Source organism: Legionella worsleiensis, assembly GCF_001467535.1.
In the GTDB taxonomy this organism is placed as follows: domain Bacteria; phylum Pseudomonadota; class Gammaproteobacteria; order Legionellales; family Legionellaceae; genus Legionella; species Legionella worsleiensis.
On sequence record NZ_LNZC01000027.1, the window covers coordinates 99,751 to 157,421 of the forward strand.

Below are 57,671 nucleotides of genomic sequence, written 5' to 3' on the forward strand. Positions count from 1 at the left end.
GACGGATTCAAGGTGAAATCGATTAAATAGCTGATGATGGATGAATGATTTTGCATTTTATTTGGGTAAAATTAGAACTTATTATGTTAGAGAAAATAAAATTATTAAAGCTTAGCCATTATAAGCCTTTATCTATCATCCCGGTTTAAAGGATTACCACTACCCTGTTTATACCATGTTTTCCCCTCTCCCCCACGCACAGCGTGGGGGAGAGGGATCAAGGGTGAGGGGGTTTTAATAGTAAAGCGACCTTCATTATTTTATTGGGTAGAAAACGCAGAAAGACAGTATGTGACTTGTGCAAGGATGGATTCAAGGTGAGATTGGTTATACAGCTTAGGAGTTAGCGCAGTATTTTTAATTCAAAAAATTTTATCCAACCCACCCTAACATTATTAAAATCATGCTAGCGGCAGGAAACCCTTCGCAGAAAAAAATGTTCTTCAGAAAGAGTTCATGCTGAGTTATAAAAAAAGAGAAAATTCTTTAAACACTAGTGAAGAATATCTTGGAGCTAAGCCCCCTCTATCAAAAAACAAGCAGACAAGAGGGGGAATTAATAAGTACAAATGAGAACTCAAACGATATTGACTGTTATCGTTGAATTTCCGCTTGTTTTAGCAAGTTATTAACATAGAGATCATAATCCATCAAACCGTAACTTGCTTCTATCTGCTGAATCAGACTGTCTCTTTGTTCTTTATCCAGTGTGCTTAATTTACCGTCGTTTATGCCTTTTAGTTTAACGACAACGTAATCTCCATTATTCAGAATGATTCCATCTCTGCTTTCAGGTTTTTGAACATTGAATGCCAAATCGTTGATTAAGCTATCTGCTTTTCCACTATCTCGAGAAGAATCAGTTACAGACTTCCACTCCAACTTGTTTGCAGCAATGATCTGTTTTTGTTGTTCATCATCAACAGGGCTTAATAAATTCATACCAATTTGTTTTGCTTTATTATCAGCTTCATGTTTGCGAATAAACTTTTCTATCTCTGAACGAACCTCGCTCAACTGTTGTTTTCTTGAGGGGATGTGTTGATTCACCCTGACCACAACAACAGAGTCATTATCCAGCTGAATAGGCTCACTGTTATTACTAAGTCCAAGGACATCATGACTGAATGCAGCGTTAATTACCTGCTTATTCGTTGTAATTGGATCACTTCCTCCCTTACGAGAAAAGGGTTTACTGGTCTTGATTTTTAATTTGAGCGCATCAGATGCTGGCGTCAAACTGTCAGGACTTTGATAACTTAAATCGGAGAGTTGTTCCAAAGCCTGCGCATATTTTGCCTGCGCCATGTCGTTTGTTAGCTGCTCTTTAATGGTAGATGAGACTTGTTCTATGGATTTAGTAGTAACCGGTTTATAGGCAATCAGCTTGAATATTTCCAAACCATGGCTGGTTTTAACTGGTGAAGAAATCTGACCTTCCTGGGTAAGATCAGAAAGAGCGCCAGCGTATTCTGTTTGTCCGGCAGTAATCCAGGGTAAAACTCCTTTTTCAGGAACTGAAAGTTTGTCGTCTGAAAGAGTAGACACCATTTTATCAAACTGTTCAGGATTTACTTCCAGTGTTGCATAAGCATCATCAGCCTTCTTCTGGATATTGTCTTGTTCTTCCTGAGATGCATCCTGAGGGATGGCAAACAGTATATGAGCCACTTTCCATTGAGCAGGTGTTAGATAATTAGTTTTGTTCTCTTCATAGTAACGCTTAACATCATCATGAGTTACGTTAATTTGGGATTTAATGTCGTTCATGGATAACACCAGATAATCTAATGTGACCTGTTCCGGAGTCATGAATGTGTTTTGATTCTTCTGGTAATAGGAATTAATATCAGCCTCGGTTACATGAACTTGGCTGGTGAAGTGCGACGACGGTACGATCAGATAATCATAGTCTCGCGTCTGCATGTACAGCCTTACAAACCGCTTTATTTCTTCTGGTAGCGCAAATGAATTGCCCATAAAAGCAAATCGTTGCTGGTTAAGCAACATACCTTGCCTTACTTCCATTTGAAACGTTTCAGGAGTAAACAAAGCACCACTCAAAGCTTGTTGATAGCGTTCGCTAGAAAAATGACCGTCTACCTGAAATTGAGGGATATTAAGAATGGCGGCATTTGCCTGGTCTGGAGTAACATCAAAACCCGATTTGCGAGCAGCCTGAAGACTGACTTCATTGGTAATCATCTGGTTTAGAACTTGATTTTGCAGATTTTTTTCATCAGCAGCAGTCATCTGTGCCAAATCCTGCTGAGCACGGGTTCGTCTGTAGTTCGTTTCAAAGGACTGATTCGTTATGGGCTCGTTATTGACGACAACCTTGGCATTAGACGTCTGATGAGATTGAAAATAATAATCAACGCCGAAAAGAACGAACGTTATAGCGATTAAAATAATGACTAACCAAGCTACAACACCTTGTATGCGTTCATTTAACTTCTGCAACATATCCCGAGATCCATTATTGATATTTAATAAGCTTGATAAAGGCAGAGTGTACCATAATCTGATAAAAAAAACGCGCCTTTCGGCGCGTTAATCTGGCGGAGTGGACGGGGCTCGAACCCGCGACCCCCGGCGTGACAGGCCGGTATTCTAACCAACTGAACTACCACTCCAATTCATGGTGGGTGCTGTAGGGATCGAACCTACGACCCTCGCCTTGTAAGGGCGATGCTCTCCCAGCTGAGCTAAGCACCCTGAAAACTTAAGCTTCTTGTACAGCTTCTTTCAGGTTTTTACCCGCTTTAAACTTGGCAACACGAGATGCTTTAATCTCAATTGTTTTCCCAGTTTGTGGGTTACGACCAGTTCGTGCTGAACGATTACCTGTTGAAAAAGAACCAAACCCAGGTATTACAACTTGATCACCATTTTTCAATGCGTCAGTCACAGTTGTCATAAAAGTTTCAAGAACCCTGTTAGCATCAGCTTTTGTTAAACCTGAACCGTTTGCTATAGCGTCAACTAATTCACTCTTATTCATCTTTTCCCCTTACAGTTAATCATCCATTTTCTGAAGCGCATTAAATCATATTTAAAAACTTCAGTCAAGTTCCTACATCCTTGCAGTGCCCGCCAGTGGCGGACTACGAGGAGAAATATACCCGTTATTAATGAGCATGTAAATCATTATTTTTAATTTTTTTTGATCTCTTATTCGCTAATGGTGCAGGTTGTGCATTTATTGTCTTATCTTCCCATGGACTGCGCTGTAAGGCCAGTTCAAGAACCTGTTCAATAGACTTAACAGGATGAATTGTTAGCTTTCTCAGAACATTATCTGGAATCTCTTCAAGGTCTTTTACATTTTCTTGAGGGATAAGTACATGTTTTATTCCACCTCTGTGGGCTGCTAATAATTTTTCTTTTAAACCACCGATTGGTAGAACCTGTCCCCTAAGAGTAATTTCACCTGTCATTGCTACATCCGCTTTAACAGGTATTTGAGTTACCACAGACACCAATACGGTAGCCATGCCTATTCCAGCGCTTGGACCATCTTTAGGTGTTGCTCCTTCGGGGACATGCACATGAAAATCATTTTTTTCAAAGAAATCATCAGCAAGACCTAATTTTTTAGCTCGACTACGCACAACAGTCATTGCCGCATGAATGGATTCCTGCATCACCTCACCTAACTGGCCAGTATGAGTTACTTTTCCTTTACCCGGCATCATTGATGCTTCAAGAGTCAACAGCTCGCCGCCCACACTAGTCCATGCCAATCCGGTCACCTGCCCTACTTGATCAAATTCTTCAGCTAAGCCATACCTGAACTTTTTGACACCAAGGTATTTTTCTATATTACTCACCGTAATGTTAATTTTCTTGATTTTTTTATTAGATAAAATTTCTTTAACAACCTTACGACAAACACTCGCAATGTCTCTATCCAGATTTCTCACACCCGCTTCTCGAGTATAAAAACGGATAATGTCTCTTATGGCACCTTCGCTGATATGAATTTCATTATTACTTAATCCATTTAATGTTATTTGCTTGGGAACCAAATACTGCTCTGCAATACTTACTTTTTCATCCTCGGTATAACCTGCGAGGCGAATTATTTCCATCCTATCCAATAATGGAGCTGGAATTTCTAATGAATTGGCCGTTGCGATAAACATCACATCACTCAAATCATAATCAACTTCCAAATAATGATCGCTGAATGTATGATTTTGCTCCGGATCAAGAACTTCAAGTAATGCAGAAGCAGGATCACCACGAAAATCCATGGCCATCTTGTCTACTTCATCGAGCATAATTAAAGGATTCTTCACCCCAGCCTTACATAATTTCTGAATTATTTTCCCAGGCATAGAACCTATATATGTACGTCTGTGGCCTCGAATTTCCGCTTCATCTCTTACGCCGCCAAGTGCTATACGAATAAATGTACGACCAGTAGCATTAGCAATTGATTGTCCTAAAGATGTTTTACCTACTCCTGGAGGACCAACCAAACATAAAATAGGCCCTTTCAATCGTTTAACACGTTGTTGGACAGCCAGATATTCAATAATGCGTTCTTTTACAAGTTCTAATCCATGATGCTCTTTGTCTAGTAATTTCTCTGCTTTAACCAAATCAAATTGTATTTTATTTTTTTTCTTCCATGGAACCATAAGCATCCAGTCAAGATAATTACGGATCACTGTTGCTTCTGCCGACATGGGCGACATCATTTTTAATTTGTGAAGTTCTGCCAGAGATTTTTCTTTTGCTTCTTTGGGCATTCCGGCTTTATTTATAGAGTGTTCCAATTGTTCAATTTCGTTACCCTCTTCACCCATTTCGCCAAGTTCTTTTTGTATGGCTTTTATTTGTTCATTGAGATAATACTCACGTTGACTCTTTTCCATCTGTCGCTTAACACGGCCTCTAACTCTTTTTTCAACATGGAGTAAATCAATTTCATTTTCAATTGCGGCCATCAATCGTTCCAGCCGTGTTCCTGCATCCAGAGTCTCCAGCAACTCTTGTTTGTCATCAACCTTAAGAGTTAAGTGTGCGGAGATGGTATCTGCTAGTCTTCCAGGCTCATCTATACTCGCTAAAGGTGATAGTACTTCTGGTGGGATTTTTTTATTCAATTTAATGTATTGTTCAAATTGCGACATTAAAGAGCGCATTAAAATACTCACTTCCGGCTCTTTTAATGCATTATTTACTTCTTCCATGGAATCAAGATCAGCTTCAAGATAGCCTTTATCGAGATGGTATATTTTGGCACGGGCTCTTTTTTCACCCTCAACAAGCACTTTGACTGTTCCATCAGGCAGTTTTAATAATTGTAAAACACTGGAGAGAGTACCTACCTGGTAAATATCATCCGGTCCGGGATCATCATTTGCCGATTTTCGTTGAGCAACTAGGAAAATTTGTTTGTTATCAATCATTGCCGCTTCAAGTGCTTTGATTGATTTACCTCGTCCGACAAATAGAGGGATAACCATATGAGGGTACACCACTACATCTCTTAAAGGCAGTACAGGCACGTTAGACATATTTACAGTATCACTCAACATCATTTCATTTTCACTAGACATAATGAACCCTTATTCAAACGATAAGCTTTATTTGCGATTTGCAGTGTTTCTTATGAGTATACAGAGAATAAAGCAAGTGAACAATTCGTAAAATCAGCGATAAATTAATGAGTTTCGAATAACAAGGAATTAGCTGCTTTTAACTTGTAAACAGAGAACAATGTTAAGACATGCTAACTGTATTAATTTGAGGAAGTGTGGTGAAGGATTAAAATTTGAACTCCGTAGCAGAGCCTAACTCACTACGGAATTCAAAAACAAAAAAGAACTATTCTTTAGTACCGGCAGCGTTTTTCATATCTTCATGTTCGAAGATAAGTATGGGTTTAGATAAATTGTTTACAACATTCTCATCAATAACCACTTTATTCACACCTTCCAAAGAAGGTAATTCATACATAGTATCTAAAAGAATGTTTTCAAGTATCGCTCTTAATCCGCGTGCACCCATTTTTCGATCCAAAGCTTTTTTTGCTATAGCAGTTAAAGCCTCTTCTCTAAATTCTAACTCGGTACCTTCCATTTTAAACAGCAACTGAAACTGTTTGGTTAATGCATTTTTCGGACGGGTTAGTATGTCGATTAATGCCGCTTCATCCAGTTCCTGTAAAGTAGTTACAACAGGTAATCTACCTACAAATTCAGGGATCAAGCCGTATTTAATCAAATCATCAGACTCCATCTCGCTTAATGCTTTTGAAACCTCTTCACTATTATCTTTTTTATTTTTTAATTGCGCTGAGAATCCTATACCGGATTTATCACTGCGTTGACGAATTATTTTTTCTAATCCGGCAAATGCACCACCACAAATAAACAAAATATTAGAGGTATCAACCTGAAGAAATTCTTGCTGAGGATGTTTACGCCCACCTTGAGGCGGAACAGAAGCAATAGTTCCTTCAATTAGTTTAAGTAAAGCTTGCTGAACACCCTCGCCAGAAACATCTCTGGTTATTGATGGATTATCAGATTTTCTGGATATTTTATCAATTTCATCAATATAAACGATACCTTGCTGTGCTTTGTCTACATCGTAATCGCATTTCTGTAATAATTTTTGAATAATGTTTTCTACGTCTTCGCCCACATATCCTGCTTCGGTTAATGTGGTTGCATCAGCCATAGCAAAAGGAACATTCAAAATTCTTGCCAGTGTCTGAGCCAGTAATGTTTTACCACTACCTGTTGGACCAATCAGCAAAATATTACTTTTACCTAACTCGACACCGTCTTCGCTTTTATGCTGTAACCGTTTGTAATGATTATAAACAGCAACAGACAATACCTTTTTAGCATGCGGCTGACCTATGACATACTCGTCAAGAAAATTTGATATTTCTTTGGGTGAAGGTAAATGGGTTTCTTTTTCTTCCTGAACTTCATGCGTTTCTTCACGAATAATGTCATTGCATAACTCAACACATTCATCACAAACAAACACAGAAGGACCAGCAATTAGTTTTTTTACTTCATGCTGACTCTTTCCGCAGAAAGAACAATACAGAACTTTATCTCCACTTCCGTTACCGGATTTGCTCATAACCTAACCCCTTCTTACAGCGATTACCTGATGGTTTGGTAATATACATGTAAAATTTTAGTCAATCAAAAAAAGGTGCGCCCGTTAATTCATGCCAACTGTGCAGTAAAGCAAAATTGGCACGGTGAATCATTTGCGCAGTTACTCAGATGTGCTTGATACTGCATTTCGGTCATAAAGAACTTTATCAACCAGCCCATAATCTACTGCTTGAGAAGCACTCATGAAATTATCACGTTCAGTATCCCGCATAATTTGATCGGGTGTTTTTCTGGTGTGTTTGGCCATAATACTATTCAAACGCTCTCTTACAGCCAAAGTTTCACGGGCATGAATTTCAATATCTGTTGCTTGTCCTCTGTAACCACCCAGAGGCTGATGAATCATGACTCGTGAATTAGGTAAACAAAAACGCTTACCATCAGCACCAGCGCACAGTAAAAGTGCAGCAGCACTTGCTGCTTGCCCTATACATAAAGTGCTTACATCCGGTTTGATAAATTGCATCGTATCGTAAATAGCAAGACCTGCAGTCACGACACCCCCGGGAGAATTGATGTAAAGAGAGATGTCTTTCTCAGGATTCTCGGATTCAAGAAACAATAATTGGGCGACTACCAGATTAGCCATGTGATCTTCGACTTCACCCAAAAGAAAAATAATTCGTTCTTTTAACAATCTTGAGTAAATATCATAAGAGCGCTCACCACGGGATGTTTGCTCAATCACCATTGGCACCAAACCACTAGCACTGCGAATTAAGTTATCTGAATAGCCCGACATACTTACTCTCCTTTGTTCTCAGTGCCCTTTTTGGGGTTCATCACTGAATCATAATCCTTATTTTTATATTCAATCTTTGCGTCTTCAGCAATTTTATCTGCAACCATATCTTCCATTACTAACGCTTCAACTTCCGCAAGATGTTCTTTGCTGCTTTGATACCATGCACGCAACTCATCCGGGTGCTCATAAGCACTGGCGAATTTATCAATCATAGCATTAACTTTATCTTTATCAGCAACTATTTTGTGTTTTTTTACATACTCGTTGAAGAGTAAACCCAAATGAACACGGCGTTTTGCTTGCTCTTCAAACAACTCTCTTGGGAAATCAGGAATTTGTTCGTCATCTCTGTGTTCATGGCCAAAAAGACGATGGTACATATCATGTTTCAGATGTTCGATCTCTTTATCAATTAATGCTAAAGGCAAATCAATGGTGTTAACTTCCATTAGTTTATCAAACAGTTTTTCTCTGTTCATCATGCCGACACGTCGCTCCAGCTCGCGTGCCATATTCTCTTTGATGTCTTTTTTCAGCGCATCAATACCGCCTTCCTTGATATTGAACTTCTCTGCAAAAGCATCGTTTAACTCAGGCAATTTACCTTCCATCACTTGATGAATGGTGATTTTGAACGTGGCTTCTTTACCTGCCAGCTCTTTGTGACCATAATCTTCGGGGAAATTGACTTTTATATCAAAAGGCTTCTCTTTAGTACCACCGATAATAGCGTCTTCAAAACCAGGGATCATGGATCCGGAACCGATGATCAGTTCATATCCAGTGGCACTTCCCCCTTCAAAGGGTTCATCACCCAGGAAGCCCTGAAAATCAATAACCGCTTTATTGCCTTGTTCAACAGCATGAGAAACTTCATGCCATTCTTTGTTTTGTTCACGTAATTTGTCCATCATGTCACCGACGTCTTTGTCAGTAACTTCTGAACGAGTTAACTCAACTGCAGCTTGATTTAATTCGGTAATTTCAAATGTAGGAAACACTTCAAACACAGCGGTATAACGAAAATCTTTACCCTGTACCAGTTGCTCTGGCTCAACGTGAGGATAACCTGCGGGTACCAATTCATTTTTTTGTAATGCTTCAAATAGAGTAGACTGTACCATATCTCGTGCTACTTCTTCTCTAACGCTGTCAGAGTAGCGACTTTTAACCAGATTCATAGGTACTTTACCTGGACGAAAGCCGTCAACTTTAACTTTGCGAGCAAGATTTCTGAGACGCAAGCTCACTTCTTCCTCTACTTTCTCTGCAGGTACAGAAACTGTTACCTTACGCTCCAAACCTTTTAAGGTCTCAACAGAAACTTGCATTAATTCACCTCTTGGAAATTATCATGAAATGGTGCGAAAGGAGAGACTCGAACTCTCACGGGTTGCCCCGCTGGAACCTAAATCCAGTGCGTCTACCAATTCCGCCACTTTCGCAATCAGGTTGGATTATCAATCAGTAATTCAGTCTTGTAAAGAGTCAGATGGAATCTTTAGCGATAGACTTTATATTCGTTACAAATGGGGTGAACGATGGGACTCGAACCCACGACAACCGGGATCACAACCCGGGGCTCTACCAACTGAGCTACGCTCACCATAAAATTATGTTTCCAGCAAACTAACAACATGACGGCTGGCGCGCCCGGCAGGATTCGAACCTGCTACCCTCGGCTTAGAAGGCCGATGCTCTATCCAGATGAGCTACGGGCGCTAATTTGGTCGGGGAGGAGGGATTCGAACCCCCGACATCCTGCTCCCAAAGCAGGCGCGCTACCAGACTGCGCTACACCCCGTTACCCGTCCAAGGACAGAGCGCAGATAATACTAGGTCATAGCACCAAGGTCAATAACCTAATGCATTAATTTTTTATTAAAAATTTAGTTTATTTCAAATATTATTCCTTTTGTTTTTTATATGATCATTTTAGTGCATGATAGCCCTTCTATCTAAACCATTAATTTTAAGCTAGCATTAACAATCATAGACTTAATTCGTAAATTATGAACACCACACTATTACCTATATTCGATAACCTTACTTATCTTCATAAAAATCATGAACACGTTATTTTGCCAGATATTCGTTTTCAAAATGACTTTAACTATACATTAAGCTTTCTTAAAAGTTATACGGGAAGCCTGGGGACATTCAATAGCTACCGTCGAGAAGCCGAACGTCTGCTGCAATGGTCCTGGCATATAAAAAATACAACCATAGACGAACTAAAACGCAGCGACATTGAGGAGTACATTCACTTTTGTCAAAATCCGCCCAAGTCGTGGATTAGCCTTAAAAAGGTACCCCGATTTATTGAAAAAGATGGCAAACGAAGTCCTAATATTGAATGGCGTCCTTTTGTGGTTACCATCAGCAAAACCTCTATAAAAAATGGGCACCATGCATCCCTTGACCATTTTTGTTTATCCCAAGGTGCAACTCAGGAAATATTTGCCATCCTGAGTACACTGTTTAATTTTTTAATAGCCGAAGAATATGCAGTTTCTAATCCCGTTGCCCTAATCCGCCAAAAAAGTAAATTCATTCGCAAAAAACAACACAATGCACCAATACGTCGTTTAAGCCTTATTCAATGGAACGAAGTATTAAACGCTGCGGAATCAATGGCAGAAGAATCACCTGAAAAGCATGAACGCACCCGTTTTATGCTGAGCTTGCTGTTTGGTATGTATTTGCGAATATCAGAACTTGCTGCCAATGATAGATGGGTACCCAGTATGAATGATTTCGCTAAAGACAGTAATGGCCATTGGTGGTTTACTACGGTAGGTAAAGGCAATAAAGAACGACAAATTGCCGTAAGCGAGGCCATGCTGGAAAGCCTGATACGATGGCGTTCTTTTTTAGGGTTGACCCCTCTCCCCTCACCTGCGGATAACTCACCATTAATACCCAAAATTCGAGGCAATGGGCCTATGAGCGATACTGCGCCCATTCGGAGAATTATTCAACGTTGTTTTGATTTGGCAAGTGAACGTCTTCGCCAAAAAGGACTCTCGGAAGAGGCTGATAATTTATCTGCCGCAACAGTCCATTGGTTAAGGCATACCGGCATTTCTGAAGACGTTAAAATTCGACCAAGAGAGCATGTAAGGGATGATGCAGGGCATAGCTCAAGTGCAACAACAGATCGCTACATAGACATAGAAAAGCAGGCACGCTATCAATCAGCACGCAAAAAAACCATAGAACCAAGCGAGTAAGATGCGAAACCAATTCATTAAATCATCAGTTTAAATATGGTACTATAAACTCTTTTCTTCTGTTCTATGGTTTATGATGCTTACCCTTCGCCAAATAACGCTATCTCGCAGTAATAAAATTTTACTGGACAAAGCAGACGTCAGTCTCTATGAAAAACAAAAGATTGGTCTAATAGGTCATAACGGCTGTGGTAAATCGACTTTATTCGATTTTATTCTTGGCAAACTGATTGCTGATACAGGCGAATATTTAATCAATCCTCAATTAAGTATAAGCCACTTATCCCAACAACTCCCTGATAGTGAAGAGCAAGCTCTTGATTTCGTGCTCGCAGGAGATGAAGAGTATATTAAGCTCTTGGATGGCTTGGCGAATGCGGAGCAATCTGGCGATGATGCCGGTGTATTGGCGTATCACGATGCCTTAAGCCATAGTGGTGGCTACAGTAAGCCTGCGCAAGCCGCCGCAATTATGTCCGGTTTAGGATTTAAAGCCGATCAGCACAAGGCGCCAGTAAACAGTTTCTCAGGGGGTTGGCGCATGCGACTGAGCCTTGCTCGTTGCTTAATGAAACCTGCTGCATTATTGTTGCTCGACGAACCGACTAACCATCTCGACATGGAAGCTATATTTTGGTTAGAACGGTTTTTAAAACAAAGCCCTAGCACAATAATTTTAATCTCGCACGATAGAGAGTTTCTTGATGCCTTTGTCACTCATATCTTGCATATAGAACATCAAAAACTCAATTTATATTCGGGAAATTACAGTTGTTTTGAACAAACTCATGCCCAAAAATTAGCCTTACAACAGATGCAACATGAAAAACAACAGACTAAAATTGCTCATATGCTGTCTTTCGTCAACCGATTTAAAGCAAAAGCAACGAAAGCGAAGCAGGCGCAAAGTCGTTTAAAAGCTATAGAAAAAATGGAGATTATTGCAGCAGCTCAAGTTGATTCTCCTTTTTCTTTTGATTTCTTTCCTTGTCCTCGTGCAGGAAATCCCTTGATTCAATGCAATCTGGTGGATGCGGGGTACCAAACTCCAATTTTGAAAAAAATTAATCTCTCCTTAAATCCCGGAGACCGAATTGCATTATTAGGGCCAAATGGTGAGGGGAAATCGACTTTAATAAAAACACTAACGGGTACCCTGCCCACTTTAAATGGCAACATCCATCGCTCTAATCATTTAAAAATAGGCTACTATGCACAACATCAATTGGAACAACTGGATTGTCAATTAAGCCCGGTTGAAACCATTCAAATTCTGTCTCCTGAGGTCAGGGAGCAAACCATCCGGGATTTTCTGGGTGGCTTCAATTTTACAGGCGATATGGCGGTACAACCTATTCAACATTTTTCGGGAGGTGAAAAAGCGCGTCTGGCACTGGCAAAGCTCGTTTGGCTTAAACCAAATCTGCTCTTGCTTGATGAACCGACTAACCATCTGGATCTGGGAATGCGCTCAGCCATAGAGATTGCGCTGCAAAGCTATGAGGGTGCTTTAATTCTTATTTCACATGATAGACACATGCTTAAAACCACCGTTGATAATTTTTATTTGGTGCATAATCAAAAAGTACAGGCTTTTGATGGCGATCTGGATGATTATTATTCCTGGCTGCAAAACAAAGACATCAAAACAGCGACTTCAACCCAAACAACAAATGATTATAAAGAGAAGAAAGCAATTCAGAACCGTATAAAAAAACTGGAACAAACCATTGAACAGCTTCAAAATCAAACAAAAAAACTGGATGCACAACTGGCTGATCCAAGTCTCTATGAAAACAGCAATCAGCAGGAAAATTTAAACCAGTTAATTATCCTGAGAGATAAGAACAGTTCGGCTCTGCTGCAGGCAGAGGAAGAGTGGATGGATTGTTATTCGATGCTGGAACAAATGTCCTGAAATCATGAGGTGTGTTGGTATCACACCCCAAACTTAAGTGCAGAAATGTGAATAAGTTATCAACATCCAGGCTACACCGCATTAAAGCGAGCGGAGTTGTTCCAACAACGATTTGGCTGCCAATTGTTCTGCCTTTCTGCGATTACCGCCCTGACCGTGTGAAACGTGTTTTATGCCCTCGACGGAACAGGTAACATAAAAAACCTGGTCATGCTCATCCCCTTCGACTTTTGTTAAAGTGTATTCAGGAAGTGCATATTTAGCAGCTTGTAAAAATTCCTGTAATTGTGTTTTGGCATCTTTGAGGCAATCATTTAAATTCGGGTTATCAAGTCGTGATCGATATAATTTAAGAATCACTTTTTTTGCAGCATCAATACCGCCATCCAGGAAGACAGCCGCAATCAATGCTTCCAAGGCATCAGCCAGAATAGATGCCCTGCGAAAACCTCCGCTCTTTAATTCACCCTGACCCAGATAGAGGAAATCGCCAAGAGATAATTCCCTGGCAATTTCAGCCAGCATTTCTCCCTTAACTAAAAACGATCTGAGCCTACTTAACTGGCCTTCGCTTTGTGCGGGAAAACGGTCAAATAGTTCATGGGCAATAATAAAACTTAAAATAGAATCACCAAGAAACTCAAAGCGCTCATAATTATCAATACCAACACTGCAATGAGTCATGGCCTGCTTCAAATATGCAGAATTTTGGAACTGGTAATTAATACGTCTTGATAATCGCTCTAAATCAATGTTCACCGCCAGTTACTACCTCATATGTATCATCAAAATCGAACAACAAGCTTACATTATAAACCAAAGGTTTAACAACCTGATATTTTAAATGCGCTCTAAATCTGTTTAAACCACTAGGAGTGATAGTAAGCTGATCCGCTTTCAAATCATCCACACCATTAATATCAAAGCGTTTACTCAGACTTTTTCTTAGTGTATCAACGTCCGTGTAGGCATCACCAGTAAGAAGGGAATCTGGTGTTGAGTTCAATGCCTTAATAGACTGAACCAGGCTATAGTGTTGTAAATAGACTGGTACAACTCTCATCACAACTACAGCTGTTCCAACAACAACGAGCACCGTCAACACCAAACCAATTAAAGTCATTCCCTGCTGTTTATGCATTGTCCATTCCTTTAGTTAATTAACCGTCCAATTTTAGACCAGCGCAAATTATCCGTCTTACCATTCCAGCTCATCCAGACTAGAAACGCCTTACCTCGCAAATAACTGTCGGGTACAAAACCCCAAAAACGACTGTCTGCACTGTCATCACGATTGTCACCCATCATAAAATAATTCCCCTCGGGAACCACTAAATCAAAATCAACCGCAGGAACATCGGCTCTAACGAAAATATCATGCACTACGCCATTGAGATCCTCTTTATATTGAGCAACTGCTCTTCCTGAACTTTCGTCTATGGTGTATTCAACAAAAGTTTGTTTTGCTTCTTTGCCATTCACAGTAAGTTTTTTATTATGGTAACTAACATGATCCCCGGGAACACCGATAACTCGTTTAATGTAGTCATAAGAAGGAGCCGGTGGCCAGCGAAATACGGCAATATCACCATTTTTGGGATTGGCTATGGAAACAAACTTTTTCTCCAAAACGGGAAGCCTTAATCCATAGGCAAATTTATTAACCGCCACAAAATCACCCACCAATAACGTGGGCTCCAGGGAACCTGAAGGGATGCGAAACGGCTCTATTAAAAATGAACGCAGCAGTAAAACGATAAAAAATACGGGAAAAAATGAACGTGAATATTCGATAATACGTCCTGGTTTTTGTTCAGAACCCCTTTTTTTGGCCCAAAAAATCACATCCAAAAGGTAAATAAACCCACTTATTGCGGACAGAACTACTAAAATTAAAGCAAAGTTCATAAATTAACATCCTAAAATTAACCAAACACAATATCCATAAGACAGACACCAGGCTATTATTTCTTTCTATCCGTCTGAAAAACAGCCATAAATGCTTCTTGAGGGATCTCAACATGCCCGACTTGTTTCATGCGTTTTTTTCCAGCTTTTTGTTTATCCAGCAATTTGCGTTTACGTGACACATCCCCACCGTAACATTTTGCTGTCACATTTTTACGTAATGCTTTGACCGTTTGCCGTGCAATAATGTGACTGCCAAGAGCTGCTTGTATGGCTACATCAAACATTTGCCTTGGTATGAGCTCTTGCATTTTTTCAGCAATTAACTTGCCTCGGGTGTTGGCAGAACTTCTATGCACTATAACGGATAAAGCGTCTACTCGCTCACTGTTGATTAATACATCCATTTTAACCAAATCAGCAGCATCAAAACGTAAAAAGTTATAATCCAGAGAGGCGTAACCACGACTTACTGACTTCAACCGGTCAAAAAAATCCGAAACCACTTCACTCATGGGAATGTCATAGGCTACAGAAACCTGACGACCACTATAGGTCATGCTGACCTGAACACCACGTCGTTCCACACATAAATTAATAATAGGTCCCAAATAATCCTGAGGTACCAGTATGTTTGCTCTGACTATGGGTTCATACATTTCTTTAATCTGCGGCGAAGGAGGCAAATGTGATGGATTGTCTATAAACAATGTATCACCCTTTTGCGTCACTATTTTATAAACCACAGTGGGTGCAGTTGATATTAAGTCCAGATTGTATTCTCTCTCCAGGCGTTCCTGCACAATTTCCATATGCAGCATGCCAAGAAATCCACAACGAAAACCAAAGCCTAATGCTTCTGAAGACTCGGGTTCATAGAACAAAGAAGCATCGTTCAAGCTTAATTTAGCCAGCGCTTCCCTGAACGCTTCAAAGTCATCTGAACTTATGGGGAATAATCCTGCATAGACTTGAGGTTTTACACGTTGAAAACCGGGTAATACCTGTTGTGCAGGGTTTTTATCAAGGGTCAGAGTATCCCCTACTGGTGCTCCCTGAATTTCTTTTATCCCAGCAACCACATAGCCCACTTCTCCGGCATTTAACACATCGAGCTTGGTTCTTTTAGGTGTAAAAATTCCTACTTGATCTACCTCGTAAGATCGACCAGTGGACATCACCCGCATTTTATCACCTTTGCGAATGGAACCGTTCACTATCCGAACCAGTGAGACAACACCAAGATAACTGTCAAACCATGAATCGATGATTAGTGCTTGCAGGGGAGCATCAAGCTCTCCTTCCGGTGGCGGTATGTGTGCCACTAATGCCTCAAGCACATCATCAACGCCAATACCGCTTTTGGCACTGACCCGGATGGCATCGTGGGCATCAAGACCGATGATGTCTTCAATTTCGTCTATGACCCGCTCGGGTTCTGCCTGAGGCAAGTCAATTTTGTTCAATACAGGCAAAACAGTCAAAGACTGATCAATGGCGGTATAACACACAGCAACCGTTTGCGCTTCAACACCCTGAGCTGCGTCAACAACCAATATAGCTCCCTCACAGGCAGCTAGAGAACGCGATACCTCATAACTAAAATCAACATGACCAGGGGTATCAATAAAATTGAGTAGATAGGTCTTACCGTCTCTGGCAGTATAGTTTAAAGAGACACACTGAGCCTTGATAGTAATCCCTCGCTCCCGCTCAATATCCATGGAGTCAAGAACCTGGGAGCTCATTTCACGCTCGGTTAACCCACCACATATCTGGATGAATCTATCGGCCAAAGTAGATTTACCATGGTCAATGTGGGCAATAATTGAAAAATTACGAATTCGCTTTAAATCGCTCAACTTTATTAACCTTTTTTGCAAATTGCATAAGTCTATCTTAAATATGGCTGCGCAGAAAGTAGGCTTAAGCATTTTCGAAATTTTTGTGAACAGATTGATTCTGTTTAAAAAGAGAATTTGCTAATACAACCCAATTTTACTAATATTCTTCCTTTGGTTTAAATTAACAGGTGCACCATGCGACGAATAATCTGGTTAGGATATTCCCTTTTTTTTCTACTAACCTTCACAAGCCATTCAGACACAGCCTTTACTCAACGTAAAGACGTTCAGAACTTCATTAACACCATGGTTAAGCAACATCACTTCGATAAAAAACAGCTTACCGAAACAATGAACCAAGTGGTGATTCAACCCAAAATCATTGAATCTATGGAAAAACCTTATGAAAAGAAAAACTGGGATACCTACAAACAATTATTTTTAACACCCTATCGGTTAAAAGGAGGCCTTGATTTTTGGGCTGCCAATAAAAAAGACCTTGATAGAGCACAAAAAAGATATGGGGTTCCGCCAGAAATCATCATTGCCATTTTAGGAGTTGAAACTCTTTACGGAGAGCGTCAGGGTGATTATCGGGTGCTTGATGCTCTTGCTACCTTAGCGTTCAACTACCCAAAACGTTCGCCATTTTTTACCAAAGAACTTACCGAGTATTTGTTGCTTTGCCGTGAGCATAAAGTGCCTGCCACACATCACAAGGGTTCTTATGCAGGCGCTATAGGCAAGCCTCAATTTATGCCCAGCAGTTACAGATACTATGCTGTGGATTTTAACAACAAGGGAAGCCGTGATCTGGTCTCAAACAATGCTGATGCTATTGGCAGTATTGCCAATTATCTTCACAAGCACGGTTGGAGATTAAACGGTGGAGTGGCTCAACCTGCGAAAGTATCAGGATGGAAATACAAACGCATTCAAATGAATCCTAAAACAGCGAATTACACTCTTTCTCAGCTTGAGTCTTCAGGCATCAAACCTGTAACCGCATCACTGCATCAGCCTGTTCGTGCCGGAGTCATTGAGTTGGTTACCGATGAGGGTAAAGAATACTGGTTGGCATACCCTAATTTCTTTGTAATTACCCGTTATAATTCCAGTCCGCAATATGCTTTGGCGGTTTATCTGCTGTCACAACAGCTGAAACAACAGTGGATGGCTCAAAATACAAAAAAGCATAGGGCTTATGTATGATTTTATTTAGTATTTACGGGATATACTGAATGCAAATGCACCATTAACATCAACAACAAAAATAGAGTATCACTCATGGATAAATGTTTCTTGTTTACTCAACATCTTGATGATCATGGTTGCCTTTGTTTAAAAATTACTGCTACGGGGGTCCTTGTCGATCCCCCTGCTTATCGTACATTTGCCGAAATTAAATCCTTGCAAAATGAATGCGTTACATGGATTGTCGAAACAACAGAGAGTGCCAGCATTCTTGCTCTTGAGCTGTCCTGGCTTCCTGAGCGCAAAGCACGGGCAGCTATTCCTTTTGCCCTTGAAGAAAAACTGGCACAACCAGTTGAAGAGCTTCATTTTGCTTTTGATAAATTGAGGTATCAAAACAATCACTATCTGGTAACAGTAATAAGTAAATTTCGTATGCGGTTTATTATGAACCTCCTTGATGAACACGAGATAAGCTATGAAGGGATAACCCTGGATTGGTTTGCTCTGTCTCCTGGTGAATTAATTCTAACCAAATCGACGTTGTTAGTGCATCATGATGACTTTAAAGGCGCACTCTCAGGAGATCTTGCACGAAATTATTTAAAAACATTCCCTTCAGATACAATTATCGCCTGTGAAGACAGTGAATTAACTGGTGATACCTCGATTAATAAAAGCCAGACATCATTTTATACCTGGATTGCACAAAAATTATTGAATTCAAAACCACTGAATCTGTGTCAGGGAGACATGCAACATGGAAATTCTTCCGATTGGGTTAAAAAAGGCTATCAACTAAGCGCTATACTCTGCTGTTTTTGGTTAATCTCGTTAATTTTGGTTAATGCCCTTTCACTGCACTCGCTCAACAAGCAAACCCGAGAGCTGGATAAACAAATTGAAACGATTTATCGTGAGTTTTTTCCTGAAGCAAAACAGGTAGTCAGCCCTAAATTTCGCATCAGTCAGCTTATAAACGGTACTGATTCAAACAACTCATCTCGATTCTGGTTTTTACTCAATCAATTCGCTAAAGCCATGCACGAACATCACAGCAGTATAGAAAATTTTCGTTACCAAAATAATGCCTTGTCAGTCACCTTGGTCAGTAGTGATTTTGCCGCCTTAGAACAACTTGAAAACACATTAAGAACCATGCAGATCAAAGTAAAGCAAACACAGGCATCAACTCGTGATCAAAACGTCATTGCCACTCTGGAGCTCATGTGAAATCCTATTTAAATTCGCTAAATGAACGTGAAAAATGGATGGTGATAACCGCCGTTTTGAGTCTAGCTCTTTACGTATACTATCAGTTTATCTATACCCCCCTAAGCAACACGGTGGCACTAAAATCCACCCAGTTGGTTGAAAAAACACAAACCTTAGCCTGGATGAAACAAGTTCGTCAACAGGCCAATTCATCAACTAAAAAACGTTCTGTAGACAATAGCCAATTACTTACCCTGCTTGCAACGCAACTTAAAAATAACAAAACGCTTAAATTTCCCTTTCAATTACAACAAACCGGTTCAGGGGAAATCCAACTTAGCTTTGAGTCAGTACCGTTTCAGTTATTCATCCAATGGCTTGCCCGAATAAACGATGAATACACCCTGACCATCAAACAATGTGTTGTTGATGAGACGGATACCCCGGGTATGACACGGTTGATGATTATTATTACCTCTACCTGAGGTTTTATTCTATTCATCCATAGTGTTTTGAACGTTACTCCAGTTAGTTACTCCTGCGCCTTGCTTAATTTCAGGAGGAAGCGCATCCAAAGCTTTTTGTGCTGCTTCTTGACTGTCATAAGTCCCGTATAATCCACGGTAGTACGCTTTACCATTTCGCTGATATTTAATTTGTGCCATGCGATCGTTTTTTGGTGCTTTATACAATTTTTGCGCTACTCTTGATGCCTTTTCATCCTCGGCTACCATAATGGTATAACCTTGAGGATTTTGACCGTTAACCCAGGTTTTGTCTCTGTCTTTAAAAGATACTGGAGAATGATACGCCCCAACATGATAAGAATCAGGAACATTAACACCGCTTTGAGTTGGCGTGTTCTGATACCTGTATTGGTACATGCGGTAATCCATCTGCGGATACATCTGGATGCGATCATCAGTATATGTCTGATAACTTGCAGTAGTATATTCGTCATAAACCATACATGAGGATAAATTAACGATACAAAGCCCTAAAAAAAGGTATTTTATTTGAGATCCCATGACTAACCCCCTGATTTATTATTTAACTTCTGCTTCTATGGATTGTTATCTACGAATTTTAAGAAAACTTTAGAAATGCTGTTGTGTCCAGACCCACTATGACATAAAGTATCTTTATTGTTTTTCTGTGACGAATGATATGTGGACACACCGACGATCAGGACAAACCAATCAAAGAGGCGCACAGGATCATAGAGATCCCTACGAACGAGATAGAACCCGAGTCATCCACTGCCCTGCCTTTAGACGATTGCAAAGAAAAACCCAGATTTTAGGCACAGATGAAGGTGATTTTCACCGCACTCGCTTAACCCACTCGCTGGAAGTAGATTCCATAGGGCGGAGCATAGTTCGTAATCTAATTACCAATCAGAATCACCCTAAATTTTTATCCAGCCTGTTACCCAATGATGATTTAATCAGTGTTATCTGTTTGCTTCACGATATAGGACATCCACCTTTTGGACATGGCGGTGAGGTTGCACTGAATTATATGATGCGTCACTATGGAGGATTCGAAGGAAACGCCCAAACACTCAGGCTTTTGACTAAAGTAGAAAACAGTTATGGGGGCTTTGGACTTGATTTAACCCGCCGAGCTCTTCTGGGTATTTTAAAATATCCGGTCAAACGCTCTGATGTCATCGCAAAGAAATTACCCCCTATCCATGAATCTATTCATAAAACAATTAAAATTAACGATTGGTTACCGCCCAAAGCATATTTTGATTGTGAACAACCTGAAATTGATTGGCTTTTGTCCCCATTTTCTGAAAGCGATAGAGTATTATTTCAATCATTATCCAAACACCCTCATGAAAGCCAATGCGGCAAGTCTGCTTACCACAGTTTTGACTGTTCCATAATGGATACAGCCGATGATATTGCCTACGGAGTTCATGACCTGGAAGATGCCATTCATTTAAGACTCATCAACCCATTTCATCTGGATACTCCAGAGTTCAGGCAACTATTAGACCATACCTCTCTGGCAAATCATCAGGACAGACTGATTAATGCTCTATTTTCTAATGATTTGTGCTTGCGAAAACAAGCCATAGGTGAAATGGTCAATTATTTTATTACCTCTACGCATATAGTGACGACTAATGAGCTCTTTGAAAACCATCTACTCAAATACAATATCGCTCTGATTCCAGAGGCTCAGGCTTTATTACATTATTTAATGCAGTGTATTTTTCATCATGTCATTGACTCTCAGGAGGCGCGTACTTTTGAGTATGGTGGACAAACCGTTGTATTGCGCTTGTTTGATGCCATCAGCTCTAACCCCACAAGTTTATTGGATAATAAAAACAGAGACTTATTTAAACAAGCTGAAGATGAAACTCAGGCATACCGGGTTGTATGCGATTATCTGGCTAATATGACTGACGAATACGCCTATCGAATGCATGAACGTCTGTTCGGATTTAACACGAGAACTATTTTTGAAAGACTGTAATATTTATAATTAAGCAGGTAAAACCTATGATAGGCACTATACCGTTCACAAAATGCCTAGAAGAGAAAACAAACAATAATTAACTGGATTGTAACTCTTAACGTTATTAGTTATTCGATTAGAGGAAAAGTTTTGTCTTTTATTGAGTGGAATTGATTAAGATAATTTACTAACATCATTTTAATCAAGCAATAATCTGATTAAAATGGCGTCCCCAAGGGGATTCGAACCCCTGTTACCGCCGTGAAAGGGCAGTGTCCTAGGCCTCTAGACGATGGGGACCTGGAACTTACACTACTATTTTACCACAAAAAAACGCAACATCAAATAATGGCGTCCCCAAGGGGATTCGAACCCCTGTTACCGCCGTGAAAGGGCAGTGTCCTGGGCCTCTAGACGATGGGGACCCTGAACTATTATACCATCAACACACTAAGATGTTGATGGTGGAGCTAGGCGGGATCGAACCGCCGACCTCTTGCATGCCATGCAAGCGCTCTCCCAGCTGAGCTATAGCCCCAAAATAAGGTTCGCAGTTTAATGAGCTACCTCTTAACTGTCAAGAGATTTTTATTATTTCTCGCAAATCGTCCTCTTTTTTTAAATGTACAGGGATTATTGTCAGACACTACCAAATTAAGCAGTACAATCACTGTACTGTCTAAAATAGACGGGATAACTACAAAAAGATGATAATCTGTATTTTAATGGAGCTAATGGTCTATCACTCCATGACGCAATGGCTCAGGGCAAGCGCATCTAAATTATGAACATAAATCTCCACCCTTTTGCCTACGTCCTGCGTTTTATACGCAGGATCCATGCGATCTTAGTTCAGGCAAAGATCTGGATTCTGCGCATAAAGCGCAGAACGTAGGTGTCTTGGTCTTAGATAATACGTTTATATGCGTTTACCCTGCGCAATGGCCTTAAGTATTAACAAATGGCATAAGAACAATTACTATTAACCTGGTTTTAAAATGAAAAAGCATTTGGTGACTATGAACAATATAAAACGCGGTATCAGTAATTTGATTTTCATGGGGAGATGGTTACAGCTTCCTCTATATTTTGGTCTTATCCTCATATTGGCGGCTTATGTTTATCGTTTTATTGGAGAACTCTTTGAATTAATTGTCCATCTTAATGGATTCGATGATACTCAGATTATGCTGGGCGTTTTGGATCTGATTGATGTCGTCATGATAGCTAATCTGCTTATCATGGTCGTCATGGGAGGGTATGAAACTTTTGTGTCGCATCTGCAACTTGATTCTCATCCCGATCAACCCGAATGGCTGGATCATCTCGATGCTGGGGCGATGAAGATTAAGCTGGCACTTTCGCTGATAGGTATCTCCTCCATTCATTTATTACGAACATTTATCGATCCAACTAAACTGGGTAATTTTTCAGTCATGTGGCAGGTCATCATCCACATCACCCTGATTATCTCTGCTTTGGCCATTGCCTATACAAACAAACTGCTGAGCTATTCTAAAACAGCGCAACAACAGGAACATTAATCCCCTCCTCATTAAAATCAGCAGCTCGACTTACGCCTGGCGCTTTGTCGAGCTCTGGATAATCAAATGTCATAATTCATGATAATAAAACAATGACTGACGCAAAGGGATCCTATAAAATCAAAATAATGAACTAGTCCAGCAATTAAGTTCAGTTCAATGGAGTTATTACACATTATAAGGACAGCAAAAATGACAAACTCTGCAATATGTCATGATAAAAATGATGATAACGCATTAAATACTGCTCTTCCCCCTACCCCTGCTTGCGATGAGACAATACGCACCCCACAAGAAAGCCAATACGATGCTTCCGGACTAAACAGCATCTTAGAGCAGTCGTCTAGCATCATTAACATCGATAATGTGAAGAACTCGTTAAACGAACTGGCAGAAACCCACAACGATGTTACAAAGATAAAAAAACAAATTAACACCATCGTAGAAAACATGGCAAAGAATCAAAGCATGCTGACCCGGGCCGCATTATTCTGGGGCAATGTTCCGCTTTGGCAAAAAATTGGCATCGGTTTTGTGCTTATCGCCCCTCTTCTGATCCTCGGCATTGCTCTTAATCTATTCACTCTGATTACGCTCAGCGCATTAACTCTGGTTGGTTTTATACCTGGGAGTATTATCCTGGAGAATCATTATCAGCATGATGAACAAATTACTGAGCGTTTAAAAGATGCTATGAATCATTTAGCTGAGTCCTTAATTCGTGTCATTCAAAATATGGAACAGATGTGTGATCTTTTAGGTGATGAAATAATAAAATTTCAAACAGAAAATGAACAGCTGGGTAATACAATATGTAACTTATCCGATCAAGTTATCGTGTTAACTCGCAAAGCAGAAGAACTAAGAGCAACAGAACAGGAATTACGAGCCATGCAACTGAATCTGGAGCAAACAGACCAACTTCTCAAACAAACTCTTGCAGAAAAAACGCAATTCTATGAACAAATTAAAACAGAACTAACACAGATAAATCAAAACTACGAATTAAATCAGCAAGAATTAACTCAAAAAACCATGGAATTGGAGCAAATAAAAAAAGATATGGGGCAGCAATTGGCAAATCTTAATACTGTAGCTCTGGCTTTGCAAAAAGTTGTAGAAAATTTTGCCGATCAATCCATCAAATCCGTACCTGAACGAGAGCTGTTTCAAACCAGGTTAAATGAATTTGTTACCGACAGAAAGAAAAGCCTTGAGCAAGTAACAAAACGCATTACAGAGAGCAACCAAAAACTGCAATCAGTGCAAGAACAACTTGATTCGGTTCGACATAAATATCAGGAGTTACTGAAAAAACAGGGGAGCGAAATACACCGCATAGAACAAACCCTTTCACCAAAAACAAGGAGAACTGCTGCCGCAAAAGCAAAACCGGAACGCTTGGCACCACAGAGCAATACCCATCATCTAAAGAAACTGGGGTTGCATGCAAAAAAGAAACCGCATCGTGTGGACAGGCGTCAACATCAGGAATCAGCTCAAGTAAAGGAAATATTCCCTGCCTGATTAGCCGTTAAGAAGGTTATCCTAAAACCTAAAATGAACGGTTTTCAGAATAACAAGAATGTTAGACTAAGTTGCGTGGAGCAAACAAGGGATAGATTACACGATGAACGGACACATGATTAAAAAACTCAGCCCCTTAGGTTTATTATGGATATCCTTAACCAGCATCATAGGCTCGGGATGGTTATTTGGTACCTTGTATTCAGCGCAGTTTGCAGGACCTGCCGCACTTTTAGCCTGGCCGATCGGCGGCTTTTTGCTTTTGATTCTTTCTTTATCCTATGCAGAAATTGGTACCATGTTTCCAAACAAAGACGCATTAGCGAGCCTGCCTGTGTATACCCATGGTCGTTTAACCAGCGTAATTTTGGGTGGTTTGGGATGGATTTCTTTAGCGATTATACCCGTTATTGAAACACAAGGGTTGGTTCAATACGCCAGTAATTATATCCCCGGTCTCGTAATACCTCATGGAACTCATTATCACAATACCTCTTTGGGCTCTGTGATTAATATTCTGTTGCTGTCTTGCTTCGTTTTAATTAATTATTACGGTCTTAAACTGTTTGCCCGAATCAATGCCGGCTTTACTTTCTGGAAGCTGTTCATTCCCTTGCTTACCTTGTCATCATTAATTTATAGCACCTATCATAGCAATAATTTTACTCAGTATGGTGGTTTTATGCCTTATGGTTGGGAAGGCGTCATGGCTGCCATGTCCAGTGGCGGTGTACTCTTTTCTTTGCTTGGATTCAGGCAAATTATTATTATGATGGGAGAAATAGAAAACCCGGGCAAATACGTTCCTCTGGTACTGATTAGTTCCATTATACTCACTACATTATTGTATACAGGCTTGCAATGGTCTTTTATTGGCAGTCTGGATGCTCAAGCGCTCTCCCAGGGCTGGGCCAAGCTATCATTTCCAGGAGATGCAGGGCCTTTTGCGGCTTTAGTCACTATGGCTGGATTAACCTGGCTTGGATTTTTACTTTATTTTGATGCGTTTTTATCACCCTTTTCTACTGGCTTGGTATACACCACTACAGCAGCTCATATGTTGGCCAGCATGGGGGCAACAGGTACGGCTCCAGCTGTGACAACCAAAATGAATACTTATCAGGTTCCCTGGGTAAGTCTTGTGATCAATTTTACTTTGGCAATCGTCATGTCTTTTGTCTTGCATGGTTGGCAAGAAATTTCTGCTTTTTTAGTCGCTGTATTGATGTTAAGTTATGCCGTAGGCCCTATTAGTCTCTTATGCCTGCGCCTACAAATACCTGATTACACCAGACCTTTTCGCCTGAGATTGAGCAGATTTATTGGGGCATTGGGCTTTTATGTTTGTACAGTAGGGATATACTGGTCCGGCTTTCACAGCATTAAAAAACTAATGACACTGACATGTATTGGGTTATTGTTTTATCTGTTTTATACCCACTTGATAAAAAAATCGTCACAGCAACAAGATACGGGAAATGCCATCTGGCTTGTAATCTATTTAATGGGTCTGAGTATTTTTTCATACTACGGTAACTACGGTGGCTGCCACCTGATACCAGCATATTGGGATTTAGTCTACCTGCTGGTTTTTAGCCAGGTTGTTCTTATACTCTGCGTTTTATCAAGAAAATCCAACGCCCATACAGTAGCCATGGTTTCTCGGATGGCCTGTTCTGATATTTAGAATCTCATCCAGATGTGGATGGAGATGAAAAAGGTAGTGTTGGGGCATCATCCTCAGCACTGGATTTTTTACTCGTTCGGTGTTCTGCCAGTTTGACTTTGCCCAATCGAGTACGTGCTTTTGCTGCTTCCTGGGCTTGTTCCGTCTTCATATCCAGGTCACTATCAACGGAGGATTTGGTCTTGTCCATATTTTTTGCAGTTGCTTTAGTCCAGGAGGTTGTTTTTTCTGACGATGGTTGAATTAATTCTGTCTCCTCAAGTACTTTATCCGGTTGCGATTTTTGGGATTTAATCTGTTCCAACTGCGATTTATAAAGCGCCACTTTATCCATTGATCTACTCACCATAAACTGCCCAGCTGCACTCGCTGTTGCTACAGTGACTGTATTTAAACCGTTAAACGAATTGGTTATAAGCTGGGCAGTTTTTTGTAAAACACCGGTTCGAACCGCATGTCCCACTACCCCTCCTACGCCAACAAGAAGTGTACTGGTTCCAACAAGAGCAGTAGTCACTAGTTCAACGGGGGTTGGAGCAGCGCCAAAGCGAATTAAGTTGTAGAGCATAGTCCCAACATTTTTTAACGCAAATGGCGCTCCCAAAGCAAGTGAAATGGCGCTCGCAGCAAGAGCAATAGGAGCCATTATAGGGGCTAAAGGCGGAATAAAAGCCAGTGCGGTTGCTCCTATGGCTATAAGTGATGCAACTAATGATATTTTAGAACTTATTCGTTCGCATTTGTTCACAAAGTCGGAGTAGCTACGTGATGGCTTATCGGCATATTGAAAGTTAAAATCGTTTGCCTGATAGTAAAAATCTTTGGTCTTGGCTAAGTTGTACAATAACTCGTTTTTTTTCGCTTCAGGTAATGAAGAAACTTTTACCTCTTTTTTAATAGCGGCAAGCTCATCATCAAAAGCTTTACGTCTTTTCAACGTATCCAGTTTGGATGAGCCGTGTTGAATACCTTCTTTGTCAATTAGCACGTTTAAATGGTCCAAACGAGTGTGGATGAGATCCGTATCATCTCCTAATTTTCTATTTCTGTTGCACTCCCTGGTTTTATCTAAAAAATGAAGTGCCGCAGATTGAGCGAACAGTATTTGACCAAACAGAGTAATACTCTCAAGTTGTTCCATTCTGATTCGCTTTTCTTTTGACGTTCCGCTACAAGAGCTTATCTCATTCTTGAGCTCGTTAATCCACTCCTTGTGCTTAGGATCCAGTTCAAAATCCAAGCGAGTCGATGGGGTTGAGATACGCAAAGGCTCAGCCATAAACTCAGGCCCCAAAATTGAAATTTGTTGCGCAAATTCATTATCTGGCAATATGTTGCGCAGTTGTTTAACAACTTTGACCGATATCGATTCATAATCACTCTTGTCTAACCTGACTTTCATAGAGTAATTCCCCGAAAATTACCTGCTTATAGATTAATCATAGCACATACCAACCTCTACTCTGGGCCTATAACACGGATGAATTTACACCAACTTTACAATTTAAAAGTCAAAATGAAAAAATGAAAAACCGACAATCAATTTTTTTTCTTTACAGGCTTGTGTCGTGTTTTTAAATTTGATTTAATCCCGTCGTTGGCTTAAACACCAGTATGGAAAAATAGTAGGCTTAATTGACTCATAAGATTCAGTTAATCTGGATGACTGCAAGTTAGAAACTATGGAAAAACGGATGATGTCTAGCGATCTGGCAATTTATTTGAGTAAACAACTACTCTGGCACACCTTACTTATTGCCGCACCAATTATTCTTACAGCCCTGATTTGCGGCCTTGTTGTATCCATCCTTCAGGTGGTCACTCAAATACAAGATTCTACCCTAAGCTTTGTGCCAAAAATATTGGCTGTTGTACTCATGTTGATGCTTTGCGGTGAATGGATGCTGCATACCTTGATTGAATTTGCGCAAGGAATTTTCTTCAGCATTCCTGGGATAATCAAATCATGACTCTTTCTGTAGCCTGGTTAACCCAATTATTACTTATCACCATTCGTCTGGGGACAGTTTTACTGTTTACTCCCATTCAGGCAATCCGACAACTCCCCATAACCATCAGACTGCTTTTACTATTTAGTATCAGCGTTCTGATGACTTCTAACTTAAAGGAGTATGCGTCATTTGATGAATCAAAACTTATCCTGGGAGGCATAGCCGAATTTGCCAATGGTGTCATACTCGCATCAGGGTTATTTGCCGCTTTTGCAGTATTTCAAATTGCGGGGCAATTAATCGATAATGAAACAGGACTTAATTCACTGGCACTGTTTAACCCTGCTGAGCACAGCCAGGATCCTTTATCAAGCCGGCTGATATCCATGTTAGCGGTATTATTTTTCTTTAACCTTGATGCTCATCTTTTATTATTGAAAGGATTATCTTATTCCTTCATCATTATTCCACCGGGAACTATTGCTCTTTTTCCTGGATTTACTCCGGTTATCAAACAATTTGGTTTTATGTTTACTGTGGGTTTCATGATTGCAAGCCCTGTAATCCTGGCATTATTGGCTATAGATTTATTCGGTGGGCTTATTACACGTAACATTCCCCAAATAAATACCTATTTTCTGATCCTTCCTCTTAAAATCTGTCTCGGTTTATTTTTGCTTTCCCTAATGTTGGGAAGCCTTTACCCTATTGTTAACGAAGTGTTTGAGTTGTGTTTTCAAACATGGCAGGAGCTGATGTCATGAGTGAAAAAACAGAACAGCCCACATCTTACAAGTTACAAAAAGCAAAAGAAAAAGGCCAGGCCAGCAAAAGTATTGAATTAACCACCTGCATTGCTCTATTTGTCATGCTGGGAATGATCAGCGCCTTATGGCCCAGGAAGTTGCAAGAATTAAAGTTGATTTTTAAGCACATACTCAACCTCGCCGGACATGCGCGCCTAAACACTGACAACATTATACACCTCCATCAATTCATTCTGGCGCAATTAATTAACTTATGGCTACCCTTTGCGCTGGCAAGCGGTCTAACCATAGTTTTGTGCTCTTTGGCGCAAACTGGAATCATTTGGTCTACAGTACCCCTGACACCCGATTTTAAACGCCTGAGTTTAACGCAAGGTTTTAAAAAACTTTTTTCGATCAAGACAGGCGTTGATGCACTAAAAAATTCCTGCAAATTAGGTTTAACCTTCCTTGTTTTACTGATTCTTATTAAAACTCATTTGCCCCATATCCTGAGCTTAACACGAACCAGCCCTTTGGAGGCTCCCGAGTTCATGATGTCATTTTTAATAAAAATGGCTCTTCCCGTTCTAACCATGCTTTTAGTCATTGCATTTTTTGACCGATTTTTTATGCGTTGGAAATTTCATAAAGACCAAAGAATGAGCAAACAGGATATCAAAGATGAATACAAACAAAGAGAAGGCGATCCAAAAATCAAAAGCAAGATCAAACAACTACAGCATCAACTAAGACAAAAAACCAACTCTTTGAGCGCAGTAAAACATGCAGATGTTGTAGTAACCAATCCCACTCATATTGCCATTGCGCTTCAGTACGATCGCAATTCCATGCCTGCCCCTAAAGTCGTTTGTAAGGCCACAGGTGAAATGGTCGGAGAAGTAAAAAAAATAGCTCGAAAGTTTAATATCCCCATCATAGAACACAAGCCACTGGCTCGTATTTTGTACCAGACTATAGAATTAAACCAATGGATTTCAAAAGATCTATATCCTGCTACAGCCGCTGTCTTTAGAGAACTTTACGATCTTGGAAGAAGACATGACTGCTAAATCCAGTTTTATGCAAAACAGCAGTGAACTAATCATGATAGCATTTGCGACCGGAATCCTGTTCATTCTTTTTATTCCTATACCAGCAACGCTACTGGATTTTCTGCTCATAATTAACTTCAGTTGGGCCTTGACCATATTATTACTAACCTTTTATACCGATAAACCATTAAGTTTTTCAACTTTTCCTGCCTTATTGCTCATTTCCACCCTTTTTCGGCTGGCGCTCAATATATCAGCCACCCGCCTGATTCTGGCAGATGGTGACGCTGGAAAAGTCATTCAGGCTATGGGGCATTACGTCATTCATGGCAATTACGTCATGGGGCTGGTTGTTTTTTTAATTCTTATTATTGTGCAATTTATAGTAGTCACCAATGGCGCACAGCGTGTGGCAGAAGTTGCTGCACGGTTTACCTTAGACAGTATGCCCGGAAAACAAATGAGTATAGATGCTGATTTAAACATGGGCAGCATTTCACAAAGCGACGCCAAGACCAGACGAGCGCAAATCGAAAAAGAAGCGAATTTTTATGGTGCCATGGATGGAGCCAGCAAATTTGTCAAAGGAGATGCAATAGCAGGCATACTTATTATTCTCGTTGACATCATCGGCGGATTGGCTATTGGTCTTATCCAAAAAGGATTGAGTTTTTCTGAATCAATTCAAACCTATACACTACTCACCGTTGGTGATGGGCTTGTGACCCAGATTCCAGCACTGATCATATCTACTGCTACAGGAATAATAGTTACCCGAGCCGCTACGGATGCACAATTAGGCAGTGAAGTTGCCAGGCAAATAGGCGCTTATCCTAAAAGTTTAATTATGGTGTGCTTTAGTTTGACCGCCCTTTTATTCGTAAAAGGAATTCCGGCTGTTCCAGTGCTAGTCATTCTGGGTCTATTTACCGGCTCTACCTGGTTTGCGATTAAAGCGAACAAATCAGTGGCAATTGAAGAATCAGAAGAAGACCTCTATGAAAAAATTCAGATCCATCCAATCGAGCTCAACCTCAACAAAGAACTCTATAGCCAGTTAATTCATTATGAAAAAAACGTGCTTGATGCCATTGAAGTCATTAGAGAGCGTATCGCTTTTGACTTAGGTTTTGTCATTCCTGAAGTTAAAATCAAAACAGATAAAAAACTGGGATACCCTTTGTACTGTATTGGCATTCAAGGTAACACCAACAAAACACACTCGCTTCATCTGGATAGAGTTTTGGCTATTGTGTCCTCACGTAGCAAAAATGCATCATTACCCGTTGGAATTGAAGTACACGATCCCAGCTATGGTCTTCCTGCTGCATGGATTGAGCCTTCATCCAAACACGAGGCAGCAGAGCAGGGCTTTACCCTTTGTGATCCCCTTATAGTATTGACTACTCATCTTAATGAAACTATTTACTCTCACATTTCTGATTTATTAAGCCGTACAGAAACAGAAACATTACTATTACAACCCAAAGTCAAATCGCTAAGTGATGAATTAATTCCCGCCCTTTTACCCTTGGGTCAAGTTCAACGCATACTACAAAACCTGCTTAAAGAAAAAGTATCTATTCGCAATTTAGGACAAATATTGGAAATTTTGTTAGAACATGCCAAGAAGATACCTGATCCGGTTCAACTGACTGAACTGGTACGATCTGGTTTGGCAGTGTGTATTTGCCAGAAACTGCTCATTAATCAGGAAAGTTTACACGTCCTGACTCTTGAGTCCGGTCTGGAACAAAAACTCAATCAAAACATTATTAACAACGATTTTTTTTCATTGGAGCCTGGCTTAACCGAACGCTTGATAACTTCATTAGCGCATCAAGTAGAGCAGATGCTGGGTGAACGTAAACGTCCTGTCTTACTGTGCTCATCCCAATTAAGACGGCATTTAAAACAATTAACACAAAGAGTAATTCCTCATTTAACCGTACTGGCCATGAATGAAATACCGGTCAATGTGCAAGTGGAATCCTTTGGTATTGTCAAATAAGGAAATACAATGCTAGACGCTATATCAGCAACACAATTCGCAATGGAACTGGATCAGTTAAAGCTACAATCCATAAGTCAGAATATTGCGAATATGAATACCCCTGGATTTAAAAGGCAACTGGCAGAAAGTACTGGCTTTGATGAACAGCTGGAGCCTCAAATAATGCATACCATGCAGCAGATTCACCAAACACAAATACACACCCAAGGTACACTAATCCAAACTCATAAAACCAGTGATTTTGCCCTGACTGGCAACAGTTATTTTCAGGTTCAAGGCGAACAAGGAATTTTCTATACCCGACGCGGTGATTTTCAAATTAACAGTCATGGGGAATTATGCACTGCTACAGGTGAAACCTTGCTAGGTGCAGGGGGTACCATAAAAGTAGACGACAACAGTTTTACTGTAGATGCCCAAGGCAGTCTTTACATAGACCATCATAAAGTAGATCAACTCAATGTAGTACAGTTTGATCACCCTCAATCGCTTGAATATGCAGGTAATGGACTTTACCAAACCAATGAATCGCCCTATCCCTGTGATGGCAGCACCCGTGTATTACAAGGCTTTATTGAGCAATCAAATGTTAAATCCATTGATGAAATGATGGATATGATAAAAACCTCTCGTCATTTTGAGGCCAGCCAACGAATCATGCGCACCGCAGACAATCTATTATCAACCGCAATTAATCAGTTAGGAGAAGGAAATGTCTGACGCACTTTCAATTGCCGCAAGCGGTCTTAAATCAGAGGAATTTTACATTGATAAAATCGCTAATGATGTAGCGAATCTCAATACTGCAAATTATAAAGCCACTAAAATAACTTTTGAGGACGTATTGTATCAGAACATACAAAGTGAACAGTCTTTATTTAACAACCACTCCGCTATAAAACTGGGGTTAGGTACAGCTGTTTACAAATCAGGCAAGGATTTCACTACCGGCCCTTTAAAATCAACCAATAACTGGAATGATGTAGCCATAGATGGCGTGGGTTTTTTTCAAATAATGAATAAGGATGGCACTATTGCTTACACCCGAAACTCAACTTTGAGCATCGATTCAGACCGCTATTTGACCACACATGATGGATTAAGATTGGCAGACAACATTCAGATCCCTGATGATTTTACCAAAATAACCATTCAAGCCAATGGTGATGTAGAAGCCATCCTGAGTGATGAACAAGAACCGCAATTACTTGGCACCATTCAACTAGCCAAATTTATCAATCCAGAAACCTTAAACCCAATAGGTGCGGGAATTTATCTACCCAGCGATGAGTCAGGTGATCCACTCACCGACAACCCAGGAAGTAGCGGGCTCGGAGCCTTAGTGCAACACCAGATTGAAGGTTCTAATGTTGACATGGTGGACTCTCTAATGCAGTTAACCATGGCACAACGCATTTATCAATTAAACGCAAAAGCAGTACAGATTGCAGATGAACTGGAAAAACTAACTAATGAAATTCGTGATTAAGTTAATGATTTGTTCAGTCTTTTATGTTCCGGCTTATGCAAAGGCCGTGATGTTTTTTCAAAAACATATTACACCTAATGCCAGAATTCTGGGTGATGTTGTTTCGATCACTAATGACGAAAACAAACTGATGCAAATCCCTTTAGACAGTCACCCAAATCCTGGCGAAACCATAAACAAAAAACAAATTATAGAATGGATAACTCAAAAAAAAGGGGCAATAGACATTAAATGGCAAGGAAAAAGTACAACACTGGTGCAACAAAAAATTCAGACTACTGGAGATGAACTTCGCCATAAAGCGCAAACTGAATTAGAACATCGACTCAAAAACAAGTACGACTCCATCACCCTGATTCCCAAGGGACAGGTTAAAGACAGTGAGTTTCCGCTAGCGGAATTTCATACAGAACTTCCAGAGTCAGACCTGCCAGCACAGCAAATTTGCGTCATGCTCATCCATGGCAAACGCTCTGTACCCGTATGGTTCAAAGTAAGCGCCTTTCAAAACGTCCTGGTAGCAAAAAACTCCATGAAGAGCAGAACTCGGTTACATCAAAGCGATTTTATTCTTGAGAAGCGCAATATTGCGGGTTTAAAAAACAAACCACTTACCCAACTACCTAAAGATTTTTGGCTAAAAAATTCCATCAAAACCCACCAGATTTTAAAAATAAGTGATGTTGCTCCTGTACCTCAAATTATCAGAGGACAACGAGTTAAAATTACCGTATTTAACAAAGGTATTTTCTTACGTTCAGAAGCTATAGCGCAACATGATGGCTATACCGGTCAATTCGTTAGGATGAAAAATCCATTGTCCGATAAATATTTCGTAGCGCAGGTTATCGCACCGCATCAAGCGGAGATTTCATCATGAGCCGATTAATCATTAAATTATTAATGGTGTTTTTTTTACTCAAATCGACCTGGGCAGTTAATTTATTCAATGAAGAAATCTATCGTCCCTTGATCGCCGATCGGGTTGCCTCCTTGCCGGGAGATATACTCACCGTTATTGTTTTAGAAACATCTAACGCCCAGACCAGTGCGGATCTCTCATCAGGAAAAGAAATAAAATCCGCTTTGGAAGTCGGATACAACAAAGACAATCACGAAGTTGAATTTGGCTTGAAAGGCAAAGGAAAAACAGCAGCAAAAACAGGACGCAATGGCAAAATCAAAGCATCTTTAACAGTACAAATTAAACAAATATTTCCCAACAATACCTATCTTGTTGAAGGCATGCAAACCATAACCATCAATGGAGAAGAACAACATATTCTACTAAGCGGTATAGTCAGACCCGAAGACATCAGCCCACAAAATACTCTGCTCTCTACTCGTCTAGCAGATGCTCATATTACCTATGCGGGGAACGGCTCAGTTTCTGACTCGCAGACACGCAACTATTTCTATAAAATTCTTTCCTTTGTAGGGTTAGTCTAATGAATAAAATAATAATTTTTATACTTTGTGTCATTTCATTAACTCAGCAACACAGCTCTTACTCTGCAGTTGTATTGAAATCATTGGCTCGTCTCTCTGGTTTGCAGGAAAACCCCATTAGCGGTTATGGATTGGTTATAGGACTGGCCGGCTCAGGAGATTCCCGAAGAAATAAGGATACCACCCAGGCCATCTCAAATTTATTGAGAACTTTTGGCGTCAACATAAACCCCAATGAAATCAACAGCAGAAATACAGCAACAGTAATTGTTACAGCCAACCTCCCTTCCTATGCTCATCAAGGTGATAAAATAGACATTAACGTCGCTTCGCTTGGTGATGCAAGAAGCCTACTGGGGGGCACCCTATTGGTAACGCCACTAAAAGGAGCTGACGACAGAGTATATGCACTAGCCCAAGGCCCAATATCCATAGGTGGTTTCAAATACGATCTTTACGGTAATGTAATTCAAAAAAATCACCCTACTACAGGTTTGATTCCTGGAGGAGCGGTTGTTGAAAAAACGCTTTACAATGATGTTGTCGATAAAACAGGGGATCTTCATTTAATTTTAAATCACCCTGATTTTACTACCGCCGATCACATAGAAGCAGCAATCAACAAAAAATTTGGCAACAATACTGCTTTGGCACGCTCTGCCCAGGATATTGAAATTCATCCACCGCAGACTTACAGAAAACGCTTTATTCGTTTTGTAAGTCAGCTGGAACATTTGGAAATTATACCAGATCATCTTCCTACCATCGTAGTTAATGAGCGAACAGGCGTTGTAGTAGCCGGAGCTGATGTACAAATTGACGCAGTCACCATATCGCATGGCAATCTGCAAATCGCCATTGCTACTGACTTCAATGTGTCGCAGCCTACCCTTATCCAAAATATGGGCAAACAGGTACGCACAACCGTTACCCCATCGACCAATATCAATGTTAGAGAATCTACTGCTCAAGCAGTTAATCTCAATCAGGGAGCAACAGTTGCTGACCTGATTACGGCGTTAACCAAAGTACAAACGTCAACTCGAGACATTATTGCCATTTTGCAAAGTTTACAACGGGCTGGAGCCTTACATGCTGAACTGGTGATTCAATAAGGAAACTGCAATGAACTCAGACTCAACTATAGAACTGGTACGCTTGGCGTTAGATGCATCGTTGATGCGTCAAACGGCTATAGCCAATAATATTGCCAACATCAACAGCGCAAATTATCAAACTGTGGAGGTTAATTTTGAACAACAACTCAAAGAAATACATCTGAGTACTGGTACAGAAGAACTGTCTGCTGTCAAACCCCATTATCAGTTGAGTGAACACCAGTCTTCTATAGACGAACAAATGGCGTTTAACGTCCAAAATATGACTCACTATCGTGCCCTGATCAAAGGTTTAAATCAAAAACTGGCGATCATGAAGCTGGCTTTACAAGGAACAAACCAATAATGAGATACGATCACATTTACGCCATTGCTACTGAAGCCATGAATGCCGAAAAGCTTCGTGTTGATGTTGTAGCAAATAACATTGCCAATCAACATTCCATAAAAAGCACAGATGGATCATTATTTCAGCCTAGCCAGGTAGTAACCACCGCTAAGCCCTTCACTGCTTTATTGGAAGGTGAGGAAGCAGGATTTGATTCTGTTGATGTAATTTCCAGAGAGATACCACCAAACAAAGTCTATCAACCCGCTCATCCTGCAGCAGACAAGCAAGGTTATGTTACCTACCCGGGGATAAGTACTATTGACGAAATGACCACGCTTTTACGTGCATCTCGTGCCTATGAAGCAAACATTAAAATCATGAATACGGCGCACAGTTTGTACTTACAAGCTCTGAGTATTGGAGAAGATAGATGAATATTAGTCCAGTAAATAATCTGTTGTTAAGCACAACTCCATCGGCAGTTGAGGGTTTTGAACCGCCCACTCTTACGTTTTCCAGCTGGGTAGAAGAAAAAATAGCCCAAACCAATGACCAACTCAATGCCGCAGATAAAGCCTTGACTGAATTAGCCAGCGGTCATGCAGAGAATTTGCATCAGACTATGATTACCCTTGAGCAAGCAAAACTATCATTCCAATACCTGGAACAAATTCGCAATCGACTGATGACTGCCTATCAAGAATTATTAAGAGAGCAAATCTAAAGTGAATTACTTACAACAAATACAGCTTTGGTTTGATGAGTTAACAATCCAGCGCAAATTAGGTTTAACCTGTTCGCTATTACTCATCCTGGCCTTTACCTCCTTTATTTCATGGTGGCTACTAGCTCCGACTTATGATGTTCTTTTTAATCATTTGGAAGAGCAAGATGCCAATAAAATTATCACTCAACTGGGAGAATTAAATATTGCCTATCAATTAAAAAATGGTGGAAGCGATATTTTGATCGATAAAAATCTGATTGCTCAAACCCGTCTTAAAATTATGGGCAGCGGAGTCCAATTAACGGGAAGTGTCGGTTTTGAACTTTTTGACAAGAGTGATTTTGGCATGACAGAATTCTCCCAGAAAATCAATTACCAACGAGCCTTACAAGGTGAACTGGAACGAACGATATCCAGCCTGGAAGAAGTCCGGCAAGCCAGGGTTCATTTAGTTATCCCCGAAAATCACTTGTTTGCCAAATCAGAGAATCAACCTAAAGCCGCTGTAACCTTGAACTTGAAAAATCGTCTGACCATTAAACAAATTCAAAGTATTCAGCAGTTAGTTGCAGCCAGCCTAGCTCATTTAACAGCGCAAAACGTAACGGTAGTCGATCAAAGCGGTAACACGTTGTCGCATAGAGAAGAAAATGACTCATCCAGCCACTTTAAAACCAAACAAAGAGTTGAACGCTATCTCAACGATAAAGTAACACAAATGCTTCATACAGTATTTACTCACCAGCACGTAATGGTCAAAGTTGATGCAGCCATCAATTATGATGAGTTACAAAGGGAATTAATCAAGCCGCAAACGCAAGGGTTAATCACCCACGAAAAAGAAATAAAACATTCTTCTACAGGAAAAACCGAAAAGGACAAACAAAACCAGGACATTACTACTGAAAAATCCTACCAATTAGGTAGCGAAAAAGAACTGTTCCGACGAGCCAGTGGAACAATTGAACGCCTTACGGTCAGTGTTATTGTTCCGCAAGATACCCCATCACAAACTCTGGATCAGATAAGAAATCTGGTAAAAAGTACTGTTGGTTTTAATGAACAACGTGGTGATGTGATTAACGTAGAAGCGCTGATTACCTCTGATACATCTCCTGTTACTGAAGCGTATCATTTCTCTCCTAAGCCAGTACAACACTCTGATTTCCATATCCCGCCCTACTTTTGGTTACTGGGTTTTACCTTAAGTACCGCAACATTGTTGCTGGTTAAAAAGGCGAGAAATAAAAAACGTCAACGTCTTTTAATCGAATTAACACAATGGTTATCTCATCATGAATCATGAATTTAAAAAATTACTGTTGAAAATAGCGGTGTTACCCAAAAAGGATCAGCGATGGATCCTGAGTCAACTGACCGCACAACAACAAAAACAGTTTGAGCAAAATCAGGGTAATGAATTACTTCATAAAGCACAACATTTTCGAAGCCTGGCACATATTCCATTAAAAGAAGTAGTCACCAAACCTCAAATACCGAGTTTGTGTGATGCGTTAAAACACCAGGACTCATTATACATCGCCATCATTCTGGAACAGGGTCAATTCAACTGGCAAAAAGAATTTATAACGTTATTGGATAATGGTGATGAAATTCATGAACTCATGGATACTCAGGTCACAAAAATCAAACCGGATACCAAGCTAAGCCTCTTTAGACAATGGCAAATTGAACACTCTTTTGATGAGCAACTGGTGATGCATTATGGCTAAAATTATACATCAGGCATTGATTAGTGATGAAACCATAATCATAGGTTTAAAACCTGTATTATCCAAACAAAACGATCTCCAAGAATCCGAAATAAAGCCAACAGCCCGTGAAGCCGACTGGGAAGAGCTGCGGGAACAAGTGTATCAACAGGGTTTTACCGCAGGAGTGACAGAGGGAAAGCTGCGCATCGAGCAAGAAATGGCTGATGCCAGAAAAACCCTGGAGAATGTACTGTCCGCAATTCCTCAAGCCATAGAGCGTAACAGGCTGGATTTACATCATGAAATTGCCGAAATTGTGTTATTAATTGCCCAGGAATATTTCATAGAGCAGCATCAAAAACCTGATGCACTCCACCAACAAATCAATCAAATATTAAAGCATTTAAATACAAAGCAAAACATAGAATTACAACTGCATCCCGATGAAATAAAAACCATTCATCAATTGAACATCAAACTGGAAACGGCACATCTCAATGGAATACGAATTAAAGCCGTCCCAGATCTTGCTCCTGGCGGCTGCATCATAAAAACAGAGCATGGTGTTTTTGATATCAGCCTGGAAACACGTCTGGAACGATTAAAAGAAATACTCATGCAATTAAAACAAGGAAGACCCAATGCAGTCGCTGATTAACCGATTACAGTCTGTAGAGCGATGGGGAGAAATGGAGCAATCTATTGGTTTAAAAATGGTAGCCAATGGACCCCCATATGCCTTTATTGGTGAAGTTTGTGAATTACTAGACCACCATCATAACCTCATTACAAAAGCAGAAGTTGTAGGATTTGCTGAAGGTAAAGTATACCTAATGCCTTATGATACGGCTCCAGTTCGTATGGGGTATAAAGTCAGAGCAACAGGCCATCCTGTGGTCATTAATGCCCATTCGGCCTTATTAGGTCACGCACTCGATGCCTTTGCTTTACCCATAGATCGGCCTATATACAATATCACTACTCATAGTATTTCCACTCAAAATAAAAAAATAAATCCTTTTATTCGTCAACCCATTACAGAAAGAATGCATACAGGAATCCATGCCATAGACAGTTTGCTGCCTATAGGTAAAGGGCAACGAATCGGTATCTTTGCGGGCAGCGGGGTAGGAAAAACAACATTACTGGCCCGCATAGCCCAACAAAGCACTAGCGACATCAATATTATTGCGTTAATTGGGGAAAGAGGAAGAGAAGTTAATGAGTTCATTAACCTTCATTTAGACCAAGAAACCTTAAAAAAAACAATTCTGGTTATTGCATGCAGCGATGAGCCAGCTCTAATTCGCCGTCAAGCAGCCTACACGGCAACGGCGCTGGCCGAATATTTCTGCCACCAAGGAAAAGATGTGTTGTTATTCATGGATTCAATCACCCGTTTTGCCATGGCACAACGAGAAATTGGCTTAAGCTTAGGAGAGCCTCCAACTGCTCGTGGCTATACTCCCAGTGTATTTTCCTTACTACCAGGCTTAATAGAACGAACAGGGAATTTTCAGAACCATGGCAGTATTAGCGCCCTCTATACCGTTTTAGTAGAAGGTGATGATTTTAACGAGCCCCTGACCGATCACATGCGTGCATTATTGGACGGTCATATTATCCTTACCAGAGAGTTGGCACAACAGGGCCATTATCCAGCCATATCAGTACTGCATAGCATCTCCCGTCTGGCCAATCAACTTTTATCAAAAGAGGATCAGAACACAGTAAAACAGATCATATCCACTCTGAGCATACACCAACAAAATAAAGATCTGATTGCATTGGGTGCATATAAACCAGGTACGAACAAGGTATTGGATCAGGCGGTTAGCCGCATTGATGCCATTAACCGGATATTAATCCAGGATGAGGACAGCAGCTTATCGTTTGGTGAACTTATCCAAAGGTTTAAGGAGATTTTACAATGAGCAAAACTCTAAAGGCGTTAATGACTCGTTTAAACTGGCAAACTAATGAAGTGAGCCTTGAGCTACATAACACGGAACACGAATCTCGCATGGTAGAGCAACAGATTAAGGAACTGGAGCAAAAAATCAGTCAAACCTGTATCACTTCAATCAATATTAATCCCGAACTGGAAATCAATAAACTGAATTTTCTTACGCAGCAACAGGAAAAGAAAGAAGAATTACAGATGATTTTAAAAAATCACCAAACATTAGAAGCAAAATTAAAAGAAAAGCTATTACGTATCAAAACAGAACTAAAAATGTTAGAGCGCTACCTGGAACGTGAGGAACAAACAGCAAAAAAGCATCAAGTAAAAGCACAAGAAAATGCTCTTGAAGAATGGGTGCTCCAACAGAGGAAGACCGTATGAAAATCAATAGTACCATTGACACCACACTGATGCCCAAAAATCTGAACAAGCAGGCCAATCCTGTTGATTTTGCACCTTGGTTAACTACCCCAACCAAGCAAAACAGCGGAGATGAATATTATTGGCAGCATCAGGAGCAACTGCAACAATCCAGTTTAACATTTGCCAAAAAGCCTGAGCATGAGCAACACACTGAGGAACCTCTAAAAAAAGATACAGATAATGCAGCCAATAACACCATCCATCAGACCATGTATGACACGGTTACATCATCACAAAAACTAAATGAGATGAATCCCCATACAAATAAGCAGGGAGCTGACTTATCAACAGAATTAATAAAAAGTCTTATGATAGACCATTATAATAGCCCTAACTACCCTGTTCCCGAACCAGTTTACCGCTCGGCTGATTGCCCAATAAATGTTACCAAGATCAAGGACTCACCTTCTGTCAGCGATCAAAATGACAGTCAAAGTCAATTCAAAAATCATCATCTCTTCATAGAGCACAATGAAGTTGAATTGTCCTTAAACGCCCACGATTTAAATGAGAAAGAGCAAAACGAGTTGAAGCGTTTCCTAAAACTGAATTTAAAACAAAAAGGCTTTAACTTAAAACAACTACTGATTAATGGAGTGCAACATGACTGAGCCTGTAAGCGCCACTGGTGTAGACGAGTCAAATTACTTAAAACTGTTCATGCAAGAGCTAACCTACCAAGATCCATTAAAGCCTGTTGATAACCGTGAATTTATGGCGCAAATGGCTCAATTTTCAGCACTTCAGGAAGCCAGAACAACCAATGCCTATTTAAAAACATTATTGGGCATAACGAGTGGAACCCTAAGTCTGGAGTTATTAGGCAAACAAGTACGAGTAAAAAACATTCAGGGAGTAGGAAGGGTCAATAAGGTCGAGTTTCATTCTGACTCACCGCCATTGGTGAGTGTTGCCATGAGTAGTGGAGAGGTACCCAAAGTTGAATTGGGTGATATAACAGAAGTTATGGAGAAAAAATAATGAGTAACACCTATTATACCAGTCTTTCAGGTATGCTTTGCGCCAGTTACGGTCTGCAAAACACCTCAAACAACGTGGCGAACATGCAAAGTCCGGGCTTTAAACGCAGTGATGTGTTTTATTCATCTTTAGGAAACAGTTCTGGTGAAGAAGGACTTGGTTCAGGAGTACGTATCGGGGGACAGGTTACCAATTTCAACGATGGCAAATTCCTGGCAACCAATAATCCCACCGATGTAGCCGTAAATGGACAAGGTTTTTTTATTATTAAACTCAAAAATGGTGCCCTGCGTTATACACGAGATGGCGAATTTGAATTTAACAGTGATGGAATCCTAATAGATAAACACAGCGGTGGCCAGGTTCAAGGGTATAACCATGCTGGCAACCTGGTACCCATTCATAAAAAAGGACCACAAACCTCAGCAGGTAAGGCCAGCCATGAAATTTTCTTAAATGGAGACTTCATTCTTGTAAAGAAATCAGAAGATGAAAAAAATACACCGGGTGCGTTAAAAAATAATTACAAAAATATCAAATTTTCTGTGGCTACTATTTATGACAATCAGGGAAAAGCTCATGAAGTCGAACTTGAATTTGCATCAACCCCGGTTGGGCAAGACCCAGGCGATATGAGACCAGACGATGATGGCACAAGCTGGGATTTAATCAGTGTAAAATTTACCGATAAAACGGATGTTTATGTTCCAGCAGGGCAAAAAATTGTGTTCAATCGCTTAAATCAAGGAGCTAATTCAGAATATTCCTCTATCACATTTAAAATAAACGGAAATCAGGAAATCAGACTGGAATTTGGCACTTTAAGAGACAGCGCTGACAACGCAGTGCAACTTAAAGAATTACAACAAAATCCATTAGGCACCCAGATTGATGTCTATCAAAACGATGGATATGGCGAGGGCAAGCAAATCAGCTTTGCTTTTGATGAAAACGGACAAATAGTCTATTACTACGATAACGGACAAAACATTAAGGGTATTTTTCTTGGACTGGCACGTTTTGATGATTTGGAACATACCCTGGTTAATACTCAAGATAACTTGTTCGAAGCAAAAAATGACCGGACAACTCATATAGGCCGGCCTAACAAAAACGGATTTGGTAGCATTAAAGGAAACCAACTGGAATCGTCTAACGTTGATTCTACGACTGAATTTGCCAACATTGTTATTTTGCAGCGTATGTTTCAGGCCTGTTCCCAGATTATGGATATAGACAAAAAACTCCTGGAAGAGCTGGAGTCACCATGATAAAGCCCTACAGATTAATCAACTCTCTGGAGCTGCAGCAACTTTCTGGGCAGCTCTTTAATGTGATCCAAAATTGGAATAATCAGTACAGTCTTAATCCTTTAAGCATGGAGCTGTATTTATCTCCTAAAGATTATTGCCCAAGCGAAAGTATCTCGATTAAAACTCCAGGATCAACTTTGGCAAGTCTTGATAGTGATTATCTCAACACCTTAAACCACAGTTTATTTGGTAAGGATCGTTTGTGTTTTAATCCAGTGAGCAAAGAACTGTTCTTAATCTTTCTCCAAGAACTCTTAAAAGTAGATGAATGCAGTATTACCGATGAATTTTGTCCAGTGCGGGACTGGTTATACCCTGGTTCAACAACTCTGGTGCTTCAATTAACGTGTGATACACGACAGATTCACATCCTGCTTCATCCTGATTGGGTCTATCAGCATTTACCCAAACCACATCATAAAAAGAATCAATCTATTACGCTTGCAGAGGCATTATCAGATCAACAGGTCATGCTAAATCTGGAGCTGGATCCGATTACATTACCTTTGCAACAACTGATGAATTTGGCACCGGGAGATGTAATCGCCACGGATCAGCTGATCAATACCCCTGTATCGTTAATGCGACACCAACAATTAGTTGCCCGTGCCGATCTGGGTACATCAATAACTTATAAATCCATTATGTTGAGAGGAATATCATGAATACAACTGTTAAAAAAGTAGTACTGGCGGAACACCATCCTCAACCAGAAAGTCAGCCAATACATGCTGATTACTTAGGTCTGGTAGGAAGTATTGAAGTTCAGTGCCACATCAGAATTGGTACCCTTAAGTTAACTATTGCCCAACTAAAAGAACTTAAATCAGGCCAAATGTTGAATTTAGAACAAAAAACCAACGAACCTATTGAAGTGCTTCTTAATGATAAAGTAATTGCCAAAGGAGAGTTGATGAGTTGCGAAGACAAGTTCGCCGTGCAGATTACCGAGGTATTGTGTTCATGAGGCATAGGATACTGTGTGTTTTGATGTTCTGGATGCATCCGGTATTAGCAAACCAACCTTTGGTTTTTAAAAAAGATCTGATGACCAATCATCATTGGCCATCCTACACGCTGATAGTGTCTGCTTTATTCGGTATTTTACTTTGGATTTACCAATATCTTGGGAAAACAAAAAATACAAACAGTCAATTCAAGATCATTGAACAGTTGGCCGTACACCACAAAACAAAGATCTATGTTATTGATTATCAGGGACAGCAATTTTTACTGGCAGATAACCAAAACACATTATCACTTATTCCATTTCAGGGCACCAAATCACATCATGAATAATCACCATCAATTTCTACCAGGAAAATCTCCTATCAGCTGTCTCATACCGCATTGGAACATTCCGTTTCGTTTTTATAAAGAAATTAAATTCTTTTTTTATCTGTTATTTTTGGTTGTCCTAAGCAGCAATGCTTTTGCAAATACTCAACTGAGTGCAATACAACTTGATGAGGATAATGTCTCACCAGCCTTGCAGGCTTTTGCCGTATTGACCTTATTGGGTCTTGCCCCCAGCATTCTCATAATGTTGTCTTCATTTACTCGTATTGTCGTGGTGTTATCCATGCTGAGAAACGCTTTGGGATTACAACAAACCCCACCGAATACTGTACTGATAAGCCTTGCGTTATTTTTAACGTTGTTCACTATGATGCCAGTAGCCCAAACGATTTATACCGAAGCCTATAAACCCTATGAAGATCATCAGATCAACACCAAAACCGCACTTAATCTGGCAGCCCAACCGCTAAAACAGTTCATGATAAAACAAACCAGGGAAAAAGACATACAAGTTATTCTCCAATTAGCCAATGAGCCCATACCGGCTACCGCTAATGACATTAAACTGTACCAACTCATACCCGCTTTTTTGTTAAGTGAATTACACACTGCATTTCAGATTGGCTTTATGATTTTTCTTCCTTTTTTACTGGTTGATTTGATCGTATCTGCGATATTGATGACTATGGGTATGATGATGATGCCGCCTATGAGCATTTCTTTGCCGATTAAAATATTACTCTTTGTTCTCATCGATGGCTGGGATTTAATCGTACAGGCTTTAATCGGCAGTTTTAACTGATTGAGTCATGAAAAACTACAGGACTTTGATCATGTTAAACGATATCATGCTCAGTCAATGGAGAATAATCAGGATGTAAACAGGGGGGAATAAATCAATGAGCAAACAAAAAATAAAGGAATTACTCCGCTCAGGCGGTGATGAAAAAGAAATAGCCAGGGAGTTGAGTATTTTGTTTGTCATTCATCCTGAATTAATCGAGTTGAGATATAATTCGGGTAAAACCATCTTTCATCTTCTGGTGATTAAAAATAAACCCTTAATACTCCAATCCATTCTTGAAGACGATACCTGGCAAATACTTCAAACAAAACCCTGGCAAGAAATTGCAGCATGCTCTGATGATAATGGATGGACCCTTATTCATCATGCGGCACAACTTGATGAAAATGGCAGAGCCACTATGGATGTTGTACTTCGCTTTTTTCCAAATAAGATTAATGCGCAAAATGCTGAAGGTAATACGCCTTTACATGTGGGTGTTGAAGCGCAAAGGCTTTGGGCAGTTAAAACACTGGTGCAACACGATTGCGACCGTTCCATTAAAAATAACCATAACCAAACAGCACTTGAATTACCTCAAGTAAATAGTGAATTAAGATTTGCTTTCTTGGCCATTGATCTCGGTACGATAAGCTCACTGGATTTAAGATACCGAACAAAAGCTCAAAGCAGTAGCGAATCAGAAGCCGAAAGCTCTAGTAGTTTACGCGAATCCTGTCCATTACTTTCATCAGGTCGATCTTCTGATAGGTCTTTATCTTCTTCAAGCAGTATTGATTCGCCACATACTCCACTCAGACATGTTGAGCAAAGCGCTTCAGAATCCAGTTTATCTGAAGCAATTATGGCTCTGGAATCTCACGCAACAATAGAAAATAAAAGTGCATTACGCTTGATGAGTTCTCTTTGTAAGGCACATCAAACAAATAAACAATCCTTTGTCTGCGTGTCTTTACATAACGAATTGATCCGCCTCTTAAATAATGGATTTTTAGCTGATGACTTTGCTTTTGATCAAAAATCACCTCTTAATAAACCGGCTAACAGAAAAATAATTCAAGGAATACTTAATGAACTCTACGCTCGTATTGAAGAACTCAATTCCTACATTCAGCGAAATACTTCTGCATTAATAGGTCAATCGCTACGAATGATTGCCACTGAAATTTCAATTGCCGATTCAGAACCACTAACACCCCAAACAATTAACACGGGGCAAAAAAAAACAGATGAACTGATGGAGAATTTATGGCTTCTTACCGCCTGTCAAACCTCCCACCACTCCAAAAGAAAATTCAATTTTTTAGACATAACTCACAGAGCCGTGGGAATATTAAGCTCAGCCTCGCTGCATGATATTCTGGTTAATTTAGAAACCTTGTACCCTGATTTCGACAAAGATCAGAAAATAGTCACCAATTTCGTCTTATTGCAGCTGCTTAATTACAATGTTATTAACACCGTAAGACAAGACGAAAATATTGCTACTCAAATCAGATTGTTCGCCGAATTAAACACCAATATTGAAAAAGGATTAGGTGCCCTTGGAGCAAGCATCAATCAATCCTTGTTTAAAATCCATGAGTTATGCTCCTTATACAGCAAAAACCCATTATTAAGGAATTTTTATATTTTAAACAGGGCAATCAATCAGCCTGAAGGCCTTCATATGCTGCCCGCTTTTGATGCAACCGTTGACCAGGCACTTGGCAAAACCAGACCCAAAAGAACTGCAGAAGTGGGCATCATAGCCCATGAATTAAGGATGCTTACCATTGCTTTTTACCAAAGCGTATCCATTTCCGAATTTCATAATAAAAATTGGGAAAAAGAAGATGTTTGTTCCGCATCACAAACAGAAGGTCACGCATGCACTTCTCAATGCATAAAAACAGGCAAAACCACTCGTTCACCACACATAACTGAATTTACTGATTTTTTTAATAAATTAAGTAATTATTTCGTTGTAAAAACAGTAACCCAGTCTCCCAAAAACATAAAAAATGCCCTGCAACTTCTCATAGAAATAGCCCAGGCTCTTTGCCCTCTTGATGATGAAAATTACCCTGACATCAATCATTTAATGGTGATTAGCAGTATCTTTAACAATGTAGATGTATCACGACTCGTTAATTTTAATACCGATTTATCTGTAGAAGATAATGCGTATCGTCAAGAGATAGACAACATCACTTCCAGAGAAAAAAATTACCGAATGATGCGCCGTTTGTATCAACAATTCAGAACGACCCTTCCTTTTTTAGGAATATTTTGCAGGGATTTAACTTTTGCCAGCGATGGCAATGAACAAGCAACGCCCATTATTCGGGCAGAGGCATGCGGCAGCATATTAAAAAGCCTGTTAGAAGTTAAGTTGTTACTCAATTTTGAACCCATTAATTTCTCAACAAATCTTCGTCTATTTTTAAAAAATTATCTTAGCCTTGATGAAGAAATTGTGCACAGCGCCTCTTTGAGGATTAAACCAAGAAAAACCGATACTATTCATTGGGAACATTCACTTGAAGCCATTATATCCAACTTAAATGTGTTAAACACAGAGTATTTGACAAAAGACATTATTCCATCGATTAGCATGCGTAAAACAAAGTATTCCCCTAAAAAACTTCCCATTTTTTTAATGGACACAATTACCTCACTAGTCAAATCATACAAAAAAAGACAAGAAAAAAATAATTTGGAATCGCCTTGCGAATCGAGTCAAGAATTACTCTCTTTACTCACCATCATCAGCAAATTATCCATAGCATTACCCCAATTAATACGAATTAACCAAATGTATTACAAACCAGAGCAATTAACTGGTATGAAAAGCCTTATCAGCATACTGATTAAACTGGATGAATTAAAAAAATCAATACAACCCCCTATGCCCCTATTGCCAAAAGAAGGCCTCCCCGCTCGTCCAATAAGCAGAAATAATTCATTTCTTGCTGCACGAAGCCCGTTCATATTCGAACGAACACGTGACGAAAGCGCTCAAGCCGCAAGCAGTTCTGATGAATCGCCCAAAATGCCTGCTCCTTAAACATCATATTTGCCCCCATGTTTAAAGGTGTATCACCTTTAAACAGCACAACCTATCTTTTATTTTACAGCAAACTCACCTCAACTCGATTTGATTACAAAAAATCTTTTTGTCTTAAATTTGATGTTTTTCATTGAATCATATAGAATTATTTTTAAACATTCTGTTTTTATAAGATATAAGAATAAAATCTCGATTTTATGCCCATTACAGGAATGTTTAAAAAGGATTAAGACAAGGAAGAAACAATGAACAGAGAAAAAATACAGGCGTTAATCAGTTCAGATACTGATGAAAAAATAATAACCAGAGAATTGATTAAGTGGTTTATCACAGAACCCGATTTAATCAACACACGCTATGAACTTGGACGAACTGTATTTCATCTTCTGGTACTCCACAACAAAGCTCAGGTTCTTAATGCGCTGTTAGAAGATACAACCTGGAAATTAACTGGTGATGTATCCTGGCATGAGGTGGCCACCGGCACCGACCAAAACGGGTGGACTATGTTCCATTATGCAGCAAAGGCTGATGAACACGGCATTAACACCATGGATGTACTGCTCAAATTTTTCCCTCATACAGTTGATGCCCAGGATATTAACGGCAACACGCCCTTACATGAGGCCATTTTAGCGCAAAGGCTTTGGGCTGTTAAAAAACTGGTAGAACACAAATGCAACAGATCATTGAAAAACAAAAACGGGCAAACGGCTCTTGAACTACCCAAGATCAACAGCGACTTGAGGATGGCTCTACTGGCTGTCGATCTCAGTTCGTTAAAATCATTAGATTCACGTTTCAGAACCAACAAGGACACACTCAGCAAAGACTCAAGCATGAGCAGTCTGTTCAACTTAAAAGAATCGTGTCCATTACTAACAACTAAAAGAGGGTCAAGCTCTTCTGCATCGTCTTCCAGCAGCACTTTATCCCTTCACTCCTCATTAAGGTATTCGAATATTGAGCGTTCCGAGTCCAGCTCATCTAACCTTAGCTGGGAACAAGAAACAGAATGTACTGAACTCAATGAAATAGCGAATAAAACAGCATTTCAAGTTTTTAGCCGCCTAATCAAGGCTTACCAAACCAATAAACGCTCTGTTATATCCGCATCCCTGCAAAATCAATTAACGGAATTACTGACTACAGGTTTATTGGCCGATGATTTTGGCTTGTATCTCACACCCCTGCTAAAAAAACCGGAGAACTTAAGGTTAATCCATGATGAGCTGGATAATTTATCTCCACGTGTTCATGAGCTTTACTCTCTTATTCAAGATCAGACCACCGCAGTAATTACTGATTTTTTAACTCTTTTTACGGATCATAGTTCCATAGTTGATTCTGCACCAAGAAATCCCCCGATTTTTGATAGCAGTACCCAAAAAATCAGGACGATTCAAGAATCTTTATGGCTTCTCACCGCCTGCCAGATAAAACACAACTCAGAAAGAACATGTGATTTGGCAGCCATATCTCATAGAGCACTATGGCTATTAAGTGCAACACCACTTTCTGAACTGATAATGCATTTAAATGAGTTATATCCTCATTTTGACCAATACCAAAAGTTAATAGCTAACTTCGTGATCATGCAATTAATTCACTATGATGCCATTAATTCGATAAAACCTGACCCAGATACCGCAAAACAGCTAACGGTGTTGACTCAACAAAATAACGACGAAGTCAATGGATTGGGAACACTTGGAACCGATATTAATCGGCATTTGTTAAAAACCAGAGAATTATGCTCTGTTTATGAAAAACATCCTCTTCTTCGCAATTATTACCTCCTGAACCAGGCATTAAACCAGCCAACGGCATTAAATATGCTCCGCTCTTTTGACCAACTGGTTGACGAGGCGCTGGCCAAAACCCGATCCAAAAGAGAGGAAGAAGTACAGCTTATTGCCCATGAGTTGAGAATGTTAACCTTTTTCTTTTATCAAAACGTATCAATCGCTGAATTTTACAATAAAAATTGGGAAAAAGCCGATATCTGCTCGCAAAGCGGAGAAAAAGATCATGTCTGTGATGTGAATTGCGTCACGGTGGGTAAAAGCACTCTTGCCAGACACATTGTTGAATTTACTGATAATTTTAATAAGCTAAGCAATTATTTTGTCGTAAAATTACTGGCTCAACCCCCTAAAAACCTGAAAAACTCATTACAACTTCTTATCGAAATTGCTCAGGCTTTATGCCCATTAAACAATGAGCATTATCCAGATATCAATCATTTGATGGTGATCAACAGTATTTTCAACAATCTTGACATCTCCCGCCTGGTCAATTTTGATAAAGAATTAACCGCAGAAGACAACGCTTACAGGATGGAAATTGAAACCATCACCTCCAGAGATAAAAATTACCGGGTTATGCGTCATGTATACCTGCAATACAGAACAACGCTTCCCTTCTTGGGTATATTTCGCAGAGACATCATCTTTGCCCAAGATGGAAACGTGAATGCAGCCCCCATGGTAAGCACAGAAGCATGTGGTGAAATATTAAAACATTTGTTAGAGATTAAATTGTTAATTAATTTTGAACGTGTCCATTTTCATACCAATTTCCCTGAATTTTTAAAAGAATATCAATGCATTGACGAGGAAAATGTGCACAGAGCATCCTTAAGGCGAAAACCGAGAACAAGTGATCAAATTCACTGGATTCATACAACAGAACAATTCCAATCCAATTTAAACATGTTAATTAATGACTATTTGCCCATGGAAATTATCCCTATTGTAGTTACCGGTAAAAAAACATACAAACCCAAAGATCTTCCTGTTTTTTTAGTAAACTCGATTACCTCTATAACTAAAGAATTTCTAAAAAAGCAAGCAAAAAATCAAACCAAAAAACATACTAACACCGAAAAAGACTCACTGGCACTACTAAACCTGTTAAATCAACTGACAACCGAGCTTCCCAAAATAATTCGCATTAACGAACTGTATTACGGGACTGAACAATCAAGCGGAATGAAACGACTGGAGACGTGTCTGACAAAGCTTGAAGATTTAAAAAATGCGATAACACCAACTCTCACCTCTCAAGCTTTGGAGCCTCAAAAAGAACCAAAAGAGAAAAAGCCCACTAAAGGAAGAGGCTCATTGATCAGATCAGGCAGTCACATATTCCAGAGACATAGCCTGTTTAAATCAACAAAAGACATCATCGAATCACCCAGAGCTGCATCAAGCTCTGATGTCAGCAACACCCCCGAACCTTAAAAATGATGTCCGCCTAATAAGAGACAAGGCAATTGATGCGGACTACTTAGAAAAAAGCTAAAGATATGGTAGTTTGAGTCATGAATGCATAAAAAACATTTAAGAAAAGGGATGACCGCAAAGGAACGCTTTATTTATTTCCATCTACAGGTATAATATGTTTAAATTTTAATCTAGTTGATCTGTAAACGGAAATCACTAGGCCGGATTGCTGAGTTGGTTTAAACACCAGCTGCTTTGGACTGATATTCTGTAACATGATGATAAAGAGCCATGAATTTGAAGCTTAACGAAAAACAATTCCGACGAAGCCGCAGTCGCGAAAAAGAATTTGGAGAGATATTTAGTAAAACCTCCAGAGGTTTAAACAGCATGATGCCCATGATCATCACTATGTTTTTTACTCCTGCGTTAATTACGACGACTCTTTTCTCAAAAGAAATTTTTCTTATTCTTGCCAATTTGTCGCTCAGCCTGGGTTATTTAACCAACTTTGCCTATAGAATTTACAAAAAACAAGTGAGTAAAGCCGAATTATTGGTTACCTCTATTTCACTTATCGCATTTTTAACTTTGGCTTATTTTCTTTGTCCGCCTATCGCCACTCTAACATTTATCTCCGCCCTTACTGCCATTAATCTTATGGCAGTGGCAATCAATCTTTTTTTCTTGATAAAACACGTCATAGTACCCCCTTGTAAAAAATTCATAGAACACATAGCTCAGTATTTGGGTTTTGATATTGCTGGCCGCTATTACTCAAAACCGCCCCTTACACTTGAGCATGACCGCTTTGTTATAGATCATTTACTAAGAGCGACTTACAAGCATGACAGTTACTCCCCAGAATTTAAACGGGTTGAACTGGAACATTTCAATAATATGCTCACTAAATTAAGTCAATATATTGATAAATATGATGAATCCTTACTTGGTTATATTAACAACCAGGACGTCATTGCCGATTTGGAAGACCAGATTGCCAAATTAACCGCTCAGGGTAATCCAGACCCTGGGTATGCCTTCATCCGTAAAAAAATTGGTTTTAAAACCACAAAAATTCACCTTCTGACCGAAGCCAGAGATAAACTGGTCGCAGAACTGGAAGCCCCCCAAGATCCCAAATTAATATTTCGCTTTTTTAAAGGCGTTGAACCTGAAGAATACGCCACAGATCCCCTTCCTGTTCTCAAAGAAGGATTAACGCATCTGGAACATGAAATACAAAGACAGCAAGACAAAATAGCCTCTTTAAGCACCTGCCTGCCGTAATGCTACAATCTGCACTTAATTAACTCTTAGTGAACACCGCAAGTCGCTTATGAACCAAATAAAATCAAAAACCGGTTTAAAATAGAACTATTTTTTTAGAATAGTTGCGAAAAATATTGGGGCAGTGCTATGTTGAATAATAAGGAATTAGAAGTGGGGTTAAGAAATCAATGATTGATTTAATTGGCTATATTGCTTCTTCTTTAGTGTTTGCTACATTTTATGTCAAAAGAATTTTGACTCTGCGGCTCATTGCAATTTGCAGTAATATTGCATTCATTATGTATGCGTTTGAATGCCATTTACATCCAGTTTTTATCTTACACTCGGTGTTATTGCCGCTCAATATTTACAGAGCACTGGAGTTAATCCGTACCGAATACGGCAACTCATTGTTCCAGCGAATTAATCTTGAAACACCTAAACGGCGCTGAACTCTATACCAATTCAAGTCACCTAAAGCCCTCATAATGTCAGAGACTGAAAAAACATAAAACAGACCGGATAAGAGTATTTACATTTTGCCTTTTTGTCTGGTTAGTTTTATAGTATGTCGCCTATTCAAGACCCAAGCTTGAAGCGCATCAAAACCTTAAATAAGCTTTGATTTGATGCCCCAATCTGACCTCTTTTACCAAGGATTAAATAATGGATATGCAAGCAGTACAAGAAAAGTTAAACCGTCACCTGAATTTCCTGTCTCAGGATGAAGACAATCTGGCCCTGTTAATTGAAATTAGTGATATGTACATAGAACTAGGGAGTTTGGATTTAGCCAGGGACTATCTGGAAAAAGCCACCGCAATTGACCGTGAAGCCTGTCTGGGTCATCAAGGCTTACTTCATTTAAATCAGGGAGAACTGATAGAGGCAAAAGCATGCTTCATGGAAGCACTCCACCTGTCTGACTCACCAGCCCTTCGTTATAACCTGGGCTTTTGCCACTTTGTAACCTTCGACCTGGAAAGCGCCTGGGATGTATTATCTCCCTTACTGGAAGGAGAACATTACCCGGAAGCCGAATTGTTGATGGCACGTATACTGCACAGGCAAGACTCTCTTGAAGAATCCATCAGTCTGGCAGAACACGTGTTAGAACATAATCCAGAGGATGCAGAAGCTTTGGGGCTGCTCTCTTTACTTTATTTCGATCTCAATCAGGAAGAACCAGCACTACAAGCCTGTACCCAAGCTCTCCAACTTAATCCTGATAACTATGACGCAAGACTTGTTCACATTTTATTACGCCTCATGACCCAGGAAACAACTGTAGAAGAGATTGAAGAATTATTACAACTTAGCCCACAAGACAGCAGATTGTGGTTTGCTTTGGGTAATACTTATATGGTCCAAGGCAATATGGAGGCAGCAGAGTCCGCATTAAAAAAAGCGATAGAAATTTATCCCGATTTTTATGACAGTCATATCGCCTTGGCATGGTGTCTCCTTCTCAATGATAAAGTAGGAGAGGCACATGAAACCTATCAAAATGCAGCCCAGCTTGTTGAAGAACTTGCGGACGCCTGGGGAGGCCTTGCCTTGATTCATGCCTTAAGCGAAGATTTAACCCAGGCTGAACTTTTGATCAATAAAGCACAGCAGCTCAACCCTGATTGTTTTTTAACTGAATTGGCTAAATCCATTTACTTAAGCCAGCAAAACCCTCAGAAAGGACAAGAGCACCTACTGCATTTATTAACAAGCCAGGATACGCCTGTTAGCCAAAAATTAGCATTCCTGATACAAGAAACACAAGACAGTCATCAAATTCATTAAAAACCTGTTTTTTCCTCATCTCCTTCACCGTTTGCACGATAATGAAGGAGATGAGCATTATTAACCCGCTCATAACATCGGTATCGGGCGACTCTTGTTATTTCATCTCTTCCTTGGGACGACAATAAGTCTCATCAATAAGCAACAATACAAGCAGAGACAATCCTAACGATAAGGGTAAAATCAGTAGTGCAGAATAATAACCATGTAAACTAAACTGGTGCATGCCATTCACTACGGCATCTCCCCTGCTCCAATCAAGAAGCAACCCCACTAATGGTTCAAATAATGCCTCAAATACAGAATTAAAGGTATTCATTATACCTAAAACTGTAGCAACGAGGATCAACGGAAATAATTCCCTGATCATCGCAAAACTGGTAAAAAATCCACTGGCACAAAAGCCAAAGCAAAACAATAGAACACTTAAGCTTGTTAAATAGAGAACGGAACTATACAAAACGAGTAAAAGACTGAAGAGCGCCAATCCGGTGCCTATAAACAGTACCGGTTTTCGCTTTTGAATAAAGTCTGATAACCACCCCCAAAAAGGGGCACCGGCAGCAAATCCGATAAAAATAAACGAAATGGCAAGCGCTGAATCAGTTCTCGAAAGATGATACGCTTTTTCCAGAAAAGGAACACCCCATAACCCGCCAAATACCGAAACGGGGGCAAAGGCAAGTCCACTGTATAAAGACAAAGCCCATGCTTGTCTGTTGGTAATGATGCGACGCAAAAGATGCCAAACAGGCTCCTGATGTTTTAAGGGGGCTGGATGTGATGATGGCTTATCTCTTAAGACTAAAAAATAGAGTAATCCTAAAAGAATACCCAAAAAACTCACTATTTGTAACGCAGATCGCCAACCCACACTTTGAACCAACAGGGATAATGGCACTTGTCCGCCAACGGCTCCAAGCATAGCCGCAGTCATAAACATCCCTGACACTAAAGCAAACCGCTTGGGGCTAAACCACAAAGCGGCAATTTTAAAACAGGAAACAGCCGCAAAAGCAGCACCAGCCCCCATTAATGCTCTGCTCATACACGCAAGCCAGAGTGAATCAGTTTGAGCAAAGACAAAGGTACTGATACTGCAAAGCATCAGTGCTGCTGTAGTCAGTAATCGCGGGCTGTATCTGTCCAGCATCACACCAACTGGAATCTGCATAATCAAATAGGAATAAAAGTAAAAGGCAGAAAGATTGCCAAGCCCCGCTGCATTAACGTGAAATGCACTCATTAAATCACTGGTCATGACGCTGGGAGATACTTGCAGTAAATACTTATAAAAAAAGAAACTTGCGGCTATAGTCCAAATAATCCACGGATAAATTTTAGCCAACCAATTATTTTTTACTGGAAAAGTGTTCACTACGTTTAACTCCTGACCCTGCTTGTACCAATTAAGGTAATTTAACCAGTAGTGATCACTACTGGCACAAAAACAAACAAACAAAAAACAAACAATTCATCTAACGAAATACAGAGTACCTGCTGGACGAGGAATGATCCGGTTCTTCTCTCTGTATGGATGCTGCAACACGTGCTTCACTGGGTTGGGGAAAATGAACGTATCGAGAATATTCAACTGTTTGAGTTGCCTCAATCGCTTTAGGTACTAACTGTTTTTGCAGATCAAATCCATTGTATTGCATCAACCCAAACAACTGGTCCACACTTTCTTGCGAAAAAGCATGAGTTGCTTTTACTGCGAATGCCAAAGCGTCTGTTTTACTCCGAGGGGCGAACGTCCACTTACCATCGACATAACCGATTCGCCTGCTTACGTAGTTGTAACGCTCTGCATCGTAATACGACAAAGTAATTAATCCAGGTACTGAGCTTTCTCTTAGCAACCACACAGCCCCTGTTGGCAGTGTATTGGCACCATGACGTTCCAATAGTTTAAGCCCCATCCCTTCATTGATCTCTCTGGAAAATATAACAGAAGGATGTTCAGGTATTGATAGCATAATATTCTCCTGAGAAATTTAAGCGAGCACCCCGAATAAGTTAATCGGGTACAAACAGCACATATGATAAAATAGGCAACAAAATCTGTAGTGTTCAACACAAAATTGCCTTTATCAGACCCAATCTGCCAAACTATAACGCAATTACCCATTAAATAAAACCAATTATTGAATTAAGATGCAATAATGAGCAAAAAACAAACAACCAGTTCATCATACTCTTAACATGAAATAACACAAGAAGTTAGGGTTCAGAATGCGTCAATTCTGTGATAACAGAACTTTTTAAAGGATTTTTTTCCAGAGTGCTCTGTTAACAGTATCTTAAGGTTACAGATGTATACTGAAAATAGACACAATGTATTGTATAGAGGCGAAAATGGCTTTGCACGGGCGTTACACACCAAGTCAATTAAGACATGTTCTAGCGGCTAACAACAAGCTAACCAGCAAAGGAAACAGACCAATTGCTGGTAACATAACAGCTCCAGCTTATTATGAAAATGAGCATGCTTTA

53 protein-coding genes and 9 tRNA genes (1 of these 62 running past the window's edge) are annotated in these 57,671 nt (G+C 39.9%); 39 read left to right on the top strand and 23 right to left on the bottom strand.

Annotated elements, in window-relative coordinates; genetic code table 11:
* Positions 1–594: 594 nt before the first annotated feature.
* The 12 genes from Lwor_RS09975 to Lwor_RS10030 all read right to left on the bottom strand — a co-directional run bounded on the left by Lwor_RS09975 (position 595) and on the right by Lwor_RS10030 (position 9,706).
* Positions 595–2,466, bottom strand: coding sequence for a SurA N-terminal domain-containing protein (locus tag Lwor_RS09975; RefSeq protein WP_058493739.1), 1,872 nt, complete (start codon positions 2,464–2,466; stop codon positions 595–597).
* Positions 2,467–2,559: 93 nt separating this feature from the next.
* Positions 2,560–2,636, bottom strand: a tRNA-Asp gene (locus tag Lwor_RS09980).
* A 6-nt stretch (positions 2,637–2,642) separates the two neighbouring features.
* Positions 2,643–2,718, bottom strand: a tRNA-Val gene (locus tag Lwor_RS09985).
* A gap of 7 nt (positions 2,719–2,725) precedes the next feature.
* A complete protein-coding gene (locus tag Lwor_RS09990; protein WP_058493740.1) occupies positions 2,726–3,004 on the bottom strand; it encodes an HU family DNA-binding protein in 279 nt (92 codons plus the stop codon).
* Between the two features lie 127 nt (positions 3,005–3,131).
* Positions 3,132–5,573, bottom strand: coding sequence for an endopeptidase La (gene lon / locus Lwor_RS09995; protein WP_058493741.1), 2,442 nt, complete (start codon positions 5,571–5,573; stop codon positions 3,132–3,134).
* Between the two features lie 268 nt (positions 5,574–5,841).
* Positions 5,842–7,116 carry an ATP-dependent Clp protease ATP-binding subunit ClpX gene (gene clpX, locus Lwor_RS10000; protein ID WP_058493742.1) on the bottom strand — a complete coding sequence of 425 codons (1,275 nt, stop codon included), beginning with the start codon at positions 7,114–7,116 and terminating at the stop codon, positions 5,842–5,844.
* Between the two features lie 141 nt (positions 7,117–7,257).
* Positions 7,258–7,899 carry an ATP-dependent Clp endopeptidase proteolytic subunit ClpP gene (clpP, locus tag Lwor_RS10005; RefSeq protein ID WP_058493743.1) on the bottom strand — a complete coding sequence of 214 codons (642 nt, stop codon included), beginning with the start codon at positions 7,897–7,899 and terminating at the stop codon, positions 7,258–7,260.
* Between the two features lie 2 nt (positions 7,900–7,901).
* A complete protein-coding gene (gene tig / locus Lwor_RS10010; RefSeq protein ID WP_058493744.1) occupies positions 7,902–9,233 on the bottom strand; it encodes a trigger factor in 1,332 nt (443 codons plus the stop codon).
* 29 nt (positions 9,234–9,262) lie between these two features.
* Positions 9,263–9,347, bottom strand: a tRNA-Leu gene (locus Lwor_RS10015).
* Positions 9,348–9,432: 85 nt separating this feature from the next.
* A tRNA-His gene (locus Lwor_RS10020) sits at positions 9,433–9,508 on the bottom strand.
* A gap of 39 nt (positions 9,509–9,547) precedes the next feature.
* Positions 9,548–9,624 (bottom strand) — tRNA-Arg (locus Lwor_RS10025).
* A gap of 5 nt (positions 9,625–9,629) precedes the next feature.
* Positions 9,630–9,706, bottom strand: a tRNA-Pro gene (locus Lwor_RS10030).
* Between the two features lie 208 nt (positions 9,707–9,914).
* Here Lwor_RS10030 and Lwor_RS10035 point away from each other — a divergent pair.
* Both Lwor_RS10035 and Lwor_RS10040 read left to right on the top strand, forming a co-directional pair.
* Entirely contained in the window at positions 9,915–11,135 is a 1,221-nt protein-coding gene (locus tag Lwor_RS10035) for a tyrosine-type recombinase/integrase (RefSeq protein ID WP_058493745.1), read from the top strand.
* Positions 11,136–11,211: 76 nt separating this feature from the next.
* Positions 11,212–13,053 (top strand): ABC-F family ATP-binding cassette domain-containing protein, encoded by a 1,842-nt coding sequence (locus Lwor_RS10040; RefSeq protein ID WP_058493746.1) that lies wholly within the window; start codon positions 11,212–11,214, stop codon positions 13,051–13,053.
* Between the two features lie 81 nt (positions 13,054–13,134).
* Here Lwor_RS10040 and rnc read toward each other — a convergent pair whose 3' ends face one another.
* From rnc to lepA, 4 genes are read right to left on the bottom strand one after another with little or no spacing between them, the layout of a single operon-like run.
* Positions 13,135–13,812 carry a ribonuclease III gene (gene rnc, locus Lwor_RS10045; protein WP_058493747.1) on the bottom strand — a complete coding sequence of 226 codons (678 nt, stop codon included), beginning with the start codon at positions 13,810–13,812 and terminating at the stop codon, positions 13,135–13,137.
* The gene (locus Lwor_RS10050) at positions 13,802–14,194 is read right to left on the bottom strand and encodes a DUF4845 domain-containing protein (protein ID WP_058493748.1); all 393 of its coding nucleotides are present in this window, start codon (positions 14,192–14,194) and stop codon (positions 13,802–13,804) included. The genes rnc and Lwor_RS10050 overlap by 11 nt, the downstream gene beginning before the upstream one ends.
* Before the next feature lie 11 nt (positions 14,195–14,205).
* Positions 14,206–14,961 carry a signal peptidase I gene (gene lepB / locus Lwor_RS10055; RefSeq protein ID WP_058493749.1) on the bottom strand — a complete coding sequence of 252 codons (756 nt, stop codon included), beginning with the start codon at positions 14,959–14,961 and terminating at the stop codon, positions 14,206–14,208.
* Between the two features lie 56 nt (positions 14,962–15,017).
* Positions 15,018–16,895, bottom strand: a complete 1,878-nt coding sequence (lepA, locus tag Lwor_RS10060; protein WP_115090903.1) for a translation elongation factor 4 — start codon at positions 16,893–16,895, stop codon at positions 15,018–15,020.
* 105 nt (positions 16,896–17,000) lie between these two features.
* On the opposite strand from lepA, the gene mltB reads away from it, so the two are divergent.
* The 3 genes from mltB (at position 17,001) to lspM (ending at position 19,699) form a co-directional block, all read left to right on the top strand.
* Entirely contained in the window at positions 17,001–18,017 is a 1,017-nt protein-coding gene (mltB, locus tag Lwor_RS10065; RefSeq protein WP_058493751.1) for a lytic murein transglycosylase B, read from the top strand.
* A gap of 75 nt (positions 18,018–18,092) precedes the next feature.
* Positions 18,093–19,232, top strand: coding sequence for a type II secretion system protein GspL (gene gspL / locus Lwor_RS10070; protein ID WP_058493752.1), 1,140 nt, complete (start codon positions 18,093–18,095; stop codon positions 19,230–19,232).
* A complete protein-coding gene (gene lspM, locus Lwor_RS10075; protein WP_058493753.1) occupies positions 19,229–19,699 on the top strand; it encodes a GspM family type II secretion system protein LspM in 471 nt (156 codons plus the stop codon). The genes gspL and lspM overlap by 4 nt, the downstream gene beginning before the upstream one ends.
* A gap of 9 nt (positions 19,700–19,708) precedes the next feature.
* On the opposite strand, the gene Lwor_RS10080 is transcribed toward lspM, so the two are convergent.
* A complete protein-coding gene (locus tag Lwor_RS10080; protein ID WP_058493754.1) occupies positions 19,709–20,242 on the bottom strand; it encodes an SPOR domain-containing protein in 534 nt (177 codons plus the stop codon).
* A gap of 139 nt (positions 20,243–20,381) precedes the next feature.
* On the opposite strand from Lwor_RS10080, the gene Lwor_RS10085 reads away from it, so the two are divergent.
* Positions 20,382–21,707, top strand: coding sequence for an anti-phage deoxyguanosine triphosphatase (locus Lwor_RS10085; RefSeq protein ID WP_058493755.1), 1,326 nt, complete (start codon positions 20,382–20,384; stop codon positions 21,705–21,707).
* Between the two features lie 206 nt (positions 21,708–21,913).
* Here the strand turns inward: Lwor_RS10085 and Lwor_RS10090 are convergent.
* The 3 genes from Lwor_RS10090 to Lwor_RS10100 all read right to left on the bottom strand — a co-directional run bounded on the left by Lwor_RS10090 (position 21,914) and on the right by Lwor_RS10100 (position 22,227).
* A tRNA-Glu gene (locus Lwor_RS10090) sits at positions 21,914–21,989 on the bottom strand.
* Between the two features lie 49 nt (positions 21,990–22,038).
* A tRNA-Glu gene (locus Lwor_RS10095) sits at positions 22,039–22,114 on the bottom strand.
* A gap of 37 nt (positions 22,115–22,151) precedes the next feature.
* Positions 22,152–22,227, bottom strand: a tRNA-Ala gene (locus Lwor_RS10100).
* Positions 22,228–22,708: 481 nt separating this feature from the next.
* Here Lwor_RS10100 and Lwor_RS10105 point away from each other — a divergent pair.
* The 3 genes from Lwor_RS10105 to Lwor_RS10115 all read left to right on the top strand — a co-directional run bounded on the left by Lwor_RS10105 (position 22,709) and on the right by Lwor_RS10115 (position 26,447).
* Complete coding sequence (locus tag Lwor_RS10105; RefSeq protein WP_058493985.1) at positions 22,709–23,233, top strand: TIGR00645 family protein; 525 nt, start codon at positions 22,709–22,711, stop codon at positions 23,231–23,233.
* Between the two features lie 192 nt (positions 23,234–23,425).
* A complete protein-coding gene (locus Lwor_RS10110) occupies positions 23,426–24,760 on the top strand; it encodes a LegC2/C7 family Dot/Icm T4SS effector (protein ID WP_058493756.1) in 1,335 nt (444 codons plus the stop codon).
* 115 nt (positions 24,761–24,875) lie between these two features.
* Positions 24,876–26,447 carry an APC family permease gene (locus Lwor_RS10115; RefSeq protein WP_058493986.1) on the top strand — a complete coding sequence of 524 codons (1,572 nt, stop codon included), beginning with the start codon at positions 24,876–24,878 and terminating at the stop codon, positions 26,445–26,447.
* 4 nt (positions 26,448–26,451) lie between these two features.
* On the opposite strand, the gene Lwor_RS10120 is transcribed toward Lwor_RS10115, so the two are convergent.
* Positions 26,452–27,849: a hypothetical protein gene (locus tag Lwor_RS10120; RefSeq protein ID WP_058493757.1), complete on the bottom strand. Its 1,398-nt coding sequence runs from the start codon at positions 27,847–27,849 to the stop codon at positions 26,452–26,454.
* 292 nt (positions 27,850–28,141) lie between these two features.
* Here Lwor_RS10120 and fliQ point away from each other — a divergent pair, with 292 nt between their 5' ends.
* From fliQ to Lwor_RS10265, 29 genes are all read left to right on the top strand, one after another.
* The gene (gene fliQ / locus Lwor_RS10125; RefSeq protein ID WP_238584654.1) at positions 28,142–28,417 is read left to right on the top strand and encodes a flagellar biosynthesis protein FliQ; all 276 of its coding nucleotides are present in this window, start codon (positions 28,142–28,144) and stop codon (positions 28,415–28,417) included.
* Positions 28,414–29,163 (top strand): flagellar biosynthetic protein FliR, encoded by a 750-nt coding sequence (locus tag Lwor_RS10130; protein ID WP_058493758.1) that lies wholly within the window; start codon positions 28,414–28,416, stop codon positions 29,161–29,163. The genes fliQ and Lwor_RS10130 overlap by 4 nt, the downstream gene beginning before the upstream one ends.
* The gene (locus tag Lwor_RS10135) at positions 29,160–30,218 is read left to right on the top strand and encodes an EscU/YscU/HrcU family type III secretion system export apparatus switch protein (RefSeq protein ID WP_058493759.1); all 1,059 of its coding nucleotides are present in this window, start codon (positions 29,160–29,162) and stop codon (positions 30,216–30,218) included. Before Lwor_RS10130 ends, Lwor_RS10135 begins: the two co-directional genes overlap by 4 nt.
* On the top strand, positions 30,208–32,211 hold the full coding sequence (locus tag Lwor_RS10140) for a flagellar biosynthesis protein FlhA (protein ID WP_058493760.1): 2,004 nt from the start codon (positions 30,208–30,210) through the stop codon (positions 32,209–32,211). The genes Lwor_RS10135 and Lwor_RS10140 overlap by 11 nt, the downstream gene beginning before the upstream one ends.
* Before the next feature lie 9 nt (positions 32,212–32,220).
* Positions 32,221–32,934: a flagellar hook-basal body protein gene (locus tag Lwor_RS10145; RefSeq protein ID WP_058493761.1), complete on the top strand. Its 714-nt coding sequence runs from the start codon at positions 32,221–32,223 to the stop codon at positions 32,932–32,934.
* A complete protein-coding gene (locus Lwor_RS10150) occupies positions 32,927–33,703 on the top strand; it encodes a flagellar hook-basal body protein (RefSeq protein ID WP_058493762.1) in 777 nt (258 codons plus the stop codon). The genes Lwor_RS10145 and Lwor_RS10150 overlap by 8 nt, the downstream gene beginning before the upstream one ends.
* Complete coding sequence (gene flgA, locus Lwor_RS10155; RefSeq protein WP_058493763.1) at positions 33,687–34,583, top strand: flagellar basal body P-ring formation chaperone FlgA; 897 nt, start codon at positions 33,687–33,689, stop codon at positions 34,581–34,583. Before Lwor_RS10150 ends, flgA begins: the two co-directional genes overlap by 17 nt.
* Complete coding sequence (locus tag Lwor_RS10160) at positions 34,580–35,152, top strand: flagellar basal body L-ring protein FlgH (protein ID WP_058493764.1); 573 nt, start codon at positions 34,580–34,582, stop codon at positions 35,150–35,152. The genes flgA and Lwor_RS10160 overlap by 4 nt, the downstream gene beginning before the upstream one ends.
* Positions 35,152–36,267, top strand: coding sequence for a flagellar basal body P-ring protein FlgI (locus tag Lwor_RS10165; RefSeq protein ID WP_058493765.1), 1,116 nt, complete (start codon positions 35,152–35,154; stop codon positions 36,265–36,267). Before Lwor_RS10160 ends, Lwor_RS10165 begins: the two co-directional genes overlap by 1 nt.
* Positions 36,268–36,277: 10 nt before the next feature.
* Entirely contained in the window at positions 36,278–36,616 is a 339-nt protein-coding gene (locus tag Lwor_RS10170; protein ID WP_058493766.1) for a hypothetical protein, read from the top strand.
* Entirely contained in the window at positions 36,616–37,035 is a 420-nt protein-coding gene (flgC, locus tag Lwor_RS10175; protein WP_058493767.1) for a flagellar basal body rod protein FlgC, read from the top strand. Before Lwor_RS10170 ends, flgC begins: the two co-directional genes overlap by 1 nt.
* Complete coding sequence (fliE, locus tag Lwor_RS10180; protein ID WP_058493768.1) at positions 37,032–37,325, top strand: flagellar hook-basal body complex protein FliE; 294 nt, start codon at positions 37,032–37,034, stop codon at positions 37,323–37,325. The genes flgC and fliE overlap by 4 nt, the downstream gene beginning before the upstream one ends.
* 1 nt (position 37,326) lies before the next feature.
* Positions 37,327–38,634 (top strand): flagellar basal-body MS-ring/collar protein FliF, encoded by a 1,308-nt coding sequence (gene fliF, locus Lwor_RS10185; protein ID WP_058493769.1) that lies wholly within the window; start codon positions 37,327–37,329, stop codon positions 38,632–38,634.
* A complete protein-coding gene (locus Lwor_RS10190) occupies positions 38,624–39,061 on the top strand; it encodes a hypothetical protein (RefSeq protein WP_058493770.1) in 438 nt (145 codons plus the stop codon). Before fliF ends, Lwor_RS10190 begins: the two co-directional genes overlap by 11 nt.
* A complete protein-coding gene (locus Lwor_RS10195) occupies positions 39,054–39,701 on the top strand; it encodes a FliH/SctL family protein (RefSeq protein ID WP_058493771.1) in 648 nt (215 codons plus the stop codon). The genes Lwor_RS10190 and Lwor_RS10195 overlap by 8 nt, the downstream gene beginning before the upstream one ends.
* Positions 39,685–40,977 carry a FliI/YscN family ATPase gene (locus tag Lwor_RS10200; protein WP_058493772.1) on the top strand — a complete coding sequence of 431 codons (1,293 nt, stop codon included), beginning with the start codon at positions 39,685–39,687 and terminating at the stop codon, positions 40,975–40,977. Before Lwor_RS10195 ends, Lwor_RS10200 begins: the two co-directional genes overlap by 17 nt.
* Complete coding sequence (locus Lwor_RS10205) at positions 40,974–41,390, top strand: hypothetical protein (RefSeq protein WP_058493773.1); 417 nt, start codon at positions 40,974–40,976, stop codon at positions 41,388–41,390. The genes Lwor_RS10200 and Lwor_RS10205 overlap by 4 nt, the downstream gene beginning before the upstream one ends.
* Positions 41,387–42,043 (top strand): hypothetical protein, encoded by a 657-nt coding sequence (locus Lwor_RS10210; protein ID WP_058493774.1) that lies wholly within the window; start codon positions 41,387–41,389, stop codon positions 42,041–42,043. Before Lwor_RS10205 ends, Lwor_RS10210 begins: the two co-directional genes overlap by 4 nt.
* Positions 42,036–42,413, top strand: coding sequence for a flagellar hook assembly protein FlgD (locus Lwor_RS10215; RefSeq protein WP_058493775.1), 378 nt, complete (start codon positions 42,036–42,038; stop codon positions 42,411–42,413). Before Lwor_RS10210 ends, Lwor_RS10215 begins: the two co-directional genes overlap by 8 nt.
* Positions 42,413–43,684, top strand: a complete 1,272-nt coding sequence (locus Lwor_RS10220) for a flagellar hook-basal body complex protein (protein WP_058493776.1) — start codon at positions 42,413–42,415, stop codon at positions 43,682–43,684. The genes Lwor_RS10215 and Lwor_RS10220 overlap by 1 nt, the downstream gene beginning before the upstream one ends.
* The gene (locus tag Lwor_RS10225) at positions 43,681–44,391 is read left to right on the top strand and encodes a FliM/FliN family flagellar motor C-terminal domain-containing protein (RefSeq protein ID WP_058493777.1); all 711 of its coding nucleotides are present in this window, start codon (positions 43,681–43,683) and stop codon (positions 44,389–44,391) included. Before Lwor_RS10220 ends, Lwor_RS10225 begins: the two co-directional genes overlap by 4 nt.
* Entirely contained in the window at positions 44,388–44,693 is a 306-nt protein-coding gene (locus Lwor_RS10230; protein ID WP_058493778.1) for a FliM/FliN family flagellar motor switch protein, read from the top strand. Before Lwor_RS10225 ends, Lwor_RS10230 begins: the two co-directional genes overlap by 4 nt.
* Complete coding sequence (locus Lwor_RS10235) at positions 44,690–45,025, top strand: flagellar biosynthetic protein FliO (RefSeq protein ID WP_147279844.1); 336 nt, start codon at positions 44,690–44,692, stop codon at positions 45,023–45,025. Before Lwor_RS10230 ends, Lwor_RS10235 begins: the two co-directional genes overlap by 4 nt.
* Positions 45,018–45,827 carry a flagellar type III secretion system pore protein FliP gene (gene fliP, locus Lwor_RS10240; protein WP_083501613.1) on the top strand — a complete coding sequence of 270 codons (810 nt, stop codon included), beginning with the start codon at positions 45,018–45,020 and terminating at the stop codon, positions 45,825–45,827. Before Lwor_RS10235 ends, fliP begins: the two co-directional genes overlap by 8 nt.
* Positions 45,828–45,924: 97 nt before the next feature.
* The gene (locus Lwor_RS10245) at positions 45,925–48,879 is read left to right on the top strand and encodes a RasGEF domain-containing protein (RefSeq protein WP_058493780.1); all 2,955 of its coding nucleotides are present in this window, start codon (positions 45,925–45,927) and stop codon (positions 48,877–48,879) included.
* Positions 48,880–49,127: 248 nt separating this feature from the next.
* On the top strand, positions 49,128–52,127 hold the full coding sequence (locus Lwor_RS10250) for a RasGEF domain-containing protein (RefSeq protein WP_058493781.1): 3,000 nt from the start codon (positions 49,128–49,130) through the stop codon (positions 52,125–52,127).
* Between the two features lie 273 nt (positions 52,128–52,400).
* Positions 52,401–53,399, top strand: a complete 999-nt coding sequence (locus Lwor_RS10255) for a hypothetical protein (RefSeq protein WP_058493782.1) — start codon at positions 52,401–52,403, stop codon at positions 53,397–53,399.
* Between the two features lie 170 nt (positions 53,400–53,569).
* Entirely contained in the window at positions 53,570–53,833 is a 264-nt protein-coding gene (locus Lwor_RS10260) for a hypothetical protein (RefSeq protein WP_058493783.1), read from the top strand.
* A gap of 214 nt (positions 53,834–54,047) precedes the next feature.
* A complete protein-coding gene (locus Lwor_RS10265; RefSeq protein ID WP_058493784.1) occupies positions 54,048–55,175 on the top strand; it encodes a tetratricopeptide repeat protein in 1,128 nt (375 codons plus the stop codon).
* Positions 55,176–55,272: 97 nt separating this feature from the next.
* On the opposite strand, the gene Lwor_RS10270 is transcribed toward Lwor_RS10265, so the two are convergent.
* Complete coding sequence (locus Lwor_RS10270) at positions 55,273–56,553, bottom strand: MFS transporter (protein ID WP_058493785.1); 1,281 nt, start codon at positions 56,551–56,553, stop codon at positions 55,273–55,275.
* Positions 56,554–56,653: 100 nt separating this feature from the next.
* The gene (locus tag Lwor_RS10275; protein WP_058493786.1) at positions 56,654–57,154 is read right to left on the bottom strand and encodes a hypothetical protein; all 501 of its coding nucleotides are present in this window, start codon (positions 57,152–57,154) and stop codon (positions 56,654–56,656) included.
* A gap of 379 nt (positions 57,155–57,533) precedes the next feature.
* Here Lwor_RS10275 and Lwor_RS10280 point away from each other — a divergent pair, with 379 nt between their 5' ends.
* On the top strand, positions 57,534–57,671 hold the 5' portion of the coding sequence (locus Lwor_RS10280) for a hypothetical protein (protein ID WP_058493787.1). The gene runs 846 nt beyond the window's last position; 138 of the gene's 984 nt are visible here — the first part of the coding sequence; the start codon lies at positions 57,534–57,536; its stop codon lies off the right edge, out of view.

Excerpts from the sequence above, each read along its gene's own strand:
- clpP (WP_058493743.1), bottom strand. The coding sequence starts at position 7,899 with ATGTCGGGCTATTCAGATAACTTAATTCGCAGTGCTAGTGGTTTGGTG.
- lepA (WP_115090903.1), bottom strand. The coding sequence starts at position 16,895 with ATGCTTAAGCCTACTTTCTGCGCAGCCATATTTAAGATAGACTTATGC.
- Lwor_RS10120 (WP_058493757.1), bottom strand. The coding sequence starts at position 27,849 with ATGAAAGTCAGGTTAGACAAGAGTGATTATGAATCGATATCGGTCAAA.
- Lwor_RS10050 (WP_058493748.1), bottom strand. The coding sequence starts at position 14,194 with ATGCATAAACAGCAGGGAATGACTTTAATTGGTTTGGTGTTGACGGTG.
- Lwor_RS10225 (WP_058493777.1), top strand. The coding sequence starts at position 43,681 with ATGATAAAGCCCTACAGATTAATCAACTCTCTGGAGCTGCAGCAACTT.
- Lwor_RS10245 (WP_058493780.1), top strand. The coding sequence starts at position 45,925 with ATGAGCAAACAAAAAATAAAGGAATTACTCCGCTCAGGCGGTGATGAA.
- Lwor_RS10115 (WP_058493986.1), top strand. The coding sequence starts at position 24,876 with ATGATTAAAAAACTCAGCCCCTTAGGTTTATTATGGATATCCTTAACC.
- Lwor_RS10250 (WP_058493781.1), top strand. The coding sequence starts at position 49,128 with ATGAACAGAGAAAAAATACAGGCGTTAATCAGTTCAGATACTGATGAA.
- lepB (WP_058493749.1), bottom strand. The coding sequence starts at position 14,961 with ATGAACTTTGCTTTAATTTTAGTAGTTCTGTCCGCAATAAGTGGGTTT.
- flgC (WP_058493767.1), top strand. The coding sequence starts at position 36,616 with ATGAGATACGATCACATTTACGCCATTGCTACTGAAGCCATGAATGCC.
- Lwor_RS10165 (WP_058493765.1), top strand. The coding sequence starts at position 35,152 with ATGAATAAAATAATAATTTTTATACTTTGTGTCATTTCATTAACTCAG.
- Lwor_RS10035 (WP_058493745.1), top strand. The coding sequence starts at position 9,915 with ATGAACACCACACTATTACCTATATTCGATAACCTTACTTATCTTCAT.
- fliE (WP_058493768.1), top strand. The coding sequence starts at position 37,032 with ATGAATATTAGTCCAGTAAATAATCTGTTGTTAAGCACAACTCCATCG.
- gspL (WP_058493752.1), top strand. The coding sequence starts at position 18,093 with ATGGATAAATGTTTCTTGTTTACTCAACATCTTGATGATCATGGTTGC.
- Lwor_RS10205 (WP_058493773.1), top strand. The coding sequence starts at position 40,974 with ATGAGCAAAACTCTAAAGGCGTTAATGACTCGTTTAAACTGGCAAACT.
- tig (WP_058493744.1), bottom strand. The coding sequence starts at position 9,233 with ATGCAAGTTTCTGTTGAGACCTTAAAAGGTTTGGAGCGTAAGGTAACA.
- Lwor_RS10105 (WP_058493985.1), top strand. The coding sequence starts at position 22,709 with ATGAACAATATAAAACGCGGTATCAGTAATTTGATTTTCATGGGGAGA.
- Lwor_RS10220 (WP_058493776.1), top strand. The coding sequence starts at position 42,413 with ATGAGTAACACCTATTATACCAGTCTTTCAGGTATGCTTTGCGCCAGT.
- Lwor_RS10160 (WP_058493764.1), top strand. The coding sequence starts at position 34,580 with ATGAGCCGATTAATCATTAAATTATTAATGGTGTTTTTTTTACTCAAA.
- Lwor_RS09975 (WP_058493739.1), bottom strand. The coding sequence starts at position 2,466 with ATGTTGCAGAAGTTAAATGAACGCATACAAGGTGTTGTAGCTTGGTTA.
- Lwor_RS10190 (WP_058493770.1), top strand. The coding sequence starts at position 38,624 with ATGAATCATGAATTTAAAAAATTACTGTTGAAAATAGCGGTGTTACCC.
- Lwor_RS09990 (WP_058493740.1), bottom strand. The coding sequence starts at position 3,004 with ATGAATAAGAGTGAATTAGTTGACGCTATAGCAAACGGTTCAGGTTTA.
- Lwor_RS10140 (WP_058493760.1), top strand. The coding sequence starts at position 30,208 with ATGACTGCTAAATCCAGTTTTATGCAAAACAGCAGTGAACTAATCATG.
- fliP (WP_083501613.1), top strand. The coding sequence starts at position 45,018 with ATGAATAATCACCATCAATTTCTACCAGGAAAATCTCCTATCAGCTGT.
- Lwor_RS10150 (WP_058493762.1), top strand. The coding sequence starts at position 32,927 with ATGTCTGACGCACTTTCAATTGCCGCAAGCGGTCTTAAATCAGAGGAA.
- Lwor_RS10200 (WP_058493772.1), top strand. The coding sequence starts at position 39,685 with ATGCAGTCGCTGATTAACCGATTACAGTCTGTAGAGCGATGGGGAGAA.
- Lwor_RS10260 (WP_058493783.1), top strand. The coding sequence starts at position 53,570 with ATGATTGATTTAATTGGCTATATTGCTTCTTCTTTAGTGTTTGCTACA.
- Lwor_RS10145 (WP_058493761.1), top strand. The coding sequence starts at position 32,221 with ATGCTAGACGCTATATCAGCAACACAATTCGCAATGGAACTGGATCAG.
- Lwor_RS10130 (WP_058493758.1), top strand. The coding sequence starts at position 28,414 with ATGACTCTTTCTGTAGCCTGGTTAACCCAATTATTACTTATCACCATT.
- Lwor_RS10215 (WP_058493775.1), top strand. The coding sequence starts at position 42,036 with ATGACTGAGCCTGTAAGCGCCACTGGTGTAGACGAGTCAAATTACTTA.
- Lwor_RS10235 (WP_147279844.1), top strand. The coding sequence starts at position 44,690 with ATGAGGCATAGGATACTGTGTGTTTTGATGTTCTGGATGCATCCGGTA.
- Lwor_RS10195 (WP_058493771.1), top strand. The coding sequence starts at position 39,054 with ATGGCTAAAATTATACATCAGGCATTGATTAGTGATGAAACCATAATC.
- mltB (WP_058493751.1), top strand. The coding sequence starts at position 17,001 with ATGCGACGAATAATCTGGTTAGGATATTCCCTTTTTTTTCTACTAACC.
- Lwor_RS10135 (WP_058493759.1), top strand. The coding sequence starts at position 29,160 with ATGAGTGAAAAAACAGAACAGCCCACATCTTACAAGTTACAAAAAGCA.
- fliQ (WP_238584654.1), top strand. The coding sequence starts at position 28,142 with ATGATGTCTAGCGATCTGGCAATTTATTTGAGTAAACAACTACTCTGG.
- Lwor_RS10265 (WP_058493784.1), top strand. The coding sequence starts at position 54,048 with ATGGATATGCAAGCAGTACAAGAAAAGTTAAACCGTCACCTGAATTTC.
- Lwor_RS10210 (WP_058493774.1), top strand. The coding sequence starts at position 41,387 with ATGAAAATCAATAGTACCATTGACACCACACTGATGCCCAAAAATCTG.
- flgA (WP_058493763.1), top strand. The coding sequence starts at position 33,687 with ATGAAATTCGTGATTAAGTTAATGATTTGTTCAGTCTTTTATGTTCCG.
- Lwor_RS10230 (WP_058493778.1), top strand. The coding sequence starts at position 44,388 with ATGAATACAACTGTTAAAAAAGTAGTACTGGCGGAACACCATCCTCAA.
- Lwor_RS10170 (WP_058493766.1), top strand. The coding sequence starts at position 36,278 with ATGAACTCAGACTCAACTATAGAACTGGTACGCTTGGCGTTAGATGCA.
- Lwor_RS10275 (WP_058493786.1), bottom strand. The coding sequence starts at position 57,154 with ATGCTATCAATACCTGAACATCCTTCTGTTATATTTTCCAGAGAGATC.
- Lwor_RS10040 (WP_058493746.1), top strand. The coding sequence starts at position 11,212 with ATGCTTACCCTTCGCCAAATAACGCTATCTCGCAGTAATAAAATTTTA.
- Lwor_RS10255 (WP_058493782.1), top strand. The coding sequence starts at position 52,401 with ATGAATTTGAAGCTTAACGAAAAACAATTCCGACGAAGCCGCAGTCGC.
- Lwor_RS10080 (WP_058493754.1), bottom strand. The coding sequence starts at position 20,242 with ATGGGATCTCAAATAAAATACCTTTTTTTAGGGCTTTGTATCGTTAAT.
- lon (WP_058493741.1), bottom strand. The coding sequence starts at position 5,573 with ATGTCTAGTGAAAATGAAATGATGTTGAGTGATACTGTAAATATGTCT.
- Lwor_RS10110 (WP_058493756.1), top strand. The coding sequence starts at position 23,426 with ATGACAAACTCTGCAATATGTCATGATAAAAATGATGATAACGCATTA.
- Lwor_RS10085 (WP_058493755.1), top strand. The coding sequence starts at position 20,382 with ATGTGGACACACCGACGATCAGGACAAACCAATCAAAGAGGCGCACAG.
- clpX (WP_058493742.1), bottom strand. The coding sequence starts at position 7,116 with ATGAGCAAATCCGGTAACGGAAGTGGAGATAAAGTTCTGTATTGTTCT.